Below are 57671 nucleotides of genomic sequence, written 5' to 3'. Positions count from 1 at the left end.
CGCGGGGGTGGCACAGGCCGGCCCGAACCGGGCGCTGACGATCGTTCTGCTCGCCTCCTGGGGCGCGGCCGGTTTCGCGCTGGTCCCCGCGCTGCAGGCCCGGGTCGTCGCGATCGCCGGTCCGGCCAGCACACTGGCGGCCACCCTCAACATCGCGGCGTTCAACCTCGGCATCGCCGCCGGCTCCGCCACCGGCGGTCTGCTGATGGACGTCGGCCGACTGCGCACCAGCCCGGCACTCGGGGCCCTGTGCGCCCCTCTGCGCCGTACTGCCGGCCGTCCTCGCGACGTGGACCGCCGGCCGCGCTCCTGTTCGGCCTCGGTAAATTGAGGTGGCGTCGGGTCTCTGTTCGGTATCCGTTGCCGGGCCGCACGCCGACCGTGCGCTGTTCCTCACCTGCGCGTTTCGCGTGCGGCTGTATCCAGGATCACGAACGGGAGCACGAAAGTGCCTTCCACGCTGGGAAGATGAGGCTTGTCGAAGGTCTCTGTCAGCCCAGCGGGAAGGCACCTTTCTACGTGCACACGACTGGGTCGCGTCCCAGGCTCGTCGTCTCCACCGACGGTCGCGGAGTGGTCGGCCATGCCGGATCCCGCTTGCTGGCGGATCTCGCCGAGGCCACCGGCCTCACGCACGCCTTCGGCGAGGCCCTGCGGCGACTGCGTCCTCGCGGCACCGGGCACGACCCGAGACGGATCGCGGTCGATCTGGCGGTGATGCTCGCCGACGGCGGCCAAGCGATCGCCGCGCCCAGCTCTCCCTGTTCGACCTCGACGAGGGCATGCGCCACCAGGCCCTCCTCACCGACACCCCCTGCGGCCAGGGCTCCCTACAAATACTGGAGGTCCGCCACCGCGCGCACGCCCGCATCGAAGACCGCATCCGCTGCGGCAAGACCACCGGATTCAGCCGCTTCCCCTCCCGCCACTTCCAGATCAACGCAGCCTGGCTGGAACTCTCACTGGCAGCCATCGACCTCATCGCCTGGACCCAGACACTCCTCCTGGACGGCGAGTTGGCCACCGCCGAACCGAAGAAGCTCCGCTACCGACTGCTGCACGCCGCCGCACGCATCACCCGCGGCGCCCGCCGCCTGCACCTGCGGATCGCCGCCACCTGGCCCTGGCGCCACGACCTGACAACCGCCTTCACGCGACTGCAGACCCTGCCCAGGCCCGCCACCTGAACCAAGACACCGGCCCCTACCCGCCCACGAACCGAGGACTCCTGGAGACACCGGCCACCGCGTCGGCCCCTCGGCATGCCCAGGACCCACACGCAGCCGAGGAGACTCCGCAATGTCATCAACCCCGCTCAGGCCAGCCCAACTGAAACACGGAGGCTAGGCATAACTTCAGGTCGCGTCCGGATCATGATCGGAACGGTCTTCCAGCGGGCTCACGGGGCGAAGAAAACTCCACGATCTTGGAAGTCCATGCCTGCCTTACGTCCGGGTCGACCAACCCGCCGCAGACGGTGACCGATCAGACGATCCGTCACTTTTTCGAGCCCGTCCGGGTTATGAGTAGAAATCATCAATTACGGTGCGCACCGCTATGAGCTCTTGAGCATTGCCCCCTCCCGCGCTGCCAATACCCGATTGGCCTACTTGGATTGCCGCCCCCAGCGGAATGCGTCGATCATAATCGTGCAACGCTCCCGGCCAGAATGCTTCGCCTGCCACCCCGAGAGGGAGCGTCCTCGCGCACGCCAGCCAGCGTTTCAGCGTGCCTCAGCCGACTCTCAGTGAACGGTCAAAGCGCCGACGACTGCGGGACCAACACCATGAAAGGATGCACTCGGCATGGCGAATGCGGAACTCAGGAAGGTCCTTATCACGGGAGCGGGCACCGGCTTCGGGTTCGAAGCCGCTATGCGCCTGGCGGAGAAGGGCTTCGACGTGATTGCGGGGGTGGAGATCTACGCCCAGGTGCAAACACTGAAGTGGCAGGCAGCCGAGCGCGGGGTAGAGCTTCAGGTCGAGAAGCTCGACGTCACGAACGACGGTGACCGTCGCAAGGCTCTCAACTGGGGTGTGGAAATCCTCGTAAACAACGCCGGAGTCGGCGAAGGCGGCTCCACTGTAGACATTCCCGAGTCGAACATTCGGCACCAGTTCGAGGTCAACGTCACCGGGCCCCTGGTCCTCACTCAGGGGATCGCCAAGCAGATGGTCCAGCGCGGGGCAGGCCGCATCGTCTGGGTTTCTTCGAGGGAGGGCCTGAACGTCAACCCGTTCACCGGCATCTACTCCGCCTCCAAGCACGCAGTCGAGGCGATCGCCGAGACTATGGCCTACGAGCTGCAGGAACACAACATCGAAGTCGCCACGGTCAACCCTGGCCCCTTCTTGACCGGGTTCAACGACCGCATGTTCCAGACCTGGGAGAGCTGGGACGATGACCCGTCCCAGCGGCTCTTTGACTACTCCAAGCTCTCCTTCCCCCGCGCGCAGTTCGACCCCGAAGCGGTCTACGCGACGTTGACGGCCGTCGCTGCCGGCGAAGTGGACAATTACCGCAATTTGGAGCCCAAGTCGATGCTTGAGGAGACCAAGCATCTTCAGGAGGTTCCGTGGGAGCGCAAGATCACGGACGGCCTTGGGACCCGACACCCGGCCATCCGGCATTCCTACGAGATGAGGCCGGAGACTCCTGTCGCCGAGTGACCCCCGCTCCGCAGGTGACCGCGGGCAGAAGAGGTTCCTGAGTTGCACCGGCGGTCGCGCACCGCCCGTCCTCCCTTGCTGCAAGAGTGCTCGTGCCCGAGGACGGCCGGGTTGTGGAAAGCAACAGCAGTCATTTCGTGAAGACCAACGGTGGACCGGGCTGTCACACTCCGAGCCATGCACTGCCACGAGCGCACAACACTCACGAAACGCCGAAAGGACATCAATGCCTGTCAAGCCGACCGTGCTGCAGGATCGCTATCGCAATCGCGGCACCGCGTACACCCTGGAGGAGCGGGCGAGGCTTGGGATCACCGGGCGACTGCCAGCAGCTGTCGAGAGTCTCGATGAGCAGGCCGACCGGGCCTATACACAGCTCCAGCAGCAGCCTTCCGACCTGCACAAGTACATCTACCTCAATGAGGTCCACGACCGCAATCAGGTGCTGTACTTCAAGTTGCTCGCCGACCACCTGCACGAGTTGCTGCCCGTGGTCTACGACCCCACCGTCGGCGAAGCGATCGAGAAGTGGTCCGTCGACTACCGCGACTCGCGCGCGGTGTACCTATCGATCGACCGCCCTGAGGACGTGAGAGCTTCGTTCGAGTCGCTCGGCCTTGGTGCGGACGACGTCGATCTGGTCGTGGTATCCGACGCCCAGGAGATTTTGGGTATCGGGGACTGGGGCGTCAACGGGGCCGACATCTCCATCGGCAAGCTTGCCGTCTACACCGCCGCGGCTGGCATCCACCCGAACCGGGTCATCGCCGTCAACCTTGACGTGGGGACAGATAACGAGCAGTTGCTCAACAGCCCCTCCTATCTGGGAAACCGGCACGCACGGGTGACCGGAAAGCGGTACGACGACTTCATCGCTCTCTACCTCAAGACAGCGTCCGAGTTGTTCCCGAACGCGCTCCTGCACTTTGAAGACTTCGGGCCGTCGAACGCCCGGAGGATCCTAGTGGAAAACGCCGACAAGTATCGGATCTTCAACGACGACATGCAGGGCACCGGCGCGATCGTCATGGCATCGGTCTTCTCGGCCCTGAAGGTGACTGGGGGACGCTGGTGCGAGCAGCGCCTAGTGGTCTTCGGCGCAGGAACCGCTGGGACCGGTATGGCCGACCAGATCTACGCAGCCATGTTGCGTGACGGCGCATCGCCCGAACAGGCGAAGAGCAACATCTGGCTCGTGGACATCGACGGCTTGGTGACCGACGACATGCAGGACCTGCCTGACTATCAGCAGGTGTATGCACGGCCGAAGTCCGAGGTCAGCGAGTGGTCTGACGGTGAGATCGATCTGCTCACCACCGTCAAGCACGTAAAGCCAACCATCCTCATCGGTACTTCTACCGCTCACAACGCGTTCACTGAGGAGGTCGTGAGGGCGCTGGCCGCCGGCGTCGAGCGCCCCATCCTCCTGCCGCTGTCCAACCCGACGAGTCGCATCGAGGTCATGCCGTCGGACGCGTTGCCCTGGTCCCAGGGCAGGGCTCTGGTCTCAGTCGGCATCCCCGTCGAACCGGTGGAGTACAACGGCGTCTCCTACGAGATCGGGCAGGCCAACAACGCCCTCCTCTACCCCGGGCTCGGCCTCGGCACGATCGTGTCCGGTGCCCGCCACGTGACGGACAACATGCTGCTCGCTGCCGCCGAAGCGGTGGCAAGCCAGGTCGATGTGTCACGGCCTGGGGCATCACTCCTGCCGCCGGTCTCAAACCTCAGGGCCTCGTCCGCGACGGTCGCGCTCGCCGTCGCCCGCGCCGCAGCGAAGGACGGTGTCGCAACGAGGTCCCCCGCCAACCTCACTCAGGCGGTCCAGGACGCGATGTGGGAGCCGGTCTACCCCACGAGCGATCCGGAGGACCGGCGATGAGCGACAACCAGTCGACTCCCGCGATGAAAGACCTGCCGATCAGGATCCAGGCCAGCGGAAAGCGACCGGAATTCGACAGCATGGGCACGGTCGAGGTGCCGGCAGACCGGTACTGGGGGGCACAGACGCAGCGGTCGCTCATCCACTTCTCCATCGGCGATGACCGAATGCCGAAGGAGGTCTACCACGCCTACGGCTACGTGAAGAAAGCGGCAGCACTTGTCAACGCCAGCGCCGGGCGGTTGCCCGAGTGGAAGAAGCTGGCCATCGTGCGGGCCGCGGAGGAGACCATCGCGGGAGAGCTTGACGAGCACTTTCCCCTCTTCGTGTGGCAGACGGGGTCCGGCACCCAGAGCAACATGAACGTCAACGAGGTCATCTCCAACCGTGCGTCGTATCTGCTCGGCGGCACGCTCGGGACCCAACAGCCGGTTGCCCCGAACGATGACGTCAACATGGGGCAGTCCAGCAACGACAGTTTTCCGACTGCCATGCACATTGCCTCCGTGCAGGAGGTCGACGACCATCTCCTTCCCCAGGCCCGTGAGCTTGCCGCTTCCATCGAGGCAAAGGCCGAGGAGTGGGCCGAGGTCGTCAAGATCGGCCGTACGCACCTCGAGGATGCAGTACCGCTTACGGTCGGGCAGGAGTGGTCCGGTTATGCCGCGCAATTGCGCGCCTGCATCGCGGAGATCGAGCACGGTCGCCATGGCCTGCTCGAACTGGCCCTAGGCGGAACGGCCGTCGGCACGGGACTGAACGCGCCCAAGGGATTCAGCCGTGACGTAGCAGCGCAGATTGCCGAGCTAACCGGCAAACCGTTTGTCACGGCCGAGAACAAGTTCATGGCACAGGGGTCGCTGGACCCGATGGTACGGGCGCACGGGGCACTGCGCGGACTTGCCGTGGCCTTGATGAAGATCGCCAACGACATGCGATGGCTGGCCTCGGGTCCGCGCACCGGGCTCGCCGAACTGCTGCTTCCCCAGAACGAGCCCGGCTCCTCGATCATGCCCGGCAAGGTCAATCCGACCCAGTGCGAAGCCATCGTGATGATCGCGATTCAGGTACTCGGCAACGACTCCACGGTGGCCTTCGCCGGCAGTCAGGGCAACTTCGAGCTGAACGCGATGCGCCCGGTGATCATTAAAAACTTCCTCCACTCCGCGCGCATCCTCGCCGACGGGATGCAGAAGTTCCGGACGTTCTCCGTCAATGACACGAAGCTCAACAAGGAAAAAATCGCGCAGTACGTGAACGAGAGCCTGATGTTGGTCACGGCGCTAAGCCCTGTCATCGGCTACCAGAACGCCGCACACATCGCCGAGTCCGCGCTGGCCAATGACCAGACGCTGAAAGAGGCCGCTCTGGCAAGCGGTCACGTCGACGAGAAAACATTCGACTCCATTGTCGATCCGCTCTCCATGGTTGGCCAGGGCCCTTCCGGTGCCTGATTCCAGCGTGCCCCGGGTGGAGGCTGAACTGTTCCGGGGTCTCCGGAGGATTTTGACCTCGTTGTTTCATCACCGCGGTCGCTGTGGGCGGGACAGGGCTCCGGCAAAGTGACAGATCGTGCGATCAGTCACGGTCTGCGGTGGGTGAGTCAGCCCGCACATGAGGCCAGCACAGACTTCCAGGATCACGGAGTTCTCGACGCCCCGTGCTCCTGCTGGAAGACCATGCCTGCCGCCACCTCATCACTGATCCCACCTGCTCTTGACCAACTCCGCGGCCGAGTCCCTCCGGATCGCGACCTGAACCGCTCTCGCTGGCATCAGATTCCTCCGACCTTCAAAGGCGTGCTCTCATGGCCAAGATCCTTTTCGTGATGACCGGAGCAAGCTACTGGACGCTCAAGGACGGTCACCGACACCCCACCGGGTACTGGGCTGAGGAGTTCGCAAGTCCGTACAGAGTGTTCACCGGAGCCGGCCACGAGGTCACCATCGCCACCCCAGGCGGTGTCGTACCCGTCTGCGACACCATGAGCCTGCGCCCCCGCTTCACAGGGGGAGAAGATGCATCCGTCAAACAGGAAGGCATCATCGAAGAGGCCGAGCAGCTTCGCCACGCCATCCCGATCGAGGACGTGGACCTCCATGACTACGACGCGGTCTACTACCCAGGAGGTCACGGCCCCATGGAGGACCTCTGGTGCGATGCTGATTCCGGGCTGCTGCTGAGGAGAGCCCTCGCGTCCGGCAAACCACTCGGCCTCGTCTGCCACGCCCCGGCGGCACTGCTCGCCACCCGGGACGAAAAGGGTGACACACCGTTTGCCAACTACCGCGTCACCGGCTTCACGAACGACGAGGAAGCGGGCGTCGGCTTCGCCGACAAGGCCAAGTGGCTCATGGAGGACGAGGTCAGAAACCTTCCCACAGACTACTCGCGCGGCCCGATGTGGGAGTCATACACGATGGTTGACCGCAACCTGTACACCGGGCAGAATCCGGCGTCCTCTGGCCCCCTGGCCACGATCATGCTCAAAAGCCTCTCGTAGGCACGGCACCGATCGCGTCGCCGCGCGCCAGCACGCACGACCGACGCAGCCTTCCGCGCGTTCGGGAGCGCCCGCCCGCCGCGTGCTTCCGGGCCGACTCGGACCTAGCGTGCCCGACGGGTCGGCACAGTCCCTGCGACCCTCCCGGCTCCGCTCGCGCGGGAGCGCCCCGCGGCGCGTGGCTGCGGAGCGCCTTTTTTTGGGGGGGTTAGTCGACCGGCTGCCCGTCGTACGTACCGCCCTTGCAGAGGTTGCCCGGCTCGTTGATCGCGGGCGTTCCGCCGCCCTGCTTGCACTGATTAGGGGTGACGTAGTGTGGGGCACCCTGTGCGGTGGCGGTGACGGTGGTGGTGGCGGCGGTGGCGGCGGTGGCGGCGCCGGTGAGGCCGAGTCCGGCGAAGGCTGCCGTGGCGATGACGGCGGCGAGGATTCGTCGAATGCGCATTTGGTTCCCCTTTCACGGATTGCCTCAGTTGGGGCACTAATCAGCTTGATCTTCATCCATGTGGGTGGCACGTCACGTTACGCCATTCGGGTGACAGTGCTGTCGGGTGCGGGGTCGGCGCCGCGACCCGTCAGACCGGCGATATGCAGGGCGTTTCGTCAAGCGGTGCAGGGGTGACCCGCCCCCGGCGTGGTGGGCTGGGGTCTGGCGGGGGTCCGGGTGGGGTGCGTGTCCTGGCGACGACGCGCGGTCAGCCTGATATGCGCGGGTTGGTTACCGCATGACCGGTTGTGCGTCGGGAGCGGGCCGCTCGTCTAGGCGAAGATGCCCCACCGCTGATGGCGGCCGTCGTGCACCGTCTGGAGGCTTCTCATGGCTTCCATCCTGCATCATCCGAGACATCCCAGCAGGTCAAAGCCATGTCTGGGGGTGTCTAAACGGCCTGGACGAAGTCGTCGAAGACCAGGGTGTGGGCGGCTTCGGCCGGCCCCTCGCGGTCCTTCTGCAGGACGATCAGGTCGCGGGGGCGCTCCTTGGCCTGGACGTACCCGGGCGCGAACCGGCGGTTGAAACCGACCATCAGGGAGCGGCCGGTGCGGTCGGCCAGGTCGACGAGCCGGCGGGCGCCGTCGGCGGTGTAGTCGAGCGGCTTGTCGACGTAGACGTCGACGCCGGCCGTCAACAGCTGCGACGATCGGGACGTGCTGGTCGGTGGCGGCGTGCACGAAGGCGACGCGGATACCGCTGTCGATCAGCCCGCCCAGGTCGGTGAAGCGGTGCTCGGCCGCGACGCGGTAGGTCTCGCCGAGCCGGTCGAGCTTGGCCCGGTCACGGGTCATCAGGCGCAGGTCGAGGCCGGGGAGCGCGGCGAGGACCGGCAGGTACGCCTTCTGGGCGATGTCACCCAGACCGATGACGCCGACGGGGAGTGGGGCATCGGAGCGGTCGAACTCATCGGGTCCCCTGCGGTGCGCGTGGTCATCGGGCGCACCCACCCTATTCGGACACTCGCGCTGCAAGGTGCCGACCGGTTTGCCGGTACGTGAGCCCGGCGGCGGGCACCTGTTCGTCGCAGGCCCGCTGGCGGGTTCGCGGGGCCGGGCCGACGATTGTGGGCAGCAGGTCCGGACGGTTTGTGGTCCGGCCGTGAGGTGGAGGCGGATGGTCATGTCGCGTTTTGCCGGCGGGAGAAATCGGGCGCCGATGTCGACCGTGTGCCAGCGGGTCGGGCTGGGCGCTGTCGCGCTCGGCTGCACGGTGCTGATGGCCGCCGGATGCGGCTCGTCGTCGACCACATCGTCGTCGGCGTCGTCGCACCCGTTCTCTCCTGATGTGAACTCCTTCTCGGGCCAGCTGCCGTCCCCGGTCGCCTCGGCCAAGGCTTCGCTGCTGGAATCGGCTTCGGCGGCCGCGTCTGCGGCATCGGCCGCGGCCTCCTCGGCGGCGGCGTCCCAGTCTGCGGCGGCAGCCTCGTTCGAGGCGTCGGTCTCGGCACAGCTGGCGGCCGGCCGGGCCGAGGCGCAGTCCGTTCTGTCGAAGACGGAGGGTGCGGGCAACGCGATGGGGGACGTCACGATCACCGGTCTGCCCAAGGCGCGGTCGGCGGGCTTCAACGCCGCGACTGTGACCATGGTGAACAGCACGCGTTCGACCGCGTCGTACGCGATCAAGGTCGAGTTCCTCGACGAGACCGGCAAGCCGGTGGACACCGTCTTTCTGGGGGCGAAGAGCGTCGCGCCGGGTGGCAAGGCGACTCCCACGGCGTTCACCACGATGGACCGGGACAAGGCGCTCGTACCGCGCGTGGTCCAGGCTCAGCGGTACTGAAACACGCGGTCATGACCTTCCCGGGCAACCGGTTCCCGGGAGAGGCTCCTCCGGAGCCAGGGCTTGTCTGACACTTCCCGCCGCGCGCTGCTGCGACGCGCATGGTGCGGCAGCCCTCGGCGCCCGGCCCCTTCGCGAACCCGTGGGACCGGGCGGACAGTGGAGGAAGAGCGCCAGAAAGGTCTGATGATCATGGACCGGTACCCTCCCATCGCCGAGCACGGCCTTGTCGGCGACCTCCAGACCGCCGCTCTGGTCTCCTCCCGGGGAGTCGTCGACTGGTTCGCGGCCCCCCGGTTCGACTCGCCCAGTGTCTTCGCGGCCCTGCTGGACCACGACCGCGGCGGTTACTTCCGCCTCGCCCCCGAAGAGGAGTCCACCACCTGCAAGCAGCTCTACTACCCGGACACCGCGGTCCTGGTGACACGGTTCATGTCGCCCGACGGGGTCGGCGAGGTCTTCGACTTCATGCCACCGGACCGGACGGGCACACCCACCGACCGGCACGTGCTGGTCCGCGGGGCGCGGGCCGTACGCGGCACGGTGCGCTTCACCCTGGAGTGCAGGCCGCGCTTCGACTACGGCCGGGCCGGCCATGAGCTCGACCTGCGCGACGACACCGCGGCCTTCCGGGCGCCCGGCATCACCGCGTACCTGCGGAGCACCGTGCCGCTGCGCCCGGACGGCGCCGAGGCCCGGGACGTCCGGGGGGAGATCACCCTCACCGCGGGCGAGCACGCCGCCGCCGTCCTGACCGTCTGCGGCCCGGACGGCCCCCTCCCGCCTCCGCCGACCCCCGACGGCGTGACCGAGCAGCTGTGGGCGGCCGTGGACTTCTGGCAGCGCTGGGTACGCGGTTCCCGCTACCGCGGCCGGTGGCCCGGCGCGGTGAACAGGTCCGCCATCACCCTCAAGCTGCTCACCTACGCCCCCACCGGCGCCCCGGTCGCCGCCGCCACCATGGGACTGCCCGAGCAGGTCGGCGGGGAACGCAACTGGGACTACCGCTACACCTGGGTCCGCGACGGCTCGCTGTCCGTCCGGGCGCTGCTCGACCTCGGATTCGTCGAGGAGGCCGAGCAGTTCACCCACTGGCTGGGCGAGCGGCTGGGCGACCGCCTGCGCGGTACGGACGGCATGGACGGCATCGCGAGAGAACCCCTCCAGATCATGTACCGGGTCGACGGGGACCCGGAACTCACCGAGGAGATCCTCGAACACTTCGAGGGCTACCGCGGCTCCCACCCGGTACGGGCCGGGAACGCCGCCGCCGACCAGCTCCAGCTCGACATCTACGGCGAGGCGCTCTACGCCCTCGCGGAGAGCCGGGAGATCGGCCTGCGGGCCGGCTACCACGGCTGGAAGAACCTGGCCCGTACGCTCGACTGGCTCGCCGATTCCTGGGACCGTCCCGACGAGGGCGTCTGGGAGACCCGCGGCGGACGCAAGGACTTCACCTTCAGCCGGGTGATGTCCTGGGTGGCCTTCGACCAGGGCCTGCGCCTGGCGGCCGACTTCAGCCGCCCCGCCGACACCGTCCGCTGGACCGCCGCGCGCGACGCCGTCCTCGAACAGGTGATGGAGCGCGGCTGGAACGAGAGGGAACAGGCCCTCACGCAGTCCTACGGGAGTGACGTCCTGGACGCCTCGTTGCTGCTCATCCCCAGGGTCAGGTTCATGTCTCCCCGGACGGAGAGCTGGTTGAAGACGCTCCGTGCGATGGAGCGCACGCTGGTGTCCGACAGTCTCGTCTACCGCTACGACCCCGTGGCCTCCCCCGACGGTCTGCACGGCTCGGAGGGCACCTTCAGCCTCTGCACCTTCCTCTACGTCGACGCCCTCGCCCGCGCCGGGCACCTGCGGCCGGCCCGCTACGCCTTCGAGAAGATGCAGACCTACGCGAACCACGTCGGCCTCTTCGCCGAGGAGATCGGTCCCAGCGGCGAGCAGCTGGGCAACTTCCCGCAGGCGTTCACCCATCTCTCGCTGATCATGGCCGCCACCACCCTCGACGAGGCCCTGGACAAGGCCCTCGACCAGCAGCAGGGCTACTGACCGTGCCCGGACGGGCTCGGCCCGCCACCCCGACGAGCGACGGGCCGAGCCCGGGGTGGCGAACTGCCTGGGTGGTCCTCCCCCGGCCGGTCGACCACCCGGCCGGTCTACTGCTTGAGCCCGTCGAAGGCGACGGCCAGGTGCCGGGGCCCCCGCAGGACCGCGTTCTGGCGGTACGGCGGCGGGTCCTCGACCAGCCGCAGGTTGTCGAGCCGGCGGGTGAGCTCGGTCAGCGCGATCTGCGCCTCCAGCCGGGCGAGCGGCGCGCCGAAGCAGTTGTGCAGGCCGCTGCCGAAGCCCAGGTGCTGGTTGTCGGGCCGGTCGGGGATGAAGCGGTCCGCGTCGAGGAACCGCTGCGGGTCCCGGCTGCCGGAGGCGAGCATCAGGTACAGCGGGGCGCCCTTGGGGATGATCGTCCCCGCGACCTCGATGTCGCTCAGCGGGGTGCGGTGCGGAATGAACTGCACGGGCGGCTCGAAGCGCAGCAGTTCCTCCACCAGCGGGACCACCAGGTCCGGGTCCTCCCGCAGCCGCTGGAGGACGTCCGGGTTGCGCAGCAGGGTGAGCATGCCGTTGGTGATCAGGTTGACCGTGGTCTCGTGGCCGGCGATCAGCAGCAGGGTCGAGGTGATGACCATGTCCACCGGCGACATCTGGCCGTCCGGTCCGTGGCCGGTCGCCAGGGCGGACAGCATGTCGTCGCGGGGCGAGCGGCGGCGCTCCTCGATCAGGCCGGCCAGGTAGCCGGCGAGGTCGACCCGGGCCTGCCGGATCGCCTGCTGCTTCGCCTCGCGCTCCTCCTCCGTGCCGTGGCCGGGGTCGAGACCGCCGGCGATCGTGTCGGCCCAGCCGTGGAAGCGGCTCTCGTCCTCATGGGGGACGCCGAGCAGCCGGCAGATCACCGTGACGGGGAAGGGGTAGGAGAAGTCGTCCACCAGGTCGATCTGTCCCCTGTCCCGGAAGCCGTCGATGAGGCCGGACACGATCTCGCCGAGCTCGCCGCGCATCTCGTAGACCCGCCGCGGGGTGTGCGGCGGCCCGAACGGACGCATCGCCAGCCGACGCAGCCGGTCGTGCTCGGGCGGGTCGAGCCGCAGGAAACTGGGCGGCAGGTTCGGGTCCTCGACCTGTCCGACGGCGCCGGCCACCTCGGGGCTGAGATTGCGGACGTCGGAGCTGACCCGGGGATCGTGCAGCAGGTGGTGGATCTCCCAGTACGTGCTGACCAGGTAGACCCCTGTCTCGTCCCGCACCACCGGGGTCTTGCGCAGCTCGGCGTACAGGGGGTAGGGGTCGGCGCGATTCGCGTAGTCGGTGATCTGGCGCAGGAGCGCGACCGACGTCATGGTGTGGGTCCTTCCAGGTCAGGCGCGGAGTGGGGTGAACGAGATCCGCCGCTCGGACGGCGAGTGGCCGCTGAGCGTCACGGTGGGGCCGTGGCTGGGCATCGACGGGTCGGGGAACTCCGCCGGTACCGGGTGCATCCCCTCGGGCCGCCGGTCGACGGTGGCGAACTCGGGTGGGAACGGCGCGGCCTGTTCGATCTGCCGCTGGTAGAACTCCAGCCACTTCGCCTGGTCGAAGGCGACGGCGGCGATGATGCGGCCCTGGAAGCCGTAGGCCGCGACGAAGCGGCGCTCGGCCAGCGACCCCTGGGTGACGATGATCTCGTCGGCCATGGGCGGCACACCGACGGACTTGATGTTGACCCCGAACTGGGCGGACCAGAAGGACGGCGTCCACACGTGCGGGCGGCGGTCCGAGCTGGCGCTGATCATGTTGTGGGCCGCGGTCTCGGCCTGCTCGATCGCATTGCCCCAGTGCTCCAGGGAGAGGAACTGGTAGCCGAAGAGCGGGTGCGGGGAACGGGCGACGTCCCCGGCGACGAACACGTCGTCGGTGACGATGCCCCGCACGTCGAAGGCCCGGCAGCCGGCGTCGCAGGCGATCCCGCGCGGACCGGCGCCGAGGCCGGAGGAGGCGAGCCACTCGGTGTTGCGGGTCGCTCCGAGGCACACCACCGCCACCTCGACCTCGACCGTGCTGCCGTCCGACAGGTGCGCGCGGCGCAGCCGTCCGGCCGAGTCCCCCTCCAGGCCGGTCACCGTGACACCGCAGCGCAGATCGACGCCGTGCTCGCGTTGCATGCTCGCGGCCACCTCGCCGACCACACCCCCCAGCGCGCCCACCAGCGGAGCCGCCCCGCGCTCCGCGACGGTGACCTCCAGGCCCCGCTCCCGGCAGGCGGAGGCGATCTCCGAGCCGGTGAACCCGGCCCCGATGACCAGCACCCGGCGCGGGCCCGCGTTCAGCCTGCGCTGCAGCCGGGCCGCGTCGTCGCTGGTCCGCAGGACGAAGACCCCGTCCAGCTCGGCCTCCAGCTCCTGCGGCCAGGGCCGGGCACGGACTCCGGTCGTGATCAGCAGCCGGTCGTAGTCGACCGCGTCACCGTCGGCGAGGTGCACCCGCTTGGCCGCCAGGTCCAGTCCGGTCGCCGCGACGCCGAGCCGCCACCGGGCGTCCACCGTCCGGCGCCGGGGCAGCCTGGTGTGGTCGACGGGTACCCGGCCGAGCAGGACCTGCTTGGACAGCGGCGGCCGGTCGTAGGGCTCGTTCGGCTCGTCACCGATCATGGTCAGGGTGCCGGTGAAGCCCTCGGCGCGAAGGGTCTCAGCGGCGCGCAGGCCCGCTATCGAGGCCCCGACGATGACGATGTGCCCCTCGCGTCTGAGCTTCTCCAGGGAACCGTCAAGCGACATGGGTGGCCTCCCGCTCGCCGTCGGGCGCCCCGCCCAGGTCCTCCACGGTGATGGCCTTCACCGGGCAGGCGTGCGCCGCGCGCAGCACGTCCAGCCGCTGCGCGTCGTCGGGCTCGGGGTCGTACATCAGCGCTTCCTCACCGTGCATGGTGAACGCATCCGGGGCCAGGAAGGCACACTGCGCGTACCCCTGGCACCGGTTGAGGTCAACGACAAGCCTCATCAGGTCTCCGCTTCTTCGGCGAGGTGGCCGTGCCGTGGCGCTGCCACCGATCCGTTCTCCGGTCCTCGGCCGGCAGGCCTGCCGCGATCCGAGCGCGGCCCGGGCCGGTGGTGTCCCCGGTCCACCATGGGAGGGCCTCCCACAGCGACGCACGCTCACCGATCCATTGGGGTGAGGCGTGCCCTGCCGTCGGTCCGCCCGCCGAAGCAGCACCGCTCGGGTCCCGGAGGCCGCTGCGCCGTAGGTCTGAGAACCTCCCCGGCCGGGCCACCGCCTGACCCGGGGCGGTCCACGACTCGGCACCCGGCCGGCGTCCGAACCCCGTCGATCGGCACAACTGGCGCTCCGCACTTCTGCCGGTGCTTCCGCCTGGCCTGACTGCCCGGCAGGTGGTCGAATCGTCCAGTCCACCTGGATCGGCACGCCCGGTCGCTCGTCTTCGAGGAGATGACATGTCCCTTCTGTCCCACCGCCGGAAGCTCGCCGCCGGAGGCGTGGCCGTCGCCACGCTCGCGATCTCCTGCGTCTCGGTGACGCCGAGCAGCGCGGACGGCCAGGTGCTCTGGACCCCGAGCACGAGCAAGGGCCCGTCCTCCTTCGCCGGTGTCCAGTGCGCGGCGGGCAACTTCGGCGTCGTCGACGACGCCGTCAAGGGCCGCGTGTGGCAGGCGTTCCAGGCCGCCGGGGAGGAGCGCTGCGAGACGCTCAGCCCCGACCTGAAGGACGGCGACACCTTCTACCTGGGCTGGTCGTCCAAGGTGGACATCAAGGACACGAACAGCCGCTACGTCTTCCAGCTCAAGTGCTCCCCGAGCACCGGCACGGCCAACCACCCGATCGAGATCGATGCGACCGGCGGCCGCGTCCGCCTCCAGGAGTGGGACACCGACCACGTCGCGCACTCGCTGTGGACCGCGCCGGTGTCCAACGGCCAGTGGCACTCCTACGCCCTGAAGATCCGCCTGGGTCGTACCGACGGCACCATCGACTTCTGGTTCGACGGCGTGAAGCAGACCTTCACCACCGGCTCGGGCACCTTCAAGGGCACCACCTCCGACGGCACCAGGAACTACCTCAAGTGGGGCTCGTACCACCCCTCCTCGGGCGATGCGACGAACACCTTCACCAGCCCGATCATGGCGACCACCCTGTCCGCGGCCACCTCCGGCTCGTAAGCACCCCTCCGGCTCCTGAGGATTCCGGTGGCCGCTGCGGCCCCGCCCCGGGCCGCAGCGGCCCGTCGATGCCGTGCCCGCCGATTTCGACCGCTGTTCAGCGGGTCGTGGTCCGCCCGACGGTCGCCGACCAGTCCCGGTACCTACCGTCAGGTCCCACACCACTCGTGGGAGCGAACATGCACGACATCCAGGCATCAGATTCCGGCCCCTGTGCGGAGGCCCACACCCCGTACGCGTGCGGCTGCCCCCGGACCGCGGAGCTCGACGGGAACGGGTCGGCCGCGGCCAGCCGCCGCCGGTTCCTGCACGGCGCCGGGCTGCTCGGGGCCGGGGCCGGCGCCGTGGGGCTCGGCCTGCTCGGCGCCGTGCCCGCGCAGGCGGCCGACGCGAAGGCCTCCGGTGACCCGAAGGCGTCCGGCGACCCGCAGGGCACGGCCGCGAAGACGGCGAAGGGCCGCGGGCGGTGGCAGCCCGATCCCGACAGCAGGCAGTTCACCCTGGTCGTCATGCCGGACACGCAGTACCTCTTCGACGAGGACCGGATCCACCCCGCCCCGCTCGAAGCCTCGGTCCGCTACGTGCTCGACGGCGGGGTGAACCGCGAGGGCGGGCAGGACGACAACATCGTCTTCCTGGCCCACCTCGGCGACGTGACCGAGCACGGGCTGCCCGTCGAGTACGCCGCGGTGACGAAGGTGTTCGGCCTGCTCGACGACGCCGGCGCGGCCTACGGCGTGCTCGCGGGCAACCACGACGTCCGCTCCTCGACCGACGACCAGCGCGGCAGCACCCCGTACCTGGAGACGTTCAGCCAGGCCAGGGCCGCCCGCACCGCCGGCTACCGCGGCTCCAGCCCGGACGGCTACAACACCTGCCACGTCTTCCGGGCGGCCGGCCGCGACTGGCTGCTCCTCTCGCTGGACTGGCGGCTGTCGGACGCGGGCTTCGCCTGGGCGAACGCGGTGATCGCCGCCAACCCGAAGCTCCCGGTGATCCTGACCACCCACGAGATGGCCTACGCCGACGACGGCGGCAAGGCGGAGCTGTCCGACTACGGGAAGCAGCTCTGGGACCGGCTGGTCAGCGGCAACGACCAGATCTTCCTCACCGTCAACGGCCACTACTGGCCGCCCGGCCGGACCGTCCTCACGAACAAGGCCGGCCACGACGTCCACGTCCACATCACCAACTACCAGGACCGCTACTACGGCGGCGCGGCGATGATCCGCGCGTACCGCTTCGACCTCGACCGGAACACCGTCGACGTCTCGACCTTCTCGCCGTGGATCCAGGAGATCGCGGCCGACGAACGCAACGCGCTGGCGGCCCAGGAGGCCGAGCTGACCTCCGACGTGGACCGCTTCTCGATCCCGATCGACTTCGAGCGACGCTTCGCCGGCTTCGCCCCCGTCCCGAAGCGCCCGGCGCGCCGGGCGAGCGGGCTGCTGGTCCGCGACACCCTGGCCTACTGGCGGTTCGACAACGGCGGGGGCGACGGGACGGCCGTCTCCGATCGGCAGACCGTCAAGGACCTGACGGGGCTGGGCAACGACCTGGTCCGGCAGAGCGCCCCGGGCGCCCCCGACCAGGCGCTCCGCTGGTCGACCGACTACCACCCCGACCAGCCGGGCCACGGCAGCCTGCGCTTCGACAGCCAGGGCTCCGCCCAGCTCGGCGCCTACCTCCAGACCGTGCCCAACGCGCCGATGAACCGGGAGACCTTCGAACGCGGCTACACCGTCGAGGCGTTCTTCAAGCTTCCCGCCGACTGGGACTCCGCGCGCAGCCGCTGGTCCGCCGTCCTCAGCCGCTGGGGCATGAGCAGCGAGGCGGGCAAGAGCGGCCCCTCGACCGATCCGGACGAGCCCGTCGTCACGCTCAGCCTGTCGGAGGGACCCGGGCTCCAGTGGTGCGTGTATCCGCTCAACCAGACCGGGGCGTCGACCTGTTGGGGGCACCAGCTGCCGCTGGACCGGTGGTGGCACGTCGCGGTCGTCAACGACGGCCGGCTCAACCGGATGTACGTGGACGGCTGCGAAGTGGCCCGCAACCCGGCGACGCCGGCCGTCGGCCTGACCACCCTGGGGCGCCCGTGGATGCTGGGCGGCTACGCCTACGCGGGGTCGCTGAACAAGGTCTTCCACGGCTACCTCGGCGACGTCCGGATCGTGAAGCGGGCGCTCGCGGTCCGCGAGTTCATGATCGCCTGACGGGACCACCGGCCCCGCACCGCCCGGGGTGCGGGGCCGGCCCGGTCAGGCCCGGATGCCGTCGAACTGGCGGACCCAGTACGGCGGTTGGCCCACCTGGCCGGGCCACTGCGACACGATCAGGGTCAGCGCGGACGCACTCGGGCTGCCCGGGTGGATGTACCCGCCGTACAGGTTCGCCACCTGCAGGGCGGTGATCTGCGGCAGGGGTACGCTCCACGGGCTGTCCGGCCGGGGCGCGGTGCGGGTGAAGATCGTGCCCAGCCGCACGTCGAAGTAGCTCATGCAGTAGGTGCCGCCGATCCGCTTGACGGAGAACTCCCCGGTGTTGTTGCCGGAGAGGATCACCGAGGGCGGCGCGGCGGTGGTCCACTGCCAGGAGCCGTTCAGGTACGCCCAGTTCTGCTGCGCCTCGAACCGGCCGGCCCGGAAGTCCTCCGGCTGGTACCGGAACAACTGGATCGCGCCGCCGTCCGCGGAGTTGACGTGGGAGCCGTTCCAGCGCTTGGAGAACACGTACAGCCAGCCGTCGGGGTCGATGCCCGCGAACGACCACATGCCGTACAGGGACTGGTTCTCGCCCTGGTGGTCGCCCGGCCAGTGGTACGCGTAGTCCCGCCAGGTCACGCCGTAGTCGTCGGAGTAGGCGACGCCGGACATCAGCGAGCCGTCGTGGCCCGGGTCCAGCACCGGGTCCCCGGGGGCGCCCCAGGTGTACACGGACGTGTACTGGAGGTAGGTGCGGCCGCCGAACTCGATGCAGTCGTTGGGGATCCGGCTGATCTCCCAGCCGTAGCCGTTGTCGACGCGGTGGGTGTAGCCGAAGAGCTGCCCGGCCTGCCCGCCGGTCGGCTGCGCCCAGGTGAACGAGATCGGCGTCGCCCCGGACGCGTCGAAGCCCGCCTGGTTCAGCATCACCGGGGAGCCGATGTAGGTGCCGCTCTGCTGGATGCCGGTCCAGGAGTCGCCGAACACGTAGCCCCAGGAGTTGTCGTGCTCCCGGTAGTACGGGATGGCCAAGTCGCCCGACCCCAGCCCCTGTTGACTCGCCGAGTCACCGGGCTGGTCGCACAGCGGGGTGCCGTTCTGCCCGGTCGTCGCGGCGACGGCCGGCCAGGCGGCCGCGAGGCCCGCCGCGCTCAGGCCCGCCGTGCCCAGCGCGAGTCCCATCCCGGCCCTGAGGACGGACCGCCGGCCGGGGCGTGAGGGGGTAGCCATGATCGATCCTCCGGTGCTCGGTTCCGGGCACCGGCGCGGTGCCCCGACCTGCCAGTGTGACGCCAGGCCAGGCACCGCTCCGCCAGCGGCCGACGGCGCGTGGAAGCGCGGCACGGCGTACCCGGGGACGTCACCCGCGCGCGGCCCGGCCGGGCGGAGCACGGGCCGAGGTGGTGGCGCTCCGGGAGGCCGGCCGCACGCCGGACGGCGGCGCGGCAGTCCGTGACGGCGGCCTCCCGGCGCCCGGCCAGGGCTGGGGCCTGTCTGGACGGGCGCCGCGACGGGGTCAGCAGATCCGGGGCAGTTGTTCGCCCAGCGGCAGATCGACCACCCGGGTGCCCCCGAAGGCGGTGCGGGCGACGACCATCCCGGGGTGGTCCGCGACGCACTCGCCGATCACGGCCGCGCCGGCCCCGAGCGGATGGGCGCGCAGGGCGGCGAGGACCGCGTCCGCCTCCCCGCGCGGGACGAAGGCGACGAGCTTGCCCTCGTTGGCGACGTACATCGGGTCGAGACCCAGCACCGCGCACGCGTTGGCCACCTGGGGCGGGACGGGGACGGCGCGTTCGCTCACCACCACGCCCACCCCGGCCGCCACCGCGATCTCGTTGAGCGCCGCCGCCAGCCCGCCCCTGGTGGGGTCGCGCAGCACGTGCAGGTCGGGGGCGACGGCCAGCATGGCGTCGACCAGGCCGCCGAGCGCCGCGCAGTCACTCTGGATCTCGACCCCGAACTCCAGGCCCTCCCGGACGCTCATGATCGCCACTCCGTGCAGCCCGATCTGGCCGCTGACGATCACCACGTCGCCCGGGACGGCACGCTGCGGCCGGATGTCCACCCCGGCCGGGACGAGCCCGATGCCGGCGGTGTTCAGGTAGATCCCGTCGCCGTGGCCGGCCTCGACCACCTTGGTGTCCCCGGTGACCACCTCGACCCCGGCGGTGCGGGCGGCGGCGCCGAGCGCCCTGGCCACCCGGTCCACCACGGCCATCTCCACCCCTTCCTCCAGGATGAACCCGCAGGACAGGTAGACCGCCCGGGCACCGCTCATGGCGAGGTCGTTGACGGTCCCGTTGACGGCGAGGTCTCCGATGCTGCCACCGGGGAAGAACAGCGGCCGGACGACGTAGGAGTCGGTGGAGAAGGCGAGCCTGGCGCCGCCGAGCTCCAGGACGGCGGAGTCGCCGAGCGCGGCGAGCACCGGCCCGCCGAACGCGGGCGCGAAGATGTTCTCCACCAGTTCGGCGGACATCGCGCCGCCGCCGCCGTGCCCCATCACCACCCGGGGGTGGTCGCGAAGCGGCAGCGGACAGCTCCAACCGGAGAGGTCCGGCGCCTGCGCCGGCTCGACGTCCGGCGCAGGCGTGGGTACGACGGCGGGCCCGCTCAGGATCTCGGTGTCAGCCAACGGGGCTCGCCTCCTGGGGGACGGTCGGCGTGCCCAGACGCCGGTAGAGGTAGTACGCGGCGCAGGCTCCCTCGCTGGAGACCATGGTCGCGCCGAGCGGGGTCCGCGGGGTGCAGACCGTGCCGAAGGCCTCGCACTGGTGGGGTTTGAGCAGGCCCTGCAGGACCTCGCCGCTGCGGCACTGCGCGGGTTCGCGGGTGGTGATCCCCGCGACGTCGAAGCGGCGCTCGGCGTCCTGGTCCCGGTAGCGGGGCGAGAGCCGCCAGCCGCTCTGCGGGATGACGCCGATGCCCCGCCAGGCACGGTCGGTCACCTCGAAGACGTCTTCCAGCATGGCCCGGGCCGCCGGGTTGCCCTCGGGCCGGACGGCTCTCGGATAGGCGTTGTCGACGGTGTGCTCGCCGCGCTCCAACTGCCGTACGGTGCGCCGGATTCCTTCCAGGATGTCCAGGGGTTCGAAGCCGGTGACGACGATCGGGACCTGGTGGCGCTCGGCCAGTGCCGGGTACTCGTCGGTGCCCATCACGCTGCACACGTGCCCGGCGGCGAGGAAGCCCTGGACCCGGCAGTGCGGCGAGTTCATGATGGCCTCGATGGCCGGGGGCACCCGGACGTGCGAGACGAGCATGCTGAAGTTGCGCAGGCCCTGCCGCCTGGCCAGGTGGACGGCCATGGCGTTCGGCGGGGCGGTGGTCTCGAAACCGATGCCGAAGAAGACGACCTCCCGCTCGGGGTTCTCCCGGGCGATCCGCAGCGCGTCGAGCGGTGAGTACACCACCCGGACGTCGCCGCCCTCGCCGCGGACCCGGAACAGGTCACGGTCGGTGCCCGGGACCCGCAGCATGTCGCCGAAGGAGCAGAAGATCACCTCGGGCCGGGCGGCGATCGCCAGCGCCCGGTCGATCACCTCCAACGGGGTGACACACACCGGGCACCCCGGGCCGTGGATCAACTCGACCTCGTCCGGCAGGAGTTGGTCGATGGCGTGCCGGATGATGGTGTGCGTCTGGCCGCCGCACACCTCCATCAGCGCCCACGGCCTGGTGACCGTCGCCCTGATGTCGGCGAGCAGGCCGCTCGCCAGCTCCGGATTCTGGAACTCCTCCAGGTACTTCACGGTCCGGCCTCCTCAGCCACTCGCGCCGCTTCCCACGGGTCGCCGAACTCCTCCTGCAGCAGGCCGAGTTCCGCGAAGAGGTCGAGGGTCCGTCGGGCCGACTCCTCATCCAGCCGCTGCAGCGCGAAGCCCACGTGCACGATGGCGTACTCGCCCACCCGCAGGTCGGGCAGGTACTCCAGGCACACGTCCTTGACCACTCCGCCGAAATCCATGACCGCCATCCGGGTCCCGTCGCGTTCCGCGATCTCCGTCACCCTGCCGGGCACCGCCAGACACATCCGCCCTCACTCCTCCCGGGTGGCCACCGAGCGGGCGGCCACCATCAGCTGGCCGAGCGCCAGCCCTCCGTCGTTGGGCGGCACCCGCCGGTGCCGCAGTACGGTGAAACCGTCCTCCCCGAGGCCGCGCGCGCAGGCCGAGGAGAGCAGCGCGTTGCCGAAGACACCGCCGCTGAGCGCCACCGTGCTGGTGCCGTGCCGCTCCCGGACGAACGCGCAGACCCGCCGGACCAGTTCGGTGACGGCGGCGTGGAAGCGCGCGGCGACCAGACCGTCGGGCGCGCCGGCGGACACGTCCGCCAGCACCCCGGCCAGCACCGGGCCGGGATCGGCGACCCAGCCGTCCGCCGTGGGCCGCAGCCCGAAGGCGTACCCCGGAGCGGAACCGAACCCGTGCGCCGCCGCCTCCAGTTCGATCGCCGCCTGGGCCTCGTATCCGGCGCGGTGGCAGATCCCGGCGAGCGACGACACCGCGTCGAACAGCCGCCCCATGCTGGAGGTCGGCACGCAGTTCAGTCCGCGCTCCAACTGCCTTTCCAGCAGCCGCAGTTCACCATCCCGACAGGCCTGGACCGACGGCAGCCCGGGCGTCCAGGGCAGGCCGGCGGCCCGCAGGTGCGCGAGCGCCGTCCGGTACGGGCGCTCGACCGCCGTGTCACCGCCGGGCAGCGGCACGTACCCGAGGTGGGCGAGGCGACGGAAGCCGGCGTAGTCGGCCAGCAGCACCTCGCCGCCCCAGATCGCGCCGTCCTCTCCGTAGCCGGTGCCGTCGAAGGCCACGCCGAGGACCGGCCGGCTCCCGTCCAGGCCGTGCTCGGCCATCACCGCGGCGATGTGGGCGTGGTGGTGCTGCACGCGGTGGACCGGGCGGCCGGTCGCGGTCCGTTCGGCGTGCCGGACCGAGCGATAGCCGGGGTGCCGGTCGGTGACCAGCAGCTCCGCTCGCACCCCGCTGACCGTGCTCAGCTGCTCGACCGCGCGATCGAAGGCCCGCAGGGTGGCCAGGTCGTCCATGTCCCCGATGTGGCCCGACAGCCAGGCGTAGCCGTCCCGGGCCAGCGCGAAGGTGTTCTTCAGGTCGCCGCCGACCGCCAGCACCGGGCGGACCGGCACCGGCAGGGGCAGCGGCAGCGGCGCGTACCCGCGGGAGCGGCGCAGCGGCAGTTGCTCGCCGTCGACCACCCGGACGACCGAGTCCTCGCAGGGGACGTGGATCGGCCGGTCGTGGGTGAGCCAGCCGTCGACCAGCGGGGCGAGCGTGGTCAGCGCCTCGTGGTCGTCGGTGACGATCGGCTCGCCCGAGAGGTTGGCGCTGGTCATCACCAGCAGGTCCGGCCCCGGTGCGGCGAGCAGCAGGTGGTGCAGCGGCGTGTAGGGGAGCAGCAGGCCGAGGTCGGGGCTGCGCGGGGCCGCCGCCGCGAGCGCGGGTCGCGGCGCGCCGGTGCGGCGCAGCAGCACGATCGGCCGCACCGCTCCGGTGAGCAGCTCGCGTTCGACCGGGCCGAGCGGCAGCAGGCCCTCGACCGTGGCGAGGTCACGGGCCATCAGGGCGAACGGCTTGTCGCCGCGCCGCTTGCGTCGGCGCAGCAGGGCGACGGTGTCGGCGTCGCGCGCGTCGCACGCCAGGTGGTAGCCGCCGATGCCCTTGACGGCGAGGATCGCCCCGGCGGCCAGCCGCCGGCGCGCCTCGGCGAGCGCGGCCTCCCCGGCCAGGTCGGCGCGTCCGGGCACGATGAGGGCGAGTCGCGGTCCGCAGGCGTGACAGGACACCGGCTGCGCGTGGAACCGGCGGTCCGCCGGGTCGGTGTACTCCCGGGCGCAGTCCGGGCACATCGGGAAGCCGGCCATGGTCGTGTTGGCGCGGTCGTACGGCAGGCCGGTCACGATGGTGTGGCGGGGCCCGCAGTTGGTGCAGCTGATGAACGGGTGCCGGTGCCGGCGGTCCGCCGGGTCGGCCAGTTCGGCGAGGCAGTCGGCGCAGACGGCCACGTCGGGCGGGATCAGGGTGGCCCGGGGGCCGTCGGTCCGGGACGGGACGATGGCGAAACCGGTGCCGCCGGTGGCGGCCAGCGGCGCGGACTCCACCGAGGTCACCTGGGCCAGCGGCGGAGCGTCGTCGGCCACCCGCCGGCAGAAGGCGGCGACGGCCTCGCGGCCGCCCTCGACCTCGACCAGCACGCCCTCGCCGGTGTTGGTGACGCTGCCGGCGAGGCCGAGCTCACCGGCCAGCGTGTAGACGAACGGCCGGAAGCCGACCCCCTGCACCAGGCCGCGGATGGCGACCCGCCGCCGCTCCGGGCCCAGCGCCTGGCGACCGGTCGTCACGAAGGGTCCCGCACCACGGCCGGCGCGTGGTCGTGCTCCGCGTGGCCGTGCCCTTGCTGGTGCTCCGCGTGCCCGTGCCCGTGCCCGTGCTGGTGCTCCGCTTCCCCGCGGTGCTCCCCCGGTCCATGGTGGTGCCCTGGTCCATGGTCGACGGACATGACCGGCCGGTGCGGCTCGGCGCCGTCCAGGACGGCCAGCGCCCGCTCCAGCAGGACGCCGACGTTCCGGCCGGTCCGGGCCGAGGTGAGGACGACCTCCACCCCGGGATTGACCCGCGCGACGTTCTCCCGGAACGCCGTCTCGTCGAACTCCGCCGCCGCGGCGAGGTCGGCCTTGGTCACCAGCACCAGGTTGGCCAGCCCGAAGGCGGTCGGGTACTTGAGCGGCTTGTCCTCGCCCTCGGTCACCGAGGCCAGTGCCACCCGCAGTGACTCGCCGAGGTCGTAGGAGGCCGGGCAGACCAGGTTGCCGACGTTCTCCACGAAGAGCAGCCGGGTGTCGTCCGGCAGCCAGCCGGCCAGGTGTCCGGCGAGCATCTCCGCCTCCAGGTGGCAGAGCCCGTCGGTGAGCACCTGCTTCACCAACGCGCCCGAACGGGCCAGCCGCAGCGCGTCGTTCTCGGTGGCGAGGTCGGCGGTGAGCGCGGCGACCGGCACCCCGCGCCGCCGGGCCAGGCCCAACTCGGCCTCCAGCAGCGCGGTCTTGCCGCTGCCGGGGCTGGACAGCAGGTTCACCGCCACCGTCCCGCGCGCGGCCAGGGCCGCCCGCAACTCCCCTGCGCTGCCGTCGTTCCGGGCGAGGATCGCCTGGCGCAGGTCGACCGTGCGACACATCGGCATCAGCCTTTCTGATCGGCCTGGACGCCGGGGCGCTCGGCCCATTCGACGTCGAGGATCTGCAGCTCGCGTCCGGACAGCAGCTCGACGCTGCCGCCGGCGCAGCTCGGGCAGCCGAGGTCCGGCGGCATGCCGACGGCCCACTCGACCGCGCAGGGGGTGCAGCGGGCGCGTGCCGCGACGGACTCGGCCTGCAGCGCGGCCCCTTCCAGCAGCGTTCCGGCGCAGGCGAGTTCGAAGCAGAAGTCGAGTGCCTGCGGGACCACGCCGGCCAGTTCACCGACCCGCAGCCGTACCCGCGCGACACCCTGGGCCCCGTGTTCACGCGCGGCCCGGTCCACCTGCTCGACGACGGCGGCGGCGATCGACATCTCGTGCATCGGTCCCTTCCCACGGCCGGCGGCAACGGGCCCCATTACAGGGCGCGGTGGCGTCGACGACTCGAAGCCGCGCCGCCACCGCGCCCGCGGCTGCACCGTTCGCAGCAATCCGCGCCTCACATCCGTGACAGGCGCAGGTACCGCCTGAGGTCCGGCAGGCTCTGCCAGACCAGGGCCGCGACCCCTGCCAGCAGGGTCGCGCAGAGCAGTTTCCTCAGCATGGTGTTGTCTCCTTCTCCGGTTGTGTGACCTCGTCCACGACCCGCAGGATCATCTGGACCGCCTCCTCGACAGCGGCGGCGACCGGGGTGCTCAGCCCGATGCCCTCCTCCAGCGACGCCGGCTCGCACCCGACCACCAGCACCCGTCCGGGTGGCTCGCCGCCGGTGCCGGCGGCGAGCGTGGCCAACAGGGCGAGCACCGCGTCGGGCCCCATCCGGTGCCCGTCCAGCACCGGTGCCTCCAGCGGTTCGGCGGCCGCTTCGATGAGGTAGACCGTGCCCGGCGCCCCGCCGCGGCAGGTGGCGTCCACCAGCACCGCGGTCCGGTAGCCGTCGAGCAGCCGGTACGCCAGATCCACCCCACGGACGCCGACGTCGACCACCTCGACGCCCGTCGGCACCGGGTGGGCGGCGAGCCGGCGGACGGTCTCCACGCCGAACCCGTCGTCGCCGAGGAAGATGTTGCCCACCCCGGCGACCAGGACCGCCCCGGCGTTCACGGGCCCTCCGTCCGGACGGCGCCGTCCGCCGGTGGCGGGGCCTCGCCCAGCGGGGTGACCTCGTCGGGTTGGAAGTAGCGGAACCGGCCCTGCGCCCGCCACAGGTCCGCGCCCGGGTCGCCGTCCACCGTGACCGCCAGGTGCACCGACCCGTCGACGTCGTGGAGCACCGCCTCGACGACGGCGGTCCGCCCGTGCAGGAACAGGTCCTGGGCATCGGTGCGCCGCCGCCCGGGCCGCAGCAGGACCCGGCTGCCGGCGCCGACGGAGTGGCCGTCGACGAGCACCCGGTCCCGCTCGGGGTCGACCGCCGGATCATTGCCCGGGTCCCACCAGGGCTGCTCCGCCTCGGGAGGGCCCCCGGTGATCTCGCGCAGCCCGCGGACGGCTCCGTGCAGGCGCTCCAGGACCTCGGGCGGCATGGAGTCCGCCAGGTCGATCACGGCGCCGGCCCGTTCGTCGGTGCCCCGGGCCTCCCGCTTCTCCTGGTCGGTCAGGGCCGCCGTCCGCAGCGCCAGGATCTCGTCGATCTCGGTGGCGTCGTAGAGGGTGCCGAGGCTCTCCGGGGCGACCTGCGGGTGGTCCTCCAGGATGATCGGCGAGGAGAGCACCACCCGGCGCCCGCGGTCCGGTCCGGCCAGCACCGGCCAGGTGTGCTCGTTGCGGCACCGCTCGACGGCCGGGCGGGCCCACTCCGGCGGGTCGGTGACGGACAGGAAGCAGCCGTGCTCCAGTCCGAGCAGCAGGTGTGCCGAGACGAGGGAGCGCGGCAGCGCCTCCTCCCGGCGGGCATGCCGGGCCGGTGTCCAGGTGGAGGTGTTCTCCACCACCACCGTCAGGCGCTGCGCCCGGTACGGGCCGGGGAGTTCCTCGGCGGTCAGCCGCAGCAGGCCGTCGACCTGTTCGCGGCGACGCACCAGTCGGCCGACGGCCGCGTCGTTCTCGCGCAGCAGTTCCGTCTCGCCGACGCCCGGCAGCCGGAACGGCCGCAGCACCCCGTCTGCGGCCAACTCCTCGACCGGAAGCAGCAGTTCGATTCGCTCCTCGACGGCCTCGTCCCACGCGACGAACACCCGGTCGGCGAGCTCCAGCCGTTCCACCGGCTCGAAGCCCCCGGTGGCGGTGGCCCGTTCGACGATGCGCCGCTGGACGCGCAGGAAGCGCAGTTCGACGGCCAACCGGTCGCCGCCGCGCGGTTCCACCAGGCACTCGGTGCGCTGGTGGGAGTGCTCGCCGCCCTGCGCGGTGTACTCGGGCGGGACCAGGACGCCGAACTGCCAGCGCAGCCGGTTCTTGGCCGCCGAGGCGCGGTACGGGTAGAGCACGTAGCCCTCCAGCAGCACCGCGTCGGCGATCTGCCGGGCGGCCGCGAAGCCGCTCTCGATCCCGGCCGGGAAGGCGCTCACCGGGCCCCCTCCCCGACCGCCGTCGTCGCGAGCAGTTCCCGCACCGTCGCCTCCCAGGAGGGCAGGGCCCGCCGGGAGCGGTAGGCCAGCAGGGCGTCCATCAGGTCGTCCGGCAGCCGCAGCCAGCCGCAGCCGGGGAAGTGCTGGTCGATCGCCTCGCGCCAGACCCGCACCGGCATCCGCACCGAGGCCTCCTTGTCCCAGGGCACCGGGGTGACCTGGAAGCCGCCGGGGCCGGCGAAGGCGGTGCCGGAGAAGAGCAGCAGCAGCGGCACCTCGCCGCCGTCCAACGCCCGGAAGTAGCGGGCTGAGGCCACCTCCAGGTCGTAGCTGCACGGCACCACCAGGTCGGCCTCGGTCTCGCCGGTGAATCCGGGCACCAGCAGCGGCACGGTGGCGAACTGGAGCGGGTTGAGCGTGGTCGCCCAGCGCTCCCGTTCGCCGAACAGGTCGGTCAGCCGCTCGCCCTCCGCCCCGCTGTAGGACCGGCGGCCCGGTTCGATGCGCAGCTGGCACTGGAGCGCGAGGGCGTGCACCCGGGTGTCGGCCGGGGCGGTGATCCGCAGTCGGAACACCAGGGTCGGCCCGGCCGCGTACGGTTCGGAGCGCACGCCGGTACAGGCGAAGCCGAGGGCGGTCACGCCGTCACCTCCGCGGGCAGGGGACGGGCCCGGACGGCCAACCTCGCGAAGAACGCGTCGAGTTCGGCCCGCGCCTCGGCCCCGCCGTCGAAGCCGTGCCAGCACAACCGCAGTCGGCCGACCAGCTCGTAGCAGACGTCGATCGGCACCAGGAAGCACTCGACGAGCCGGCCGTCCCGGCGCAGCAGCAGGGCCTCCACGTCCGGCTCCAGAGCGGCGGCCAGCCGGCTCTCGCCGAGGGCGCGCTGCCAGGCCTCCTCGTCCAGTTCGCTCTCGGTGGCACCGGCCGGCCCGGGGTAGCAGGCGAGCAGCCGGTCCAGCGCGGCGTTGCGGAACAGGAACGCGGTGCCGACCGGGATCCCCAGCACCGACCAGGACCGCTCGTCCAAGGGCCCGTCCGGATCGACCAGGCAGCGGGCCGGCACGCTGCGGTAGCGGCCGTCGGACGCGCCCGGCTGCTGGAACAGCAGGCCGCAGGCGGTGCAGGCGCAGGTCAGGGCGCGCTCCTCGGTGTCCACCAGGTGGCGGTGGCCGGGTGGCAGGTCCAGGCCGCAGAACTCGCACCGCTCGGGCCGCGGCGGCGCGGGCTCGCGTAGCCGGTGCAGCAGGGCGGTGCCCGCGTGGGAGAACCGGCGGGTGCTCATCGCGCCTCCGCGGGCAGGGTCGGGCGGGTGCCGATCTGCAGCAGCTGCGGGGCGCGTTCCAGCTCCAGGGCCGTCACCTCGGGCGCGTGGCAGGCGAGTACGGCCTCCACCTCCTGCTCGCCGCAGCCACAGCCGGAGGCCGTCCGGCGCAGCCGCAGCGTGCCGGTGCCCGGGTCGAAGCCGAGCACCTCGATCTGCTCGGGCAGGGCGGCGAGCGCCCGGCCGATCCGGGCGGTCACGTCCTCGGGGTGCAGATCGTGCAGGAGCAGCAGCCCGGCCACGACCGGGTCGTCCAGCAGCCGCGCCAGGACGGACGGGGGCAGCGCGGGGACGAGCCGGGCCAGCCCCCCGCCGTAGAACTCCATCAGGTCGCGGACGAGTTGCTCGCCCGCCTGCTCGGCACCGCTGCCGGCCAGGGCGTCCAGGGTCTCCTGGATGCGCCGGCCGGTCTGCTCGGCCGTCATCCGGCCAGCCCGCTCAGGCCGGTGGGCACGTGCATGGTCTGCAGGGTGCGCCCGCCCCCCACGTACATGTGCACGCCGCACGGCAGGCAGGGGTCGAAGCTGCGCACCGCGCGCATGATGTCGATGCCCTTGAAGTTCTCCGGGGTGTTCTCCTCGAAGATCGGGGTGTTCTGCACCGCGTCCTCGTACGGGCCGGGGGTGCCGAAGCTGTCGCGGACGCTGGCGTTCCACGGGGTGGGCGGGTACGGGTGGTAGTTGGCGATCTTGCCGTCGCGGATCACCATGTGGTGGGAGAGCACCCCGCGCACCGCCTCGGTGAAGCCGCAGCCGATCGACTCGTCCGGCACCTCGAAGCGCTCCCAGGTCTGGCTGCGCCCGGCGCGCACCTCGTCCAGCGCCTTCTCCGCGAAGTGGAGGGCGGCCGCCGCCGCGTACGCCTGGAAGTAGGTGCGGGCGCGGTTGCGCTCGATGGCGTTGCTCCACTGCGGGATCTTCCACTCGAAGGTGGTCTCCGGCTTCGTCATCGAGCGGGGCAGGTTGATCTGCACACTGTGCCCGGTGGCCTTGATGTAGCCGATGTCGACCAGCCCCGACAGGGCGGTGGACCACAACCGGGCGATCGGGCCGCCGCCGGTGTCCAGGGCCAGGTAGTCCTTGCCGTCGAACCAGCGGGGGGACATCACCCAGCTGTACTTGTCGTCGAAGTCGCGCTTCTGCGGGGCGGGGATGGTGTGCTGGTTCCAGGGGTGCCGGGGGTCGACCGGGTTGCCCAGCGGGTCGTGGGTGACGAAGAGCTCCTTGCCCTGCCAGTCCTCGTAGTAGGAGCTGCCGAGCAGGATCCGGATGCCGAGGTTGATCGTCGTCAGGTCGTTGGTGACCAGCTTGCCGTCCACGATGATGCCGGGGGTGACGAACATCCTGCGGCCCCAGTCCGACATGTTGCGGTACGTGAAGTCGCAGTGGTCGGGGTCGTTGAGGCTGCCCCAGCACCCGAGCAGGACCCGTCGCCGGCCGACCTCCTCGTAGCCGGGCAGCGCCTCGTAGAAGAAGTCGAAGAGGTCGTCGTGCAGCGGCACGACCTTCTTCATGAACTCCACGTACCGCATCAGCCGGGTCAGGTAGTCGGTGAACAGCTGAACCGTCGCCACCGTGCCGACGCCGCCCGGGTAGAGCGTGGAGGGGTGCACGTGGCGGCCCTCCATCAGGCAGAACATCTCCCGGGTGTACCGGCTGACCTGGAGCGCCTCACGGTAGAACTCGCCCTCGATCGGGTTGAGCGAGCGCATGATGTCGGCGATGGTCCGGTACCCGTGGTCGCCGGCGTGCGGCGCCTCGGTGCGCTCGGCCAGCTCCAGCACGCCCGGGTTGGTCTCGCGGACCATCTTCTCGCAGTAGTCGACCCCGACCAGGTTCTCCTGGAAGATGTTGTGGTCGAACATGTACTCGGCGGCCTCGCCGAGGTTGATGATCCACTCTCCGAGGTGCGGGGGCTTCACGCCGTACGCCATGTTCTGGGTGTAGACCGAACAGGTGGCGTGGTTGTCGCCGCAGATCCCGCAGATCCGGCTGGTGATGAAGTGCGCGTCCCGCGGGTCCTTCCCGCGCATGAAGACGCTGTAGCCGCGGAAGACCGAGGAGGTGCTGTAGCACTCCGCGACCCGCTTCTGCTTGAAGTCGATCTTGGTGTGGATGCCGAGGCTGCCCACGATCCGGGTGATCGGGTCCCAGGACATCTCGGTCAGGCCGTTGCCGTCGCCGGCCGCCTTGGTAGTCGGTGCCATCGTGTGTGTCGTGCCCTTCTCTACGAGCGGGGAGGGGGAGCGGGCGGCGGCGACGGGCCGCACGCCCGCAGGCGTGCGGCCCCGGGCGTCACCAGGGCGGGCGGTAGCCCGTGGTCAGGCGGCCGCCCTTGTGGCGCCACTTCGGTTCCTTGTCGACGGTCTTCTGGGTGATCGCGCGCAGTCGGCGGATCAGCGCCCCGTACGCGGAACTGGCGTCGGTGGAGACCCGCGCGCCGGGCGGCGGGTCCATGAACGGCATGAACTTGTCCGGGAAGCCCGGCATGGTGCAGGCGATGCAGATGCCGCCCACGTTCGGGCAGCCGCCGATGCCGTTGGTCCAGCCGCGCTTGGCGACGTTGCACTTGACGACCGGACCCCAGCAACCGAGCCGCACCAGGCACTCGGGGGTGCCGTACTCCGTGGCGAACTGGCCCTGCTCGTAGTAGCCGCCGCGGTCGCAGCCCTCGTGCACGGTGGCGCCGAACAGCCAGGCCGGCCGCAGCTTGTCGTCGAGCGGGATCATCGGGGCGGAGCCGGCCAGCTGGTACAGCAGGTAGGTGAGCGTCTCGGCGAAGTTGTCGGGCTGGATCGGGCAGCCCGGCACGCAGACGATCGGCAGCCCGGCCTTGGACTTCCAGTCCCAGCCGAGGTAGTCCGGCACGCCCATCGCACCGGTCGGGTTGCCGGCCATCGCGTGGATGCCGCCGTACGTGGCGCAGGTGCCGATCGCCACCACGGCGGTGGCCTTGGCGGCGAGCCGGTCCAGCCACTCACTGGTGGTGATGGGCTGGCCGGTCGCGGGATCGTCGCCGAACCCGCACCAGTAACCCTCCTTCTTGATCTTCTCGTTGGGGATGGACCCCTCGACGACCAGGACGAACGGGTCGAGCTCGCCGCGATCGGCCTTGAAGAACCACTCGACGAAGTTGTCCGCGCCCTGGACCGGGCCGCACTCGAAGTCGATCAGCGGCCAGTGCACCGCGACCCGGGGCAGGCCGGGCAGCGCACCGGTGACGATCTCCTCGATGCTCGGCTGCATGGCGGCGGTCAGCGAGACGGAGTCGCCGTCACAGCTGAGACCGGCGTTGATCCAGAGAATGTGCACCACGTCGGTGTCGGTTGTTGCAGCACCCATGAGGATGCCTCCTCGGGGATGGGAGCCGGACGAAATGGCTCAACCACAGTCATAGCAACGGTTCGGACCGAACGCCGGTCAGGGAAGCCGAAGGGGTTGCCCGAGGGGCGCAAGCCGACGGGGCCGTTCGGGTCACCGGGCTGCGCGGAGCCCGGCGGGCACGGGGCACTTTCGGACCGGAACGATCCGCGACGCGGGGCAGGGCGATTCGAGGGAGAAGGACCGGCGGCGCATCACCGAGGGCGGGTTCCGGAACCGACCCACCGGGCGCCACCGCCGGGGCCGGTACGGATCAGGCCGAGTCGCCCCGGACCGGACCGCTGCTCTCCCGGACGATCAGCGTGGGCCGCAACAGGTGCAGGGCGTTGGTGGACGCGCCGCCGCTCTTGACGGCCCGCAGCAGCAGTTCGATCGCCTGCTGCGCCATCTCGCGCTTGGGAATCGCCACCGTGGTGAGCGGCGGACGCGAACGCCGGACCTCCTCGATGTCGTCGTGTCCGACGACCGACAGGTCCTCCGGGACGGAACGCCCGGCCGCGGTCGCCGCGTCCAGCGCGCCCAGGGCCAGGACGTCCTGGGTGGCGAAGATCGCGGTCAGGCCGGGGTCGGCGGCGAGCGCGGCGCCGGCGGCGGCGAACCCTCCGGCGGCGGACGACTCGGGGGTGCTGAAGACCGCGCTGTCGGGGATCGTCAGGCCGTCGGCGGCGAAGGCGCGCCGGAACCCGGCCACCCGGCCGGCGTGCGAGGGGAGGCTGGCCAGCACGGCGACGCGCTCGTGCCCGAGGTCCCGCAGGTGTCGGCCGGCGAGGTAGCCGGCGCGCTCGTAGTCGATGGTGACGACCGGGTGGGTGTCCGGCGCCTCCGTCTCCCAGGCGCACAGCACCACGGGGAAGCGGGCGTCGGCCAGCAGCGGCAGGTGGTCGATCAGGTCGCGGTCGCCGGCGATCAGCAGCGCGTCCACCAGGCGGCTGGAGAGCCCGGCCAGCTGCCGCCGGGCGCGTTCGCCGTCCAGCCGGGTCGTGCAGAGCAGCAGGTGGTAGCCCGCGCGCTCCAGCAGGTCCTCCACCTCCTGGACGATCTCGGAGTAGAAGGGGCTGGTCACCGTGGGGACGAACAGGCCGACGGTCATCGTGGTGCCGGTGGCCAGCGATCGGGCCACCAGGTTCGGGGTGTAGCCGAGTTCCTCGATCGCCGCCCGCACCCGGGCCTCGGTCGCCGGCCGCACCGGGATCCGGCCGGTGACGACGTTGGAGACCGTCTGCTTGGTGACCCCCGCACGCTCGGCCACGTCCTGCATCGTCACCATGAGCGTCCACTCCCGAAATGCTTTACCGGTCCAAGAAATGCCCGGCAAATCTACCGCCGCCGGCGTGGGCGGTCAATCCTCCCCGCATCCTGCGACAGTGCCGACCTGTGAAGATCCACAGGTCGGCGACGTCACGACTTCGCATCGGTCGACAACTCTCGCGACAGGGTCTTGTTTTACCGGTCAAGTGAACCCTACTGTTCCCACCCAGCGCGCTGCTGTGCAGAGCAGAACCCGTCGACGCACGGCGGATGCGGGCGTCCCGTTGAGAGGAACAGCGCATGAACAGCAAGACGAAGACCGCCAGACGCGTCGTCGGCGTGGCGACGGCCGTGGTGCTCGCGGCCGGTGCGAGCGCCTGCGGCAGCGGCGGGGCGGGCGGCGGCGCCAAGGCGGGCGGCTTCACCTACTGGTCGATGTGGCGGGCGGGCGAACCGCAGGCGAAGGTGATCCAGGCCGCGATCGACCGGTTCCAGAGCGACACCGGCATCAAGGTCGACGTCACCTGGGCCGGTCGCGACGTGACCAAGAAGATCGGCCCCGCGATAGCCGCCCGCCAGGCCCCGGACCTGTGGGACCAGGGCGCCGACGCCGTCTACGCCGCGACCGCCCAGGCCGGCCAGGCCCTGGACCTGTCCGACGTGCTCGGCATGGAGGTGCCCGGCGAGGGCAAGAAGGTCGCCGACGTCATCCCGGCCAAGTACCTGGACGCCCTGCCGAAGGACCCGAACGGCAAGAACCACTACATCATCCCGTACGAGGTCTCCTCGGCCGGCCTGTTCTACAACGCCGCCGACCCCGACCTCGCCGCCGCCATGCCCACCGCGCCGGCCACCTGGGCCGACTTCCTCAAGGTCTGCGACGCCCTCAAGGCCAAGGGCCGGGCCTGCCTGGCCTCGGACGGCGAGCTCGCCTGGGAGAACGGCCTGACCCTGGACTACCTGCTGGCCGCGGGCGGCGTCGACTTCAGCGCCCTGAGCTCCGACAAGTCCGGGGCGAGCTGGGACAACCCGGCGGTGCTCACCGCGGTGCAGCAGGTCGAGCAGCTGGTCAAGGGCGGCTACCTGCTCGGCGGCTACGACGCCACCAAGTTCCCGGCGCAGGAGACCAACTGGTCGGCCGGCAAGGCCGCCTTCTACAGCGACGGCAGCTGGGTCACCGACGAGGTCGCCAAGCAGGTCCCGGCCGACTGGAAGATGGGCGCGATGCTGCCGCCCGGCGCCACCAACGCCGACTCGATGCTCTTCGGCTTCTCGATGCCCAGGACCGCCAAGAACGTCGCCCCCGCGCAGAAGTTCATCGCCTACTTCCAGCAGCAGAAGGTGCTCGGCGGGATCTCCACGGAGGCCGGCAACATCACCCCGCGCTCGGACATCCCGGCCCCCGCGGTGCTGGCCGACGTGCAGAAGGCACTGAACTCCGCGCCGGTGCGACTCACGTACGGCGGCGTCGCGGGCAGCTACCCGACCAAGGTCTTCAACCAGAACTTCCTCGACCTGTGGCACGGCAAGACCAGCGCCGAGCAGTTCGTCTCGACGATGAAATCCGACCAGGTCTCCTTCTGGAAGTCGCAGGACTGATCCCATGGCCACCGCACTCCAGGACCGCACCGCGGTCCGGCGCGAAGGGCGGCCGCCGGCCGGCTCCGGCGCCGCGCCCCTGGAACGCCAACACCGGCGCATCTTCTGGCCGTTCGCCGGCCCCGCACTGCTCGTCTACGCGGTCCTGTTCCTGGCCCCGATCGGCTACGCCGCCTGGACCAGCCTGTACAAGTGGGACGGCATGGGCGCCAAGCAGTGGCGCGGCCTGCACAACTACCAGGTCCTGTTCGGGGATCCGGCGTTCCGCACCTCGCTGCTCAACACCCTGGAGATCCTCGTCGTCGGCGGCGCCATCACCTTCGCGATCAGCCTGGCGCTGACCCTGGTGCTGCGCGAGATGCGGGCCCGGCTGTTCGCCCGGTCGGTGCTCTTCTTCCCGTGCCTGGTCAACGCGATGGTGTTCGGCATCGCGGCCGGCTTCCTGTTCTCCCCCGACGGCCCGGTGAACACCGTGCTGCACTGGCTGGGCGTGGCGGCGCCGCCCAAGTGGCTGGCGACCGACAACCTCTTCCCGATGATCGTCGCCACGCTGGTCTGGACGGCCACCGGCTACTACACGGCCATCATCATGGCGGCCGTCGACCAGATCCCCGAATACCTCTACGAGGCCGCCGAGTTGGACGGCGCGAGCGCCTTCCAGCGGTTCCGGCACGTCACCCTGCCCCTGGCCTGGGACGTGATCTCGGTCTGCGCCGTGCTCTGGACGGTCAGCTCGGTGAAGATCTTCGAACTGATCCTGATGTACGGCGGCAGCAGCTCGAACCAGCCGCCGGTCAGCACCTGGAACACCGCGATGTACGTCTACACCGAGGCGTTCCCGCAGACCTCGGCCCCGCAACTGGGCATGGCCACGGCCGCCGCCCTGGTCAGCCTCGTGATGGTCGGGGTGATCACGCTGGCGCTCCGCCGACTGATGCGCCGCACCGCCGTCGAGTACTGACCCCACCCGAGAAAGGCACCTCCCGTGCGTACCAAGCACCGAGCCGCGGGACCGGCGATGCGGATCGCCAGGGCCGTCGTCTGGGTCGTCGTCGCCGCCGACCTGCTGCTCATCCTGTGGGTCTTCCTGACCTCGCTGCGCGGCAGCAGCGACATCTTCGCCCACCCCTTCGGCCTGCCGACCGACCCGCAGCCCGGCAACTACGGACGGGCGCTGAACGAGGGCGGGTTCGGCCGGGCGGCGCTCAACAGCGTGCTCGTCGCGACCGTCTCCTCGGTGGCGGCCGTCGCCCTGGCCGCACCCGCCGCCTACGTGCTGGCCCGCCGCCGCACCCGCACCTCGTCCGCACTGACCATGACCTTCGCGATGGGCCTCGGGGTCCCCGGACAGGTCCTGGTCGTCCCGCTCTTCATCGGCCTGGCGCAGGTCGACCTGACGGACAGTCTGTTCGGTCTGATCCTGGTCTACGTCGGCCTGGCGATGCCGTTCACCGTCTACCTGCTGACCGGCTTCTTCAGCGGCGTGCCCGCCGTCCTGGAGGAGGCCGCCACCCTCGACGGGGCCGGGCCGCTGCGCACCTTCCTGCAGGTGATCGTCCCGGTCGCCCGCGGCGGCCTGATCACCGCCTTCCTGCTCCAGGTGATCGGCGCCTGGAACGAGACGCTCTTCGCCCTGGTGCTCAACCACAGCGAGAACAAGATCACCCTGCCGGTGTCCCTGGCCGACTTCGTGGCCACCGAACAACTCAACGGAATGGACTGGGGGACCATGTTCGCCGGTGTCTGCCTCATCCTCGCACCGATGCTCGCCCTCTTCTCCTGGCTGGGCACCCGGATCATCCAGGGCATGACGGTGGGGATCGGCAAATGAGCTCATCACCCCTGAACCCGTCACCCCTGAACCCGTCAGCCCTGGAACCGTCGGCCCCGCCCTCGACGCTGCGCACCGGCGTCCTGCGCGTCGAGGGCGCGGCCGAGCCGGTCGCCGGCCTGCTGCCGATCCTGCACGGCCTGCCCGCCCGCGTCGCCGAGGACGCCGAGGCCGCCGATCCCGAGATGCGCCGGGGGCTGGGCTACGGCCGCCCGCACACGCTGCTCCCGTACACCGCTCAGGACGGCTACGACCGCTCCCGCACCACCCGCGAACTGCCCACCGTGGTCCTGGAGAACGAGGAGCTCACCGCCACCTTCCTGCCCGGCTACGGCGGCCGGCTCTGGTCGCTGGTGCACCGTCCCTCGGGCCGCGAACTGCTGCACCGCAACCCGGTCCTGCAACCGGCCAACCTCGCCCTGCGGGACGCCTGGGTGGCCGGCGGCGTGGAGTGGAACCTCGGCACCACCGGGCACTGGCCGCTGACCTGCGAGCCGCTGCACGCCGTACGGGTCACCGCCGCGGACGGCACGCCCGTGCTGCGGATGTACGAGTTCGAACGCCTGCGGCAGCTGGTGCTGCAGATCGACGCCTGGCTGCCGGCCCGCTCCCCGGTCCTGTACGTCAACGTCTCCGTCCACAACCCCACCGAAGCCGAGGTCCCGGTCTACTGGTGGTCCAACATCGCCGTGCCCGAGACGGAGCGGACCCGGGTGGTGGGCCCCGCCGACCGCGCCTTCCACTTCGACTACACCGCCGATCTGCGACAGGTCGCCTTCCCCGACCACGAGGGCGCCGACCGCAGCTATCCCGGCCGACTGCCCCGCGCGGCGGACTACTTCCTGGACATCCCGGACGGCGAACGCCGGTGGATCACCGCGCTGGACGAGACCGGGGCCGGCCTGGTCCAGGCGTCCACCGACCGGCTGCGCGGCCGCAAGCTGTTCCACTGGGGCACCGGCACCGGCGGCCGGCACTGGCAGGAGTGGCTCTCCGGGCCCGACTCGGCCTACCTGGAGATCCAGGCCGGGCTGGCCAGGACCCAGCTGGAGCACCTGCCGATGCCGGCCGGCGCGCGCTGGTCCTGGGTCGAGGCCTACGGACTCCTCCAGGCCGATCCCCAAGCGGTGCACGGGAGTTGGGAGCAGGCCCGGGCGGCCGCCCGGGCCTCCCTGGACGCGCTGGTCAGCCCTGAGCAGCTGGCCGCGGCCGCCGGGTGGGCGGCCGGGCTGCCCGCGCCGGACCAGGTGCTGGCACGCGGCTCGGGCTGGGGGGCGCTGGAGGTCGAAGCCGGGCTGCTCGCTCCCACCCCCGCACTGCCCTTCGGCTCCTGCGAGCGCGAACAGGCCCCCTGGCTGGCCCTGGCGCGCACCGGCCGGCTGCCGATCAGCGACCCGCCGGCGGCCCCGGTCCGCGGATCCCACTGGCGCGAGCTGCTGGAGGCGGGCGAACCGGACTGGCACCTGCTCTACCAGCTCGGCCTGCTCCGCCTGGCCGACGGCGAGGACGACGCCGCCCGCGCGGCCTGGAAGCGCTCGATCGGCGAGCTGCCCACGCCGTGGGCCCTGCGTGCCCTGGCCGTTCTGACGCCCGACGCCGAGGAGTCCGCCGACCTGATGGTCGAGGCCCACCGGCTGCGCCCGGACGGCCAGGAGCTCACCGTCGAACTCCTCGACGCGCTGCTCCGGGCAGGCCGTCCCGAGCAGGCCCTGCAGGTCATCGAGCAGTTCCCCCGGACCGTCCGCGAGCACGGCCGGATCAAGCTGGCGGAGGCGAAGGCGGCGCATGCCTCGGGCGACGACGACCGGGTCCGGCGGCTGCTGGCCGAGGGCATCCGCGTCGACAACATGCGCGAGGGCGAGGACTCGCTGGACACCCTCTGGCTCGCCGTCCACCCGGGGACCCCGGTGCCGCCCGCCTACGACTTCCGGATGTCGCAGGCCTGACCCCCCTTGACTCCTCCCGCCCTGACCGGAAGGAGGCACGGCGGCCACACCCCCGTGGCCGCCGCGCCGCGGACCGAACGCCGAGTCCGCGACAGCAGTACGCCCCCACCCGAAGGAGTGCCTGTGCCATCCCTTCTGAGAACCCTCGTGGCCACCCTCACGGCCGCGACCACCGCCCTGGCCGGCGGCGCCCTCGCGGCGCCGACCGCGTCGGCGGCCCCCGCCACACCCACCACGGCGACCTACACCATCGGGGTCGGCTCCCCCGTGCCGTACCGGACGCCGACCGACACCCCGGCCGCCCCGTACCTGGACAAGGACGGGACGTTCTACTTCCAGCAGTCCGCCGCGCTGTACGGCGCGAGCGACCCGCGCTACTGGGACTTCTTCACCGGCAAGGACTTCGACACCGCCAAGCGCTCCGCCGCCATCAGCAACGCGGTGAACCCCGCCAACTCCCAGGACGCGAACAACGACACGACCTGGCGCTGCAACAACAGCCCCACCGGCCGGGAGGCGACGGCCGCGCCCGCCGGCTCCGGCTACGCCCAGAAGAACTACTGCGACCTCACCGGGGTCTGGGTCGACCCGGACACCGGCGACTGGTACGGCCTGGTGCACAACGAGTTCACCCCGCAGCCCTTCGGCGACGGCCTGCACTACGACGCGATCGACTACGCCGTCTCCAGCGACCAGGGCCGCACGTGGACCATCAGGAACCACGTCCTCACCTCGCCGTACAGCACCACGCGGGGCGACACCACCGCGTTCCCGAACGAGACGTACTCCTACGGCGACGGCGACCCACGGCTGTTCGCGGACACCGCCTCCGGCTACTTCTACGTCTACTACGGCTCGCGGATCCTCGACAAGAAGGGCAGCTGGACGGCCTTCTACGAGCACGTGGCCCGCGCGCCGATCTCCGCCAAGATGGCGCCCGACTCGTGGCAGAAGTGGTACGACGGCGCCTGGAGCCAGCCCGGCACCGGCGGCCGGGAGAGCAACATCGTGCCGGTCGACTCCTCGAACAGCACCGGCTACACCCCCGTCTCCGCCGAGTACGACCCGGCGAACACCGGCACGGCGAGCCAGCAGATCGCGGCCGGCAAGATGCCCCCGACCTCGCCCCTGTTCGTCATGGACATCACCTACGACGCCCACCTCGGGCTGTACATCGGTGAGCCGCAGGCCGTCAACCAGGACGGTTCGTCACCGCAGCACCTCTATGCGACCGACAACCTCGCCACCCAGAAGTGGTACCCGATCGGTGACACCGGCGGCTACCACACGGCCTCCTGGTACCGGTGGTTCGTCGACAGCGCGAACCGGACGAGCTCCACGATCGTCGGCAGGAACTTCCGCTCCTACTGCGCGTTCGGCTGCTCGGCGGGCGCCTCGGGCGAGTACGTCGACATCACCCTCGACTCCTCCGCACCCGCCCCCGCGCCGGTCGACGTGACCAGGACCTACCGGATCGCCAACGGCTCCGGCCGGGTGCTCGCCCAGACCTCCGGCGGCCCGGCGACCACCTCGCTGCCGGCCGCCACCGGATCGGGCCTGGCCTCGTGGAGCTTCGCCTCCAACGGCGACGGCTCGTACCGAATCCTCAACTCCGCCACCGGCCGGCTGCTGGGCGTCGGCTCCGACAGCACGGCGACCCGCGCCTGGGGCACCGCGCCGACCGTCACCGCGCCGGGGACGAACGGACCCACCGTCGGCCAGCAGTGGTTCGTCATCCCCGGCCGGACCGACACCGGGGCGCCGACCGGAACCGTCCGGCTGGTCAACCGCTACAGCGGCCTGGTGCTCGGCATGACCTCCGGCACCGGCCGGCTCACCGAAACCACGCCCACCCGGTCCTGGACCGACACCACCGGCAATCCCGTGGGCGGCACCCGTGCCGCAGCCGACCAGACCCTGACGCTGACCCCCACCGGCACCGCCTCGCTCGACGGCACCCACACCCTCACCGTCTCGGGCAAGGCCCTCGACGACCCGGCCCACTCCACCGCGCAGGGCACCCAGCTCGTCACCTGGACCCCCAACGGCGGCGCCAACCAGAACTGGGTCTTCACCCGGCAGTCCGACGGCAGTTACCGGATCGCCAACGGTGAGTCGAAGCTCTGCCTCGACGACAGCGGCGGCTCCACGGCGGCCGGCAACCCGATCGTCCAGTGGGCGTGCACCGGGGGCGCCAACCAGCGCTGGCTGGTCTCCCCCGTCGCCGGCGGCTACACGATCACCTCGCAGCAGAGCGGGCTCGCCCTCACCACCGCCTCCACCGCCGACGGCGCCCTGGTGACCCAGCAGCCGGACACCGGCTCCGCCCTGCAGATCTGGTCCATCAGCTGATACACCGTCAGACTCGGTCCCAGCCGCCCCGGTCCGGAAGCGTCGCAACGCTCCTGGGCCGGGGCACCCGCTATTCGGACCGGCCGCTCTCAAGGAACGCCGCCCCGGCGAAGAGGCGGGCGGAGTTGGTGCGGTCGATCGCGGCGCGGGTGGTGTCGTCGAGGGGGTGGGATTCGAGACCGGCGAGGAAGTAGTCGATGTCGTCGGTGGCGAAGGGCCAGTCGCTGCCGTAGTGGATGTTCATCGGGTCGGCGAAGGCGAGCAGGCTGGGGAGACCGGCCGGGCTGGAGGACAGCGCGGTGTCGAAGTGGAAGCGGCGCAGTTCGGCGAGGACCTGGTCGAGGGTGCGGTCGCCCCAGACGTTGGGGGCGTGCGCGACCCGGTGGGAGGCGTACGGGAGGAAGCCGCCGCCGTGGGCGAGGATGACGCGCAGGCCGGGGTGGCGGGTGAGGACGCGGTGGCGGACCAGGTTGACGACGGCCCGGGTGGTGTCGAGCAGGTAGTCGGCGACGTACGCGGGCACGCCCGGGACGGCGGGGCCGGGCAGCTGGGAGGGGTGCACCAGGGCGACCGCCTGATATCCGCCATCGCCGGCTCGGTGGCGGCCGCCGCCTCGTCGGCCGCCGCGGGCATGGCGGCCGCGGCCGCCACCGACACCTCACTCTCGTAGGACGGTTCGCCCGGTGCCCGCGACGTTTCGCGGGCACCGGGGCGGACCAGCCTTCATCCGGCCGCAGGATCCCCCGCGCGGCCAGTTCATCACTGATCGGAGAACCATGACCACCAGGCAGCTCGGCACCAACGGCCCGCGCGTCTCCGCCCTCGGCCTCGGCACGATGGCGATGGCGGGCAGCTACGGCGCAGCGGACGAGCAGGAGTCCGTGGCCACCATCCGCAAGGCCCTCGACTCGGGCATCAACCTGATCGACACCGCCGACTTCTACGGCCCGGGCACCGCCGAGAAGATCACCGGTCAGGCGATCGCCGGCCGCCGCGACGAGGTCGTGCTGGCCAGCAAGTTCGGCATGCGCACCCTGCCGGACGGCCGTCGCGTCGTCGACGGCACCCCGGCGTACGTCAAGGAGGCGGTGGAGCTGTCGCTCTCCCGTCTGGGCACCGACTACCTCGACCTCTACTACCTCGCCCGGATCGACCCGAACGTCCCGGTGGAGGAGACCGTCGGCGCGCTGGCCGAGCTGGTGGCGGCGGGCCGGGTCCGCCACATCGGCCTGTGCGAGGCGGCCTCCTCGACGCTGCGCCGGGCCCACGCGGTGCACCCGATCGCCGCGCTGCAGACCGAGTACTCGCTGTGGGAGCGCCACGTCGAGGACGAGATCCTGCCGACCGCGCGCGAGCTCGGCGTCGCCCTGGCCGCCTACCGGCCGCTGGGCAGCGGTTTCCTCGGCGGCAGCTTCAACTCGCCCGAGGACCTCGACCCGTCCGACTTCCGCCGCCACGACCCGCGGTTCCAGGGTGAGAACTTCACCCGGAACAAGGCGATCGCCGACGCCGTCGCCGTGGTCGCGGAGGAGAAGGGCGCCACCGCCGGCCAGCTCGCGCTGGCGTGGGTGCTGGCCCAGGGCGAGGACGTGGTGCCGCTGTTCGGCGCCCGTCGCCCGTCCCGGATCGAGGAGAACGCCGGCGCGGCCGAGCTGAAGCTCTCCGCTGAGGACCTGAAGCGGATCGCCGACCTCGTCCCGGCGACCGCGGGTGACCGCTACGCCGCGCCGCTGCTGGCCACCATCGACAAGGGCTGACCGAAAGCCGGTCCGTCGCGGCCGCCGACCACCCCGTCCTCGGCGGCCGCGACGGACCACCACCCACTCGCGAGGGAGCAACAGCCGTGACCAGTTGGCAGGACGCCGAGAACGCGAAGTACGTGGTACTGCCGGGCGGGGAGGGCACTCCACTCACCGTCTTCGGCAACCGCTTCTCGCTCAAGGTCGGCGGTGACGACACCGCGGGCTCGCTGGCCATCATCGAGGCCGCGTTCGCGCCCGGAACCGGGGCGCCGCCCCACCTGCACCACACCCACACCGAGTCCTTCTACGTCGTGAGCGGCCTGTTCAGGTTCCGGGCCGGCGACGAGCTCACCGAGGTGGGCCCCGGCGGGTTCTGCTACCTGCCGCGCAAGGCCGCCCACGGCTTCACCAACATCGGGGACGAGCCCGGCAAGCTGCTCAGCGTGATCAACCCGGCCGGCTACGAGCGGCACTTCGAGGAGATCAGCGCGCTGCTGCCGCACGAGGCGACCGAGGAACGGCTCCGGGAGATCTTCCAGCGCTACGACCAGGAACCGGCCTGACCGGGTGCAGACCCGGCGGGGCCCACCGACCGCACCGACGAAGGAGTGCAGGTACGCCATGGCAACCCTGTTCGACGACATCACGATGGGCCACCTGACCCTCCCCAACCGGATCGCGATGGCCCCGCTCACCCGCAACCGGGCCGACCGCGAAGGGGTACCGGGTCCGTCCGCCGCCACCTACCACGCCCAACGGGCCTCCGCCGCGGTGATCATCACCGAGGGCAGCCAGCCCAGCGCCGCCGGCCAGGGCTTCGTCCGCACCCCCGGCCTGCACAGCACCGAGCAGCTCCGGGCCTGGCGGACGGTCACCGACGCGGTGCCCGCGGCGGACGGGCGGATCTTCGCCCAGATCATGCACACCGGCCGGATCGGCCACCCCGACCTGGTGCGCCACTCCAGCCTGCCGGCCGGCTTCGTCCCGCTGGCGCCCTCGGCCGTCCGGCCGACCAACGGGACGGCCCAGACCTACGCACGTAGTGGCCGACCCCGAGCCGGAACAAGGCCTCACCGGCCACGATCTTCTCGGCGACCGGCAGCGCGGCGAGCACACGGGCGTTCAGCCTGGTCCAGCGCCTACCGGAGGCGCGGGAGACGGTACGGCGACGCGATATCTTCTTCACCGGACAGGTGCACTTTCATGTTCGAGTCGATTAGGCGTAGAAACCTCGATCTCCTCACATGGGAAGTGCACCTGTCGTCGTATCAGCTCCCGGCCGCCGTAACTACCTGCGGATTCGGGTCCGAGGGGCCAGCCCTCGAAACAGCGGCCGCTGAGGCCGTGGTCGTGGTGGTCGGCGGATGTGCCGACCGCCACGACCGCGTTTTCCGGCCGACACCCAGGATTGCGCGGACAATGCGACAGAAGATCGACATTGAACCTCCTCTGGAACGGGTTATCCGGACTCGTCGTGGACCATGGCCGGTGCCACTGACAATGGAACCTTTCGGCACCCTCTCCAGGGCCCTGATGGATTCCCCAGAAATGACGTACTGTCACACTGATTCGTCAATGGATTCACAAAGTCGAACACCCTTGTTGACGTGCGGCCCGCCAGACTCTCTCGGCCCCGAGAAGTGGAGGAAGGCGCGCTGGTGCAGATCGATTCCTACAGCTGCCGGACCAATGCCCGCCGGCCCGAGGAGACCGCCGTGGCGCAGCGGGACTCGATCATGAAGCTGCAGTACCAGACCCATTGGACCGACCCGGCCGAGGACGCCGACCACCCGGCGTACCTGGACGGGCTCCACCGGGAGGTCTACCGGGAGACCGGCGGCGTTCCGGAGATCGACACCGCGACGGACGGCACCTACGTCAACTGTCCGGACATCGACCTGGGCACGGTCGACGAGCCCGACCCGCCCCGCCTACCCGGCGACGCGCTGCTGCTGGCCGCCGGAGAGCTCGCCGGGTCGCTGGTCGGCGTGGTCGGCCAGGCCGACCAGGTTGAGGAGGGTGGTCTTGCCGGAGCCGGGCCGGCCCTTGAGTGCGGTGAGTTCACCGCACTCGATCGAGAAACCGATGCCGCGCAGGGCGTGGACGGTCCGCTCGCCGGTGCCGAAGCGGCGCCGGAGATCGGTCACGGCCACCATCGGGCCGGTGGTCGCCAGGGCGCTGTCGGCGGCCTGGTGCTGTGCCATTCGGTGTCCCCCTGTGGGCGGCGGCTAGCCGATTCCGTCCGGGTCAACGGATGGGTCGGCTTCGCGGGTTCACCGTCCCGAACAGGAAATTCATGAAGAGAGGTCCCCTGGTCAAAGACGTGCGGTGAAGGCGGATTCGTGAAGTGTGCATGGCATTCCAACGGCTGACCCCCGGTGGAGACGCTATCGATGCAAGGAATTTGCTCATTACTTACTTGATTCGCGCAAGTCACTTCCGCTCCCGGATCGAATCTGACAGCATCGTCCGCTATCCGGCGACCGAACGCCGGTGATCACTGCGCCGATGTGCCTGCCAGGTGTCCAGCTGGGGCCGCTATGTGCCCGGATCGGATCGATGGGCGAGGCCGGGACGCAACTGGGGAGGAACTTGATGCTCGGCTTCGTCGTGCGCAGACTGCGCGGGCGACTGCCGCTGGCTGCTGCCGTCCTGTTGACGGCGCTGATCACCACGGCGGTGGTGACCGCCCTGGTGGCCTTCAACAGCGGCGTCGGTCAGGCCGGCCTGCGGCAGGCGCTCCAGGGCTCGGGCCATGCTCGGACCACGGTGGTGGTGACCGCCGAACACCGCCTCGAACAGTGTCAGAAGGACGAGGAGGCACTCGCCTCCTACCGGCAGAAGCTCTTCGGGGACCTGCCCGTACGCAGCGACAGCCTGTTACGCAGCCGTTCCTTCGGCCTGCCGGGCGGCGACGCCGCCGCAGCCGGAACCGCGGCGACCGGTCAGTCCAGCACGGCCAAGGTCGACCTGACGGTCCTCGCCGATCTCGACCGCAACCAGGTGCGCCTGATCGCCGGCGTCTGGCCGGACGCCGTCGGCGGGCCCGTCGGGCTCGCCCTCGGCGCCCTGCTCGTCCACCTGATCGTCCCGTTCGTCGTCCTGACACCCGCCGCCCGCCGCCCCATGCCCGAGGCCCTGATCGAGCTGCCCGTCGGCCAGGCCCTGCTGCTCACGGCCGCGATCGCCGTCGTCCCGCTGCTGTCGGCCTTCCTCGTCGGACGCCGCCGTCGAGACGTGGCCAACCGGCTGCGCCATGTGGAGGAGATGTGACCACCCAGGCCGGCACCCGCGTGCCCACCACCGACACCGCCCACTGCCCCGCGCGCTGGGTCCGCACCAGGCTGCGGGCGAGCCCGCTGGCCGCGCTGCTCATGGCGGCCCTCGCGTTCGTCACCGTCTTCCTGGCTGCGGCCTTCCCCCGCATCGCGGACCGGGGCGCGGACGCGGCGCTCCAGGACTTCGTCAGCCAGAAGGGCCTCAGCCAGAGCAGCCTGCAGACCACCTCCAAGACGCAGGACGACGACAACGCCGTCGAACTCGACCGGGTACAGCGGCAGCTCACCGAGATGGTCGGCCGGCAGCTGACGCTGACCCAGCCGGGCCAGGCCTACGGCACCCGCGCCCTGGGCGACCGCGGCATGGGCAATCCGGAGTACGTCCGGATCGCGGAAAAGAGGACCGACCCGGTCCTCGGCCTGCTCTACCTGCACGACCTGACCGCCCGGGCCACCCTCACCGACGGCACCTGGCCGCCCCCCGGCGCCGTCGGCGGTCCGCTGCCGATCGTGATCAGCAAGAAGGCCGCCGAGACCATTCACATCAAGCTCGGTGACGTCATCGACAACGGCGCCGAGGGCTCGGGCGCCAAGCGGACCACCGTGGTGGTCGGCCTCTACCAGGTCAACGACCCCCAGGACCCGTTCTGGGAGGACCTCGGCTGCCCGGCCCGCGCCTGCCTGAGGACCGACCCCGGGCACGAGCACTGGATGACCAGCGGATTCGTCGACGGCGACAGCCTGCCCGCAATGGCCCGCTGGGGTTCGAACGCCGAGAACTTCTGGCGGCTGCCCGTCGACACCGCCTCGCTGCACGCCGACCAGCTCGACCGCACCCGCAGCATCCTCAGCTCCTTGCTGATCGGGCGCGACGCCACCGCCCTGGCCGGCGCGACCGGGCGCCGCGACCTGCACACCTCCTCGGGCCTTCCCGACATCCTCAGCCGGGCGGACGACCGCTACCAGGCCTCGCTGCCGCTCAGCACGATCGGCCCGGCCGGCGTGGCGGGCGTCGCAACCGTGGTGCTGTTCCTGGCCGCTGCCCTCACCACCGACCGGCGCACCGCCGAGATCAGGCTGCTCCGGGCCCGCGGCGGTTCCCTTGCCGGGGTGCTGCGACGGCTGACCGGCGAGGGTTCGGTCACCGTCCTGCCGGCCGCCGTACTCGGAACGGCCCTCGCCCTGGTGCTGCTGCCCGCCCCCCGGTGGGACCGCTCGGTGCTGGCGGCCCTGGTCGCGACCCTGATCGCGCTGCTGGCCTTCCCGGCCCGCGCGGCCCTGCTGTGGGCGCGCCGGCGGGCGGCCGGCGGGCGACGCCGACTGGTCGGCGAACTCACCGTCCTGGCGGTCACCGCCGCGGCCGTGGCGGAGGTCCGGCGCCGGGGCGTCGGCACCGGCGCCGGACTGGATCCGCTGCTGGTCGCCGCCCCGCTCCTGCTCGCCGTCACCGGCGGGCTGCTGCTGGCCAGGATCCAGCCGCTGGTGGTCGGCTGGCTCGCCGCCCTCACCGGCCGGGGCCGCGGCCTGATCGGCTTCCTCGGCCTGGCCCGCGCCGCCCGCGACAGCTCGGGCCGCCGAAAGCCCTCCGCGCTGCCGCTGCTCGCCCTGCTGATCGCCGTCACCACGACAGGCTTCGGCGCCACCGTGCTCGACACCGTCGATCACGTGCGGACCCGCGCCGCGCGCATCGCCACGGGCGGGGACGTCGGTGTCTCCCTCCCGGGCTACGCCACCCTGACCGAGCCGTTCACCAAGGCCGCCGGCGCGCTGCCGGGCGTCCGGGCCTCGACCGCGGTCTGGGTCGAGCCCAACGCCCGCATCATCGGCGCCGACCAGAGCTACACCGAGGCCTACCTGGTGCTGGTGGTCGATCCGGCGGCGTACGCCGAGATCGCCCGGACCCTCGGGGTCGGCGAGCTCGATCCGGCGAAGCTGGCCGGGACGTCCGGCGGCCGGGACACCCCGGTGCCCGCGCTGGTCAGCCGCGACCTTGCCAAGCGCCTGGCCGCAGGGTCGTCCCAGGTGCGCACGCCCAACGGCAACGACCTGCGCCTCACCGTCGCCGGGACCGTCGGCGCCACCCCCGCGCTGCCGGACCCGGGCAAGCCGTTCGTCGTGGTGCCCGCCGGCCCCGCCTGGGAGCGACTGCCGGACGCCAAGCGGGTGAACGAGTGGTTCGCCGTCGGCGATGTCGACCCCGAAGGGGTCAGGACGGCCCTGCGGGACAACAGCGGGGCCCGGCCGGTCGGTCTGGCCAAGCTGATCGCGGACGACGCTGCGGCCGTCGGCAAGGCCACCCACGGCCTGCCCGCGGGATACACGGTGCGCAGCAGCCGGGAGACCGCCGCCGCGCTCGGCGACGACCCGCTGCAGCACGCCGCCGGGCGGCTGTTCTGGTACGCGGCCGCCGCCGGAGCCGGGTATGCCCTGCTCGCCGTGCTGCTGACGCTGTTCCGGGCCGCGCCCGACCGCACGGCCCTGCTCGCCCGGCTGCGCACCATGGGTCTGCGGCCCCGCCAGGGGCTGGCGCTGATCGTCACCGAGGCGCTGCCGCAGACCTTTGCGGCGGCCGTCGGCGGCGGCCTGGTCGCGGTCGCGGCGGTCGCCCTGCTGGGCGGCGCCTTCGACATCTCGACGCTGGTCGGCGCCAACGTCGGCGACGCGCTGACCCCGGTGCTGTTGCCGGTGCTGCTGCCCACCGCGGGTCTGGCCCTGCTGGTCGGCCTCGGGGTGGCGCTGGAGACGCTGGTCGCCGGCCGGCGCCAAATCGCCACCGAGCTGCGGGCGGGGGAGCAGTCGTGACAGCGGAACCAGCGGCACGGGCCGCGGCAGTTGAGAACACCGGGAGCCGGCCCGGCCCCGGGGGCCCCTTCGCGCGCGCCGGCGCCGGGCGCGGAACGGAAAGCCGGGCGAGGCCGCACGAGGGCGCGGACAGCCGCGAGGGCCCGGCCGGGTGAACCGGCCGGTCCCTCGCCGATCGCGGCGGATCAAACGGTGGTGCTCAGGCTCTCGTTGATGAAGCGCAGCAGGATCCGCGGGGTGTCGGCCTCGGCGACGGTCTCCTCGGCGAGCTGGACCTCGCACTCCCGCTCGATCAGGCCGGTGACCTGGAGCACCGCCACCGAGTCGTAGTTGAGCTCGGCGAACGGCGTGTCGAGGATGTCGCCGTCGAGGAGGCCCGGCTCCTCCTCGCCCGCGCACTCGCGGAGCAGCTCGGTGAGCTTCTTCAGGGTGACTCGCCATGCTCGACGGCGCCGAACTCGGCAAGGCCCTCGCCAACCACCCCGGCGACCCCGAAGCCGCCCTCGCCGCCTACGAGCACGCCCTCTTCCCCCGCAGCGCGGCCTCGGCCGCAGCCTCCGCCGCCAACCTGAACCTGATGTTCGGCCCCAACGGCCTCCAGGGCCTGCTCGACCAGTTCAGCACCCCGCCCGAGCCCACCCCGGCATAGCCCCGACGCACTGTCAGGGCCGGGTGCGGGGGCGGCCGGTCGGGGTGTCGGTATCCGATGGCACGATGCGTATGCGTCCCGCTAGACTCCGCCCGCTCGATCACATGTGTGACCTTTTCTGTGAGCACGAACGGCCCAAGGTGGGGGGAGCAGATGAACGTGCTGCCGATCGGCAGACGAGTACGACGGAGACGAGGAGGCGGCGGCCGAGCAGCCGCCTCCGGGGCCCTGTTGCTGGCGGTCCTGGCCGGCCTGGTGGGCCAGGCCGGACCGGCCCAGGCCGTGGGGGCGCCGCCGACACCGACCGCCTCGCCGCAGGCGGGCGCTGCGGCGGAGCCGAGCGCGGAACCGAGCGCGAGTCCGAACGCCAGCCCGAGCGCGGGCACGGACACCAAGGCCGCCGCCCCACCGGACCGGAAGGCCGACCAGGAGGCCGCCGCCCACGAACTCCGGCAGGCCGACCCGAGCGGCCCGTGCCCCGCGACGCTGCAGCCCAACACGGTAGCGAGCTGCACCCTCGACCAGAGCGCGACCGCCGCCTTCAGCCTCACCCTGCCGCAGCAGAAGGACCTGCTGCTCGTGCAGATCGTCACCACCCAGGGTTCGATCCTCCCGACCGTGGTCGCGCCGGACGGCACCACCGTGAGCTGCGACGACCCGGTCGGCCCGAGCTGGGACAGCAACAAGGTCCTGCGGTGCGCCACCACCCAGGCGGGCACGTACACGCTGAAGGTCGGCACCGTCACCGGTTCGCCGACCGGTCTCGCGCTCTCGTACCTGCCGCTGCAGTCCACCACGGCCTGCCGGGCGGTCGGCGCCACCGACCTCGCCCTGGGCGCCCCGACCGTCTTCCACGGTTCCCTGGCGCTCGGCTCGGCCGGTGACTGCTACCAGGTGAACGGCCTCTCCGCCGGTGACGTGCTCCGCACCGATGCCACCCAGCCGGGCGTCACTCCCGTCGTCTACGACGCCACGGGTGCCCAGGTCTGCGGCAAGGGGACCTACCCCGACTGCCCGCTCACCGGCACCGCGCCGTTCCGGATCACCGTCCAGCGCTACAACGGCGCGGCCCTGACGTACGACGTCTCCACGGCACGGCTCTCCCACCCGGAGGGCTGCACGCTGGTCGAGCCCCAGGCGTACGGTGTTTCCCCGGACCTGACCTCCACCACGCGGTGCCGGACGCTGCGAGTCCCGGAGTCCGCACGGTACGGCTTCGGCCCGGTCAAGAACGACGGCTCCGTCCCCGGCAAGCTGTTCACGGCCGACGGCACCTCGCTGGGGGAACCCTGCGCGCAGGGCGCCTGCGACCTGACGCCGGGTGACTACACCTGGGCCGTCGACGCGTACGTGCCCCCGCTCGGCACGTTCGGCATGGCCTTCCACTCGGCCAAGGAGACCCGGGGCTGCGTCGCGGCCAACGACACCGGCCTGACGGCCGGTCCGGCCACGGGCACCTTCGGCGGGCCGGGCCAGCAGCTCTGCCTGACCCTGCCGACCGCCTCCGGCAAGGGCGTCTACCTGCTCAACCGGCCGCCCGCCGACGGCGCGACGGTCGACGCGCAGGTCCTCGACGCCTCGGGGGCCAAGCAGTGCGAGATCAGCCGTGGCTCGTCCACCACCTGCAAGCTGACCGGCACCGTCCCGTTCCGTGCGGTGCTGACCGGCACGCCGTCCAAGGCCTACGGGCTGGTGGTCCACCGGACCGAGGAGGCCGGTGGCTGCACCGCGTGGCCGCAGAGCGGGTTCGACGGCACCTGGGGTGTCGAGGTCCCGCTGACCGCGGCCGCACCGCAGGCCTGCCTGAGCCTGCCGGCGGACAAGCACTCCACCACCGAGCTGATCGACTACGCCAACCTCAAGAACCAGCTCAACGCCGAGCTGACGGTGTTCGACGCGGCCGGCGCCCCGGTCTGCACGGGGGTCGCGGGCGGGAACTCGGCCAGTACCTGCCGACTGGCCGCCAACGTCCCGTACACCGCGCTGCTGAACGGCTCGGGCGGGGCTGACACGTACCGGCTCGCCCGGCACGACATCTCGCCGAGTGCGAACTGCCTGACCCCGACCTCGACCACGGTCGGCGGCCCCGGCATCTCCTTCGACCTGACCTCGGCGCTGGACGCCCGATGCGTCCGGGTCACCGCCGCGAGCAGCGACAAGTACGCGCTGGGCGTCCGGACCTCGGACGGCGCGTACGGCAAGAACGCGCTGCTCAGCGTGGTGGACATCGAGGGCAAGCCGCTCTGCACCCAGTTCGGCAGCGCCTGCCAGCTCACCGGCGCGGGCTCGTACACCGCGGTCGTGCTCGCCTCCGGGTACACGGACAAGCCGATCCGCACCAGCGTGGACGCCTGGAAGGTCCACACGGCCGCGGGCTGGGCGCCCGAGTGCGCCGCGAACCAAATCGCCGTCGAGGGCTTCCCGCAGCGCAGCAGGGTGCTCACCGACGACTCGACCGCCTACTGCGCGGTGATCGACATGAAGGCCAACCAGTCCTTCGCCGTGGTCGGCACCAGCAGTGCCACCGGCCCGATCGACATCCCGAGGCTGCGCCTGCTCCGGGACTCCCGGTGGAGCGGCGACTACGGCTACCAGTGCAGCGCCAACTACGGGGCGTTCGGAGGCCGGTGCTCCTCCGACTCGCAGGCCGAGCAGGCCGTGCTGATCCTGAGCAGCGCCACGGCTGGCACGCCCGTCGAGTACAGCATGCAGGGCGTCTGCGACTCCGCCTGCCCGGTGCCGCGCCCGCAGACGTCCCTGACCTCGGTCAGCCCGTCCAGCGGCGCCGCCGGGACGAGGGTCCAGGCCGTGATCCACGGTAAGGGGCTCCACTTGGGCAGGAAGGCGAAGCTGGTGGGCAACGGCCCCTCCGGCAGGTCGCCGCTGATGGAGACGCTCTCCGTGAACGCCGACGGCACCGCGCTCGACGTGCTGCTCGACACCAACGGCCTGCAGCCGGGAAGCTACGGCGTCGAGCTCGACGGCGTCTACGGGGTCTCGCTCCCCAACGCCTTCACCGTCACCGCCCCCGCCGCCCCGACGAAGAGCCGGTTCGTCCCGATCACGCCGGCGCGCTTCCTGGACACCCGGGACGGCACCGGCGCCCCCGCCGAGCGGGTCGGCCCGGGCGGCGTGGTCAGCCTGCAGGTGGCCGGCGTCAAGGGCGTGCCGACGACGGGCGTCACCGCCGTCGTCATGAACGTCACCGCCGTGGAGCCGACCTCGGCCGGGCACCTGACGGTCTACCCGGACGGCCGGCCGCTGCCGGACGTCTCCAACCTCAACTTCGAGGCCGGACAGATCGTCCCGAACCTGGTGACGGTGCCGGTGGTGAACGGGAAGGTCGACCTGCGCAACAACGCCGGCTCGGTCGACCTGATCGCCGACGTCACCGGCTACTACACCGACGGGGCCACCGGCTCCGCGCTGACGACGATCACGCCGGCGCGCTTCCTGGACACCCGGGACGGCACCGGCGCCCCCGCCGAGCGGGTCGGCCCGGGCGGCGTGGTCAGCCTGCAGGTGGCCGGCGTCAAGGGCGTGCCGACGACGGGCGTCACCGCCGTCGTCATGAACGTCACCGCCGTGGAGCCGACCTCGGCCGGGCACCTGACGGTCTACCCGGACGGCCGGCCGCTGCCGGACGTCTCCAACCTCAACTTCGAGGCCGGACAGATCGTCGCCAACCTGGTCACGGTGCCGGTGGTGAACGGGAAGATCGACCTGCGCAACAACGCCGGCTCGGTCGACCTGATCGCCGACGTCACCGGCTACTACGGGGACTCCGGCTCGGCCTTCTCCCCGACCACCCCGGTCCGGCTGCTGGACACCCGCAACGGTGTCGGCGCCCGGGCCGGGACGGTGGGCTCCGGCGGCATCGTCAGCCTGCCGGTGACCGCGATCGAGGGCGTGCCGGCCACCGGCGTGACCGCCGTGGTCCTGAACGTCACGGTCACCGAGCCGACGGCGGCCAGCCACCTGATCGTCTACCCGCACGGCACCGCCCGTCCGGACGTGTCGAACCTCAACTTCACGGCCGGGCAGACCAGGGCCAACCTGGTCGTCGTCCCGGTGGTGGACGGCCGGGTGACGCTCTTCAACCACTGGGGTGACGCACACGTGATCGCCGACCTGAACGGCTACTTCACGGCCTGACCCCGGACGATCCCGGATGACTCCGAACAACCCTGCACAACCCTGAACGACCGTTAACGCCGCCGTGCCGCCCGACCCCCGGGCGGCACGGCGGCGCCGTTTCGGCGAACTCGTTCGTCACGAACGTGGTCGCACGGGCGTGTCTGACAATTCGCGTCGGATCAGCGTGCGGCGTCTGGGTGCGTGCATCGCAAGGCGAAGGATGGGGGCACCTCCCGGCCGAAGGCTGGGGGCCATCGGCGACCGACGACAACGCGGCGAGGTGCGTGCCCAGACGCCGCACGCCCGGCGGGAATTGTCAGACACGCCCTAGGCTGGCGGCATGACGACCTCCCCCGCCCGACCCCGCAGCCGCCGTGAGCGGCCGGCGAAGCCCGCGCTGAGTCATGAGGTGATCGTCGCCGCCGCCGTACGGCTGTTGGAGGCGGAGGGGCTGCAGCGGGTGACCATGCGGCGGCCGGCGCAGGAGCTGGACACCGGGCCGGCCTCGCTCTACGTGTACGTGGCCAACGCGGCGGAGCTGCACGCCGCGATCCTGGAGGAGTTCCTCGGGGAGGTGGACCTGAGCCCGGTGACGGCGGCCGGGGACTGGCGGGAGCGCTTGGCCGCCGTCCTCAACTCCTGTACCCGGGTGCTGTTCCGGCATCCGGCGCTGGCGCACGCCGCGCTGGTGGCGCGGCCGTCCGGGCCCCACTACCTGGCCCTGGTGGAGGCGGTGCTGGCACTGCTGCACGAGGGCGGTGTGCCGGACGAGCAGGCGGCCTGGGGGGTGGACGTGCTGCTGCAGACGGCCACCGCCACCGCCGCCGAGCAGTCCGCCCGGCAGGGCGAGCAGGCGGAGGAGGAGCAGGGCGCGCTCACCGAGGCGCTCCGCGCGGCACCCGCCGCCTCGTACCCGAGGATCGCCGCACTGGGCGAGGACCTGGTGTCCGGGGCGCCGGAGGAGCGGCTGTCCTGGATGTTCCGGGTGGTCGTCAACGGGACGCTGGCGACGCCCCGACCCGCCTAGGCCTGTCCAGCCCTAGGACACACCCCCGAGCCTCAGGCGCCCGCCGCGGCCGCCTCGGCGAGGGCGTCCAGCACCGGACGGATCAACGGGTGCCCGTCCGCGCCGGCCCGGACGGCGGCGAAGACGCGACGGGTGGCGAGTTCGCTGTCGACCGGCCGGACGGCTATCCGGCCGAGGTCGACGCCGCGCAGCGCCGAGCGCGGCACGAGGGCGACGCCGGCGCCCGCCGAGGCGAGCGCGACGACGGCCCGGAAGTCGTCCGAGGAGTGCACCAGGCGCGGCTGGAAGCCGGCGTGCTCGCAGGCCAGCAGCACCACGTCGTGGCAGGGGTTGCCCGGGTAGGGGCCGATCCACCGCTCGTCGGCCAGCGCGGCGACGGCGAGCGGTCCGGCCTCAGCGGCCAGTGGGTGGCCGAGCGGCAGGACGGCCTCGAACGGTTCGGCGTACAGCGGGACGCGGGTGAGCCGGGCGTCGTCGGCGCGCGGGGCGCCCCGGTACTCGACGGCCACCGCGAGGTCGGCCCGGCCGTCCAGGACCATCGGCAGGCTGGCGTCGCCCTCCGCGTCCAGCACCTTGAGCCGGACTCCGGGCGCCTGCTCGGCCAGCAGCCCGATCGCCGGGGCGAGGACGAGCGCGATGCCGGTGGCGAAGGAGGCGACGGTGACCTCGCCGGAGACGCCTCCGCTGTAGGCGGCGAGGTCGGCCTCGGCGCGCTCCAGCTGGGCGAGCACGGCGTCGGCGTGGCCGAGCAGGATCTCCCCCGCGGCGGTCAGGCGCACGCCCCGGCCCTCGCGGGCGAGCAGGTGGTGGCCGGTCTCCTGCTCCAGGGCGGCCAGCTGCTGGGAGACGGCGGAAGGGGTCAGGTAGAGGGCGGCCGCCGCGGCGGTCACGGTGCGGTGGTCCGCCACGGCCCGCAGGGTCCGCAGCCGTCGTGCGTCGATCACAGGACAATTCTGCCAGCGTGCCGGGGCGGTCCCCGCCGGGCCGGGTCACGCCCTCGGACAGGGGCTCCCGGGCCGGTACCACCCCTGGCGTATTTCCGGACGAGATCGCTTCGCCCCGTTGACCATCGGACCCGGCGCCGCTTGGCTCTTTCCGAGCCGGACCACGGGGGAGTCGATGGTCCGGCGCCGTCATCTGGGGAGGATGTCCATGATCACCGCACGATCCCGCCGTTGGCTGGCCCGCACCGGCTGCGTCCTGGTCGCGGCCGCCGTGGCCGGTGCCACGATGCCGGCCGCCGAGGCGAAGCCGCTGATCAGCGAGACCGCCCGGGTGAGCGAGGGGCTGACGGGAGTCCAGCCCGACGGCTTCTCCTACGCGATCGGCCTGAGCCTGGACGGCCGCTCGGCCCTCTTCTCCTCGTCGGCGGGCAACCTGGTGCCCGGCGACACCAACGGCGTGGACGACCTGTTCGTCCGGGACCTCTGGACCAAGCGCACCGAGCGGGTCAGCGTCGCCGACGACGGCTCCCAGCTGAACGCGGCGACCTCCGACGCGGCGATCAGCGGCGACGGCCGCTACGTGGCGTTCAGCACCACCGCGACCAACGTGGTGCCGGGGCAGCCGAACCACCCGAGCGACATCTTCGTCCGCGACCGCTGGACCGGCCACACCGAGCTGATCACCGCCGGCGGCGGCTCGACCGACGACGAGACGATCCGCAACGCCTACTCCCCCACCCTGAGCTGGGACGGCCGCTACGTGGCCTACTCCTCCGACCGCACCGACCTCGCACCCGGTGGACGACGCGGCAAGTTCAACATCTTCGTCACCGACCGCTGGACCCACACCACCCGGCTGGTCACCACCGGCGCCGACGGCACGCCCGCCAACCAGAACTCGTTCCAGCCGACGATCAGCGCGGACGGCAGCACCGTCGGCTTCACCTCGCGGGCCGGCAACCTGCTCCCGGCCGACCAGCCGGACGCGCCCTCCACCGCCGCGACGGCCGACGCCGCGGGCACCCCGGCCGATCTGACCGACGCGGCCGACGCCGCCGAGGTGGCGGCGGCGTCCCGGTCGAAGTCCGGCACCCAGCCCGAACTGACCGGCCCCCGCTTCTACCCGTACTACGTGTGGAACGCGCACACCGGCCGGATCGTCGGCGCCAGCCTCGACGAGACCGGCCAGCTCCGGGGCACCGGCCTCGACGGCCGGATCAGCCCCGACGGCCGCTACGCCCTGTACGGCCTCCCGGTCTTCGGCGGCGGGGACGGCCCCCGCCACATCCGCATGGACGTGTACGCCCGCGAGTTGTCCACCGGCACCGTCACCAGGGTCAGCGCCACACCGCCGGGCACCACGACGACCAAGTCCTCGTCCAGCGGCGTCATGACGCTCGACGACCGCTGGGTGTACTTCGACTCCGACGCCGACAACCTGGTGCCCGGCGACACCAACCAGCAGACCGACGTCTTCCGCCGCGACCTGCGGACCGGGCGCACCGAGCGGGTGAGCGTCGCCCGGGACGGCTCGCAGAGCACCGGCGGCTCCTACCGCCCCTCGGTCGACGCCCTCGGCATCACGGTGCTCTTCACCGCCGACGACGGCACGCTCGTGCCGGGCGACACCAACGGCGCCACGGACGTGTTCCTGCGCCGCGCGCTCTGAACCCCGGGGTCGGGCCACTCACCGAGCGGCCCGACCCCCTGGCCGGATACGTACGCGAGCTTCGACGCGACGATCAGCCCCGACGACGACTGACCGCGAACCGCTGACGGGGGCGGGACGTCGGCCGGGGCCGGCGTCCCGCCCCCGAAGCGGGAGGGTGGGGCAGGTGGTTGGTGGGCCGTGGGGGGGGGGGGGGGGGGGGCGCCCCCCCCCCCCCCCCCCCCAGCGCGCCCCCCCCCGGCCCGCGGCGGGCGCGCGCCGCCCCCGCCCCCGCGCGGGGGGGGCCCGCGCCGCCCCCCC

Annotated in this window: 46 protein-coding genes and 3 pseudogenes (1 of these 49 running past the window's edge); 25 read left to right on the top strand and 24 right to left on the bottom strand. The window is 71.6% G+C overall.

The genetic code is table 11. From position 1 onward, the window contains the following. The 6 genes and pseudogenes from P3T27_RS41070 to P3T27_RS31135 all read left to right on the top strand — a co-directional run. A protein-coding gene (locus tag P3T27_RS41070) for a hypothetical protein (protein ID WP_348534157.1) crosses the window boundary here: on the top strand, positions 1 to 331 show its 3' portion. Its footprint begins 206 nt before the window's first position; 331 of the gene's 537 nt are visible here — the last part of the coding sequence; the start codon falls outside the window, past its left edge; it ends in the stop codon at positions 329 to 331. A 418-nt stretch (positions 332 to 749) separates the two neighbouring features. Then, positions 750 to 1187: pseudogene (locus P3T27_RS31155) on the top strand (transposase); the annotation flags it as partial. 618 nt (positions 1188 to 1805) lie between these two features. Then, a complete protein-coding gene (locus P3T27_RS31150) occupies positions 1806 to 2669 on the top strand; it encodes an SDR family oxidoreductase (RefSeq protein WP_280684541.1) in 864 nt (287 codons plus the stop codon). Between the two features lie 160 nt (positions 2670 to 2829). Next, entirely contained in the window at positions 2830 to 4551 is a 1722-nt protein-coding gene (locus P3T27_RS31145) for an NAD-dependent malic enzyme (RefSeq protein WP_280684644.1), read from the top strand. Continuing rightward, positions 4548 to 6005 (top strand): class II fumarate hydratase, encoded by a 1458-nt coding sequence (gene fumC / locus P3T27_RS31140; protein ID WP_280684540.1) that lies wholly within the window; start codon positions 4548 to 4550, stop codon positions 6003 to 6005. The genes P3T27_RS31145 and fumC overlap by 4 nt, the downstream gene beginning before the upstream one ends. A gap of 353 nt (positions 6006 to 6358) precedes the next feature. Beyond that, complete coding sequence (locus tag P3T27_RS31135) at positions 6359 to 7054, top strand: type 1 glutamine amidotransferase domain-containing protein (RefSeq protein WP_280684538.1); 696 nt, start codon at positions 6359 to 6361, stop codon at positions 7052 to 7054. A 208-nt stretch (positions 7055 to 7262) separates the two neighbouring features. On the opposite strand, the gene P3T27_RS31130 is transcribed toward P3T27_RS31135, so the two are convergent. Next, a complete protein-coding gene (locus tag P3T27_RS31130; protein ID WP_280684536.1) occupies positions 7263 to 7499 on the bottom strand; it encodes a hypothetical protein in 237 nt (78 codons plus the stop codon). 433 nt (positions 7500 to 7932) lie between these two features. After that, positions 7933 to 8181, bottom strand: a complete 249-nt coding sequence (locus P3T27_RS31125) for a hypothetical protein (protein ID WP_280684534.1) — start codon at positions 8179 to 8181, stop codon at positions 7933 to 7935. 19 nt (positions 8182 to 8200) lie between these two features. Here P3T27_RS31125 and P3T27_RS31120 point away from each other — a divergent pair, with 19 nt between their 5' ends. The 3 genes from P3T27_RS31120 (at position 8201) to P3T27_RS31110 (ending at position 11381) form a co-directional block, all read left to right on the top strand. After that, positions 8201 to 8545, top strand: a complete 345-nt coding sequence (locus P3T27_RS31120; RefSeq protein ID WP_280684532.1) for a hypothetical protein — start codon at positions 8201 to 8203, stop codon at positions 8543 to 8545. A 115-nt stretch (positions 8546 to 8660) separates the two neighbouring features. After that, on the top strand, positions 8661 to 9326 hold the full coding sequence (locus P3T27_RS31115; RefSeq protein ID WP_280684530.1) for a hypothetical protein: 666 nt from the start codon (positions 8661 to 8663) through the stop codon (positions 9324 to 9326). A 192-nt stretch (positions 9327 to 9518) separates the two neighbouring features. Continuing rightward, positions 9519 to 11381 carry a glycoside hydrolase family 15 protein gene (locus P3T27_RS31110; protein WP_280684525.1) on the top strand — a complete coding sequence of 621 codons (1863 nt, stop codon included), beginning with the start codon at positions 9519 to 9521 and terminating at the stop codon, positions 11379 to 11381. 107 nt (positions 11382 to 11488) lie between these two features. Here the strand turns inward: P3T27_RS31110 and P3T27_RS31105 are convergent, their stop codons facing one another. From P3T27_RS31105 to P3T27_RS31095, 3 genes are read right to left on the bottom strand one after another with little or no spacing between them, the layout of a single operon-like run. Then, positions 11489 to 12727, bottom strand: a complete 1239-nt coding sequence (locus P3T27_RS31105; protein ID WP_280684523.1) for a cytochrome P450 — start codon at positions 12725 to 12727, stop codon at positions 11489 to 11491. A gap of 18 nt (positions 12728 to 12745) precedes the next feature. Beyond that, on the bottom strand, positions 12746 to 14140 hold the full coding sequence (locus tag P3T27_RS31100) for an FAD-dependent oxidoreductase (RefSeq protein ID WP_280684521.1): 1395 nt from the start codon (positions 14138 to 14140) through the stop codon (positions 12746 to 12748). Next, on the bottom strand, positions 14130 to 14363 hold the full coding sequence (locus tag P3T27_RS31095) for a ferredoxin (RefSeq protein WP_280684519.1): 234 nt from the start codon (positions 14361 to 14363) through the stop codon (positions 14130 to 14132). Before P3T27_RS31095 ends, P3T27_RS31100 begins: the two co-directional genes overlap by 11 nt. Positions 14364 to 14815: 452 nt before the next feature. Here P3T27_RS31095 and P3T27_RS31090 point away from each other — a divergent pair, with 452 nt between their 5' ends. After that, on the top strand, positions 14816 to 15538 hold the full coding sequence (locus tag P3T27_RS31090; RefSeq protein WP_280684517.1) for a heparin lyase I family protein: 723 nt from the start codon (positions 14816 to 14818) through the stop codon (positions 15536 to 15538). A 179-nt stretch (positions 15539 to 15717) separates the two neighbouring features. Next, positions 15718 to 17751, top strand: coding sequence for a LamG-like jellyroll fold domain-containing protein (locus tag P3T27_RS31085; protein ID WP_280684515.1), 2034 nt, complete (start codon positions 15718 to 15720; stop codon positions 17749 to 17751). 45 nt (positions 17752 to 17796) lie between these two features. On the opposite strand, the gene P3T27_RS31080 is transcribed toward P3T27_RS31085, so the two are convergent. The 15 genes from P3T27_RS31080 to P3T27_RS31010 form a co-directional block, all read right to left on the bottom strand. Further along, on the bottom strand, positions 17797 to 18969 hold the full coding sequence (locus P3T27_RS31080) for a DUF4185 domain-containing protein (RefSeq protein WP_280684513.1): 1173 nt from the start codon (positions 18967 to 18969) through the stop codon (positions 17797 to 17799). A 286-nt stretch (positions 18970 to 19255) separates the two neighbouring features. Then, entirely contained in the window at positions 19256 to 20275 is a 1020-nt protein-coding gene (gene hypE, locus P3T27_RS31075; protein ID WP_280684642.1) for a hydrogenase expression/formation protein HypE, read from the bottom strand. A 94-nt stretch (positions 20276 to 20369) separates the two neighbouring features. Beyond that, positions 20370 to 21494, bottom strand: a complete 1125-nt coding sequence (gene hypD / locus P3T27_RS31070; protein WP_280684511.1) for a hydrogenase formation protein HypD — start codon at positions 21492 to 21494, stop codon at positions 20370 to 20372. Continuing rightward, the gene (locus P3T27_RS31065) at positions 21491 to 21775 is read right to left on the bottom strand and encodes a HypC/HybG/HupF family hydrogenase formation chaperone (protein ID WP_280684509.1); all 285 of its coding nucleotides are present in this window, start codon (positions 21773 to 21775) and stop codon (positions 21491 to 21493) included. The genes hypD and P3T27_RS31065 overlap by 4 nt, the downstream gene beginning before the upstream one ends. Before the next feature lie 6 nt (positions 21776 to 21781). Beyond that, positions 21782 to 24100 carry a carbamoyltransferase HypF gene (gene hypF, locus P3T27_RS31060; RefSeq protein ID WP_280684507.1) on the bottom strand — a complete coding sequence of 773 codons (2319 nt, stop codon included), beginning with the start codon at positions 24098 to 24100 and terminating at the stop codon, positions 21782 to 21784. After that, positions 24097 to 24933: a hydrogenase nickel incorporation protein HypB gene (gene hypB / locus P3T27_RS31055; protein WP_280684505.1), complete on the bottom strand. Its 837-nt coding sequence runs from the start codon at positions 24931 to 24933 to the stop codon at positions 24097 to 24099. The genes hypF and hypB overlap by 4 nt, the downstream gene beginning before the upstream one ends. 5 nt (positions 24934 to 24938) lie before the next feature. Then, positions 24939 to 25316: a hydrogenase maturation nickel metallochaperone HypA gene (gene hypA / locus P3T27_RS31050; RefSeq protein ID WP_280684503.1), complete on the bottom strand. Its 378-nt coding sequence runs from the start codon at positions 25314 to 25316 to the stop codon at positions 24939 to 24941. A gap of 214 nt (positions 25317 to 25530) precedes the next feature. Further along, a complete protein-coding gene (locus P3T27_RS31045) occupies positions 25531 to 26037 on the bottom strand; it encodes a hydrogenase maturation protease (protein WP_280684501.1) in 507 nt (168 codons plus the stop codon). Continuing rightward, positions 26034 to 27443 carry a hypothetical protein gene (locus P3T27_RS31040; protein WP_280684499.1) on the bottom strand — a complete coding sequence of 470 codons (1410 nt, stop codon included), beginning with the start codon at positions 27441 to 27443 and terminating at the stop codon, positions 26034 to 26036. Before P3T27_RS31040 ends, P3T27_RS31045 begins: the two co-directional genes overlap by 4 nt. Continuing rightward, positions 27440 to 28084: a DUF6084 family protein gene (locus P3T27_RS31035; RefSeq protein ID WP_280684497.1), complete on the bottom strand. Its 645-nt coding sequence runs from the start codon at positions 28082 to 28084 to the stop codon at positions 27440 to 27442. Before P3T27_RS31035 ends, P3T27_RS31040 begins: the two co-directional genes overlap by 4 nt. Beyond that, complete coding sequence (locus P3T27_RS31030; RefSeq protein ID WP_280684496.1) at positions 28081 to 28728, bottom strand: DUF5947 family protein; 648 nt, start codon at positions 28726 to 28728, stop codon at positions 28081 to 28083. Before P3T27_RS31030 ends, P3T27_RS31035 begins: the two co-directional genes overlap by 4 nt. Further along, positions 28725 to 29192, bottom strand: a complete 468-nt coding sequence (locus tag P3T27_RS31025) for a thioredoxin (RefSeq protein WP_280684494.1) — start codon at positions 29190 to 29192, stop codon at positions 28725 to 28727. The genes P3T27_RS31030 and P3T27_RS31025 overlap by 4 nt, the downstream gene beginning before the upstream one ends. Next, entirely contained in the window at positions 29189 to 30973 is a 1785-nt protein-coding gene (locus tag P3T27_RS31020) for a nickel-dependent hydrogenase large subunit (protein WP_280684492.1), read from the bottom strand. Before P3T27_RS31020 ends, P3T27_RS31025 begins: the two co-directional genes overlap by 4 nt. Positions 30974 to 31061: 88 nt before the next feature. Beyond that, positions 31062 to 32108 (bottom strand): hydrogenase expression protein HypE, encoded by a 1047-nt coding sequence (locus P3T27_RS31015; RefSeq protein WP_280684490.1) that lies wholly within the window; start codon positions 32106 to 32108, stop codon positions 31062 to 31064. Between the two features lie 292 nt (positions 32109 to 32400). Further along, positions 32401 to 33414 (bottom strand): LacI family DNA-binding transcriptional regulator, encoded by a 1014-nt coding sequence (locus P3T27_RS31010; protein WP_280684488.1) that lies wholly within the window; start codon positions 33412 to 33414, stop codon positions 32401 to 32403. A gap of 281 nt (positions 33415 to 33695) precedes the next feature. Between P3T27_RS31010 and P3T27_RS31005 the strand changes: the two genes are divergently transcribed. The 5 genes from P3T27_RS31005 to P3T27_RS30985 all read left to right on the top strand — a co-directional run bounded on the left by P3T27_RS31005 (position 33696) and on the right by P3T27_RS30985 (position 41123). Beyond that, on the top strand, positions 33696 to 34994 hold the full coding sequence (locus tag P3T27_RS31005; protein WP_280684486.1) for an extracellular solute-binding protein: 1299 nt from the start codon (positions 33696 to 33698) through the stop codon (positions 34992 to 34994). 4 nt (positions 34995 to 34998) lie between these two features. Then, positions 34999 to 35955 carry a sugar ABC transporter permease gene (locus P3T27_RS31000; RefSeq protein ID WP_280684484.1) on the top strand — a complete coding sequence of 319 codons (957 nt, stop codon included), beginning with the start codon at positions 34999 to 35001 and terminating at the stop codon, positions 35953 to 35955. 24 nt (positions 35956 to 35979) lie between these two features. Next, positions 35980 to 36825, top strand: coding sequence for a carbohydrate ABC transporter permease (locus P3T27_RS30995; RefSeq protein WP_280684482.1), 846 nt, complete (start codon positions 35980 to 35982; stop codon positions 36823 to 36825). After that, a complete protein-coding gene (locus P3T27_RS30990) occupies positions 36822 to 38771 on the top strand; it encodes a DUF5107 domain-containing protein (protein ID WP_280684480.1) in 1950 nt (649 codons plus the stop codon). The genes P3T27_RS30995 and P3T27_RS30990 overlap by 4 nt, the downstream gene beginning before the upstream one ends. 123 nt (positions 38772 to 38894) lie before the next feature. Beyond that, a complete protein-coding gene (locus P3T27_RS30985) occupies positions 38895 to 41123 on the top strand; it encodes an RICIN domain-containing protein (RefSeq protein ID WP_280684478.1) in 2229 nt (742 codons plus the stop codon). Positions 41124 to 41193: 70 nt separating this feature from the next. Here P3T27_RS30985 and P3T27_RS30980 read toward each other — a convergent pair whose 3' ends face one another. Continuing rightward, the gene (locus P3T27_RS30980) at positions 41194 to 41685 is read right to left on the bottom strand and encodes an amidohydrolase family protein (RefSeq protein WP_280684476.1); all 492 of its coding nucleotides are present in this window, start codon (positions 41683 to 41685) and stop codon (positions 41194 to 41196) included. Positions 41686 to 41899: 214 nt separating this feature from the next. Here P3T27_RS30980 and P3T27_RS30975 point away from each other — a divergent pair, with 214 nt between their 5' ends. From P3T27_RS30975 to P3T27_RS30965, 3 genes and pseudogenes are all read left to right on the top strand, one after another. Continuing rightward, entirely contained in the window at positions 41900 to 42880 is a 981-nt protein-coding gene (locus P3T27_RS30975; protein ID WP_280684475.1) for an aldo/keto reductase, read from the top strand. A gap of 86 nt (positions 42881 to 42966) precedes the next feature. Continuing rightward, positions 42967 to 43428 (top strand): cupin domain-containing protein, encoded by a 462-nt coding sequence (locus P3T27_RS30970; protein ID WP_280684473.1) that lies wholly within the window; start codon positions 42967 to 42969, stop codon positions 43426 to 43428. 58 nt (positions 43429 to 43486) lie between these two features. Further along, positions 43487 to 43864, top strand: a pseudogene (locus P3T27_RS30965) (alkene reductase); the annotation flags it as partial. 932 nt (positions 43865 to 44796) lie between these two features. Here the strand turns inward: P3T27_RS30965 and P3T27_RS30960 are convergent. Beyond that, complete coding sequence (locus P3T27_RS30960) at positions 44797 to 45069, bottom strand: ATP-binding cassette domain-containing protein (RefSeq protein ID WP_280684471.1); 273 nt, start codon at positions 45067 to 45069, stop codon at positions 44797 to 44799. Positions 45070 to 45460: 391 nt separating this feature from the next. On the opposite strand from P3T27_RS30960, the gene P3T27_RS30955 reads away from it, so the two are divergent. After that, positions 45461 to 46138: a hypothetical protein gene (locus P3T27_RS30955; RefSeq protein ID WP_280684469.1), complete on the top strand. Its 678-nt coding sequence runs from the start codon at positions 45461 to 45463 to the stop codon at positions 46136 to 46138. Continuing rightward, positions 46135 to 48945, top strand: a complete 2811-nt coding sequence (locus tag P3T27_RS30950) for a hypothetical protein (protein ID WP_280684467.1) — start codon at positions 46135 to 46137, stop codon at positions 48943 to 48945. Before P3T27_RS30955 ends, P3T27_RS30950 begins: the two co-directional genes overlap by 4 nt. Before the next feature lie 185 nt (positions 48946 to 49130). On the opposite strand, the gene P3T27_RS30945 is transcribed toward P3T27_RS30950, so the two are convergent. After that, a complete protein-coding gene (locus tag P3T27_RS30945; RefSeq protein WP_348534160.1) occupies positions 49131 to 49304 on the bottom strand; it encodes an acyl carrier protein in 174 nt (57 codons plus the stop codon). A gap of 74 nt (positions 49305 to 49378) precedes the next feature. Between P3T27_RS30945 and P3T27_RS30940 the strand changes: the two are divergent. The 3 genes and pseudogenes from P3T27_RS30940 to P3T27_RS30930 form a co-directional block, all read left to right on the top strand. Beyond that, positions 49379 to 49594 (top strand): annotated as a pseudogene (locus P3T27_RS30940) (FAD-dependent monooxygenase); the annotation flags it as partial. Positions 49595 to 49747: 153 nt separating this feature from the next. Further along, positions 49748 to 53749, top strand: a complete 4002-nt coding sequence (locus tag P3T27_RS30935) for a hypothetical protein (protein WP_280684465.1) — start codon at positions 49748 to 49750, stop codon at positions 53747 to 53749. A 322-nt stretch (positions 53750 to 54071) separates the two neighbouring features. Further along, on the top strand, positions 54072 to 54758 hold the full coding sequence (locus P3T27_RS30930) for a TetR/AcrR family transcriptional regulator C-terminal domain-containing protein (protein ID WP_280684464.1): 687 nt from the start codon (positions 54072 to 54074) through the stop codon (positions 54756 to 54758). Between the two features lie 32 nt (positions 54759 to 54790). Here the strand turns inward: P3T27_RS30930 and P3T27_RS30925 are convergent, their stop codons facing one another. After that, positions 54791 to 55702: a LysR family transcriptional regulator gene (locus P3T27_RS30925; protein ID WP_280684462.1), complete on the bottom strand. Its 912-nt coding sequence runs from the start codon at positions 55700 to 55702 to the stop codon at positions 54791 to 54793. A 208-nt stretch (positions 55703 to 55910) separates the two neighbouring features. On the opposite strand from P3T27_RS30925, the gene P3T27_RS30920 reads away from it, so the two are divergent. After that, positions 55911 to 57371: a hypothetical protein gene (locus P3T27_RS30920; protein ID WP_280684460.1), complete on the top strand. Its 1461-nt coding sequence runs from the start codon at positions 55911 to 55913 to the stop codon at positions 57369 to 57371. Positions 57372 to 57671: the final 300 nt, after the last annotated feature.

Origin of the sequence: Kitasatospora sp. MAA19, assembly GCF_029894125.1 — a bacterium.
Classification (GTDB): Bacteria; Actinomycetota; Actinomycetes; order Streptomycetales; family Streptomycetaceae; genus Kitasatospora.
Note: the sequence above shows the minus strand (reverse complement) of the source record. Positions and strands in the feature narration are given on the sequence as shown.

Bases quoted from the DNA above. Each gene is read 5' to 3' on its own strand.
- P3T27_RS31105 (WP_280684523.1), bottom strand. From the start codon at position 12,727: ATGACGTCGGTCGCGCTCCTGCGCCAGATCACCGACTACGCGAATCGC.
- P3T27_RS31095 (WP_280684519.1), bottom strand. From the start codon at position 14,363: ATGAGGCTTGTCGTTGACCTCAACCGGTGCCAGGGGTACGCGCAGTGT.
- P3T27_RS31115 (WP_280684530.1), top strand. From the start codon at position 8,661: ATGGTCATGTCGCGTTTTGCCGGCGGGAGAAATCGGGCGCCGATGTCG.
- P3T27_RS30920 (WP_280684460.1), top strand. From the start codon at position 55,911: ATGATCACCGCACGATCCCGCCGTTGGCTGGCCCGCACCGGCTGCGTC.
- P3T27_RS31005 (WP_280684486.1), top strand. From the start codon at position 33,696: ATGAACAGCAAGACGAAGACCGCCAGACGCGTCGTCGGCGTGGCGACG.
- P3T27_RS31090 (WP_280684517.1), top strand. From the start codon at position 14,816: ATGTCCCTTCTGTCCCACCGCCGGAAGCTCGCCGCCGGAGGCGTGGCC.
- P3T27_RS30990 (WP_280684480.1), top strand. From the start codon at position 36,822: ATGAGCTCATCACCCCTGAACCCGTCACCCCTGAACCCGTCAGCCCTG.
- P3T27_RS31130 (WP_280684536.1), bottom strand. From the start codon at position 7,499: ATGCGCATTCGACGAATCCTCGCCGCCGTCATCGCCACGGCAGCCTTC.
- P3T27_RS31000 (WP_280684484.1), top strand. From the start codon at position 34,999: ATGGCCACCGCACTCCAGGACCGCACCGCGGTCCGGCGCGAAGGGCGG.
- P3T27_RS30960 (WP_280684471.1), bottom strand. From the start codon at position 45,069: ATGGCACAGCACCAGGCCGCCGACAGCGCCCTGGCGACCACCGGCCCG.
- P3T27_RS31135 (WP_280684538.1), top strand. From the start codon at position 6,359: ATGGCCAAGATCCTTTTCGTGATGACCGGAGCAAGCTACTGGACGCTC.
- P3T27_RS31065 (WP_280684509.1), bottom strand. From the start codon at position 21,775: ATGTGTCTGGCGGTGCCCGGCAGGGTGACGGAGATCGCGGAACGCGAC.
- P3T27_RS31025 (WP_280684494.1), bottom strand. From the start codon at position 29,192: ATGACGGCCGAGCAGACCGGCCGGCGCATCCAGGAGACCCTGGACGCC.
- hypA (WP_280684503.1), bottom strand. From the start codon at position 25,316: ATGCACGAGATGTCGATCGCCGCCGCCGTCGTCGAGCAGGTGGACCGG.
- P3T27_RS31020 (WP_280684492.1), bottom strand. From the start codon at position 30,973: ATGGCACCGACTACCAAGGCGGCCGGCGACGGCAACGGCCTGACCGAG.
- P3T27_RS31015 (WP_280684490.1), bottom strand. From the start codon at position 32,108: ATGGGTGCTGCAACAACCGACACCGACGTGGTGCACATTCTCTGGATC.
- P3T27_RS31030 (WP_280684496.1), bottom strand. From the start codon at position 28,728: ATGAGCACCCGCCGGTTCTCCCACGCGGGCACCGCCCTGCTGCACCGG.
- P3T27_RS31100 (WP_280684521.1), bottom strand. From the start codon at position 14,140: ATGTCGCTTGACGGTTCCCTGGAGAAGCTCAGACGCGAGGGGCACATC.
- fumC (WP_280684540.1), top strand. From the start codon at position 4,548: ATGAGCGACAACCAGTCGACTCCCGCGATGAAAGACCTGCCGATCAGG.
- P3T27_RS31080 (WP_280684513.1), bottom strand. From the start codon at position 18,969: ATGGCTACCCCCTCACGCCCCGGCCGGCGGTCCGTCCTCAGGGCCGGG.
- P3T27_RS30975 (WP_280684475.1), top strand. From the start codon at position 41,900: ATGACCACCAGGCAGCTCGGCACCAACGGCCCGCGCGTCTCCGCCCTC.
- P3T27_RS30955 (WP_280684469.1), top strand. From the start codon at position 45,461: ATGCTCGGCTTCGTCGTGCGCAGACTGCGCGGGCGACTGCCGCTGGCT.
- P3T27_RS31085 (WP_280684515.1), top strand. From the start codon at position 15,718: ATGCACGACATCCAGGCATCAGATTCCGGCCCCTGTGCGGAGGCCCAC.
- P3T27_RS31150 (WP_280684541.1), top strand. From the start codon at position 1,806: ATGGCGAATGCGGAACTCAGGAAGGTCCTTATCACGGGAGCGGGCACC.
- P3T27_RS31110 (WP_280684525.1), top strand. From the start codon at position 9,519: ATGGACCGGTACCCTCCCATCGCCGAGCACGGCCTTGTCGGCGACCTC.
- P3T27_RS30930 (WP_280684464.1), top strand. From the start codon at position 54,072: ATGACGACCTCCCCCGCCCGACCCCGCAGCCGCCGTGAGCGGCCGGCG.
- hypB (WP_280684505.1), bottom strand. From the start codon at position 24,933: ATGTGTCGCACGGTCGACCTGCGCCAGGCGATCCTCGCCCGGAACGAC.
- P3T27_RS30935 (WP_280684465.1), top strand. From the start codon at position 49,748: ATGAACGTGCTGCCGATCGGCAGACGAGTACGACGGAGACGAGGAGGC.
- P3T27_RS31010 (WP_280684488.1), bottom strand. From the start codon at position 33,414: ATGGTGACGATGCAGGACGTGGCCGAGCGTGCGGGGGTCACCAAGCAG.